This is a genomic window from Geitlerinema calcuttense NRMC-F 0142 (assembly GCF_030285425.1).
The window spans coordinates 1-57671 of sequence record NZ_JASVEJ010000009.1 but is presented as its reverse complement, the minus strand read 5'-3'; the positions used below and the strand labels follow the sequence as shown (position 1 = coordinate 57671).

General features: G+C 49.1%; 40 protein-coding genes, 1 tRNA gene and 2 pseudogenes (1 of these 43 running past the window's edge). 16 read left to right on the top strand and 27 right to left on the bottom strand.

Features of this window, described 5'->3' with window-relative positions:
* A protein-coding gene (locus QQ055_RS02510) for a YihY/virulence factor BrkB family protein (RefSeq protein ID WP_286004192.1) crosses the window boundary here: on the bottom strand, nucleotides 1-591 show its 5' portion. 420 nt of this gene lie to the left of the window's left edge; the window shows 591 of its 1011 coding nt (coding positions 1-591); its start codon is at nucleotides 589-591; its stop codon lies beyond the left edge, outside the window.
* Nucleotides 592-767: 176 nt separating this feature from the next.
* On the opposite strand from QQ055_RS02510, the gene QQ055_RS02505 reads away from it, so the two are divergent.
* Complete coding sequence (locus QQ055_RS02505; RefSeq protein ID WP_286004191.1) at nucleotides 768-1031, top strand: hypothetical protein; 264 nt, start codon at nucleotides 768-770, stop codon at nucleotides 1029-1031.
* Nucleotides 1032-1093: 62 nt separating this feature from the next.
* Here QQ055_RS02505 and QQ055_RS02500 read toward each other — a convergent pair whose 3' ends face one another.
* Nucleotides 1094-1633, bottom strand: a complete 540-nt coding sequence (locus QQ055_RS02500) for a DUF2267 domain-containing protein (RefSeq protein ID WP_286004190.1) — start codon at nucleotides 1631-1633, stop codon at nucleotides 1094-1096.
* A gap of 139 nt (nucleotides 1634-1772) precedes the next feature.
* Here QQ055_RS02500 and QQ055_RS02495 point away from each other — a divergent pair, with 139 nt between their 5' ends.
* Entirely contained in the window at nucleotides 1773-2453 is a 681-nt protein-coding gene (locus QQ055_RS02495) for a Uma2 family endonuclease (protein WP_286004189.1), read from the top strand.
* 219 nt (nucleotides 2454-2672) lie between these two features.
* Nucleotides 2673-4637, top strand: a complete 1965-nt coding sequence (locus tag QQ055_RS02490; protein WP_286004188.1) for a ShlB/FhaC/HecB family hemolysin secretion/activation protein — start codon at nucleotides 2673-2675, stop codon at nucleotides 4635-4637.
* 113 nt (nucleotides 4638-4750) lie between these two features.
* Here the strand turns inward: QQ055_RS02490 and QQ055_RS02485 are convergent, their stop codons facing one another.
* The 7 genes and pseudogenes from QQ055_RS02485 to hetZ all read right to left on the bottom strand — a co-directional run bounded on the left by QQ055_RS02485 (nucleotide 4751) and on the right by hetZ (nucleotide 19586).
* Nucleotides 4751-10948, bottom strand: coding sequence for a CHAT domain-containing protein (locus QQ055_RS02485; RefSeq protein ID WP_286004187.1), 6198 nt, complete (start codon nucleotides 10946-10948; stop codon nucleotides 4751-4753).
* Nucleotides 10949-11732: 784 nt separating this feature from the next.
* A complete protein-coding gene (locus QQ055_RS02480; RefSeq protein WP_286004186.1) occupies nucleotides 11733-12851 on the bottom strand; it encodes a S1 family peptidase in 1119 nt (372 codons plus the stop codon).
* 43 nt (nucleotides 12852-12894) lie between these two features.
* Nucleotides 12895-13860 (bottom strand): S1 family peptidase, encoded by a 966-nt coding sequence (locus tag QQ055_RS02475; RefSeq protein ID WP_286004185.1) that lies wholly within the window; start codon nucleotides 13858-13860, stop codon nucleotides 12895-12897.
* A 52-nt stretch (nucleotides 13861-13912) separates the two neighbouring features.
* Nucleotides 13913-14503 carry a COP23 domain-containing protein gene (locus tag QQ055_RS02470; RefSeq protein ID WP_286004184.1) on the bottom strand — a complete coding sequence of 197 codons (591 nt, stop codon included), beginning with the start codon at nucleotides 14501-14503 and terminating at the stop codon, nucleotides 13913-13915.
* Nucleotides 14504-14848: 345 nt separating this feature from the next.
* A pseudogene (locus tag QQ055_RS02465) lies at nucleotides 14849-17204 on the bottom strand (transglutaminase TgpA family protein).
* A gap of 80 nt (nucleotides 17205-17284) precedes the next feature.
* On the bottom strand, nucleotides 17285-18400 hold the full coding sequence (locus QQ055_RS02460) for a hypothetical protein (RefSeq protein ID WP_069970020.1): 1116 nt from the start codon (nucleotides 18398-18400) through the stop codon (nucleotides 17285-17287).
* Nucleotides 18393-19586, bottom strand: a complete 1194-nt coding sequence (hetZ, locus tag QQ055_RS02455) for a heterocyst differentiation protein HetZ (protein ID WP_069970021.1) — start codon at nucleotides 19584-19586, stop codon at nucleotides 18393-18395. The genes QQ055_RS02460 and hetZ overlap by 8 nt, the downstream gene beginning before the upstream one ends.
* Nucleotides 19587-19654: 68 nt before the next feature.
* Between hetZ and QQ055_RS02450 the strand changes: the two genes are divergently transcribed.
* Nucleotides 19655-20137: a hypothetical protein gene (locus QQ055_RS02450; RefSeq protein WP_286004183.1), complete on the top strand. Its 483-nt coding sequence runs from the start codon at nucleotides 19655-19657 to the stop codon at nucleotides 20135-20137.
* Here QQ055_RS02450 and sds read toward each other — a convergent pair.
* Both sds and QQ055_RS02440 read right to left on the bottom strand, forming a co-directional pair.
* Entirely contained in the window at nucleotides 20134-21105 is a 972-nt protein-coding gene (sds, locus tag QQ055_RS02445; protein WP_286004182.1) for a solanesyl diphosphate synthase, read from the bottom strand. The two genes, QQ055_RS02450 and sds, sit on opposite strands and share 4 nt — an antisense overlap.
* Before the next feature lie 813 nt (nucleotides 21106-21918).
* Nucleotides 21919-22481: pseudogene (locus QQ055_RS02440) on the bottom strand (VOC family protein).
* Nucleotides 22482-22849: 368 nt separating this feature from the next.
* Between QQ055_RS02440 and QQ055_RS02435 the strand changes: the two are divergent.
* Entirely contained in the window at nucleotides 22850-23695 is an 846-nt protein-coding gene (locus tag QQ055_RS02435) for a pantothenate kinase (RefSeq protein WP_241829449.1), read from the top strand.
* Here the strand turns inward: QQ055_RS02435 and QQ055_RS02430 are convergent.
* The 3 genes from QQ055_RS02430 to bcp are packed head-to-tail and all read right to left on the bottom strand — an operon-like array spanning nucleotide 23580 to nucleotide 25528.
* Nucleotides 23580-24521, bottom strand: coding sequence for an alpha/beta hydrolase (locus QQ055_RS02430; protein WP_286004181.1), 942 nt, complete (start codon nucleotides 24519-24521; stop codon nucleotides 23580-23582). The genes QQ055_RS02435 and QQ055_RS02430 overlap by 116 nt on opposite strands.
* A 57-nt stretch (nucleotides 24522-24578) precedes the next feature.
* Entirely contained in the window at nucleotides 24579-25034 is a 456-nt protein-coding gene (locus QQ055_RS02425) for an NUDIX domain-containing protein (protein ID WP_069970026.1), read from the bottom strand.
* Between the two features lie 26 nt (nucleotides 25035-25060).
* Nucleotides 25061-25528 (bottom strand): thioredoxin-dependent thiol peroxidase, encoded by a 468-nt coding sequence (gene bcp / locus QQ055_RS02420; RefSeq protein ID WP_069970027.1) that lies wholly within the window; start codon nucleotides 25526-25528, stop codon nucleotides 25061-25063.
* A gap of 213 nt (nucleotides 25529-25741) precedes the next feature.
* Here bcp and QQ055_RS10930 point away from each other — a divergent pair, with 213 nt between their 5' ends.
* Entirely contained in the window at nucleotides 25742-25906 is a 165-nt protein-coding gene (locus QQ055_RS10930; protein ID WP_490722102.1) for a hypothetical protein, read from the top strand.
* Between the two features lie 255 nt (nucleotides 25907-26161).
* Here the strand turns inward: QQ055_RS10930 and argH are convergent, their stop codons facing one another.
* From argH to QQ055_RS02405, 3 genes are all read right to left on the bottom strand, one after another.
* Nucleotides 26162-27580 carry an argininosuccinate lyase gene (gene argH, locus QQ055_RS02415; protein ID WP_286004180.1) on the bottom strand — a complete coding sequence of 473 codons (1419 nt, stop codon included), beginning with the start codon at nucleotides 27578-27580 and terminating at the stop codon, nucleotides 26162-26164.
* 168 nt (nucleotides 27581-27748) lie between these two features.
* Nucleotides 27749-27822 (bottom strand) — tRNA-Val (locus tag QQ055_RS02410).
* Between the two features lie 55 nt (nucleotides 27823-27877).
* On the bottom strand, nucleotides 27878-28555 hold the full coding sequence (locus tag QQ055_RS02405) for a hypothetical protein (protein ID WP_286004179.1): 678 nt from the start codon (nucleotides 28553-28555) through the stop codon (nucleotides 27878-27880).
* 73 nt (nucleotides 28556-28628) lie between these two features.
* Here QQ055_RS02405 and QQ055_RS02400 point away from each other — a divergent pair, with 73 nt between their 5' ends.
* Nucleotides 28629-29111 carry a universal stress protein gene (locus QQ055_RS02400; RefSeq protein ID WP_286004178.1) on the top strand — a complete coding sequence of 161 codons (483 nt, stop codon included), beginning with the start codon at nucleotides 28629-28631 and terminating at the stop codon, nucleotides 29109-29111.
* On the opposite strand, the gene mgsA is transcribed toward QQ055_RS02400, so the two are convergent.
* Nucleotides 29108-30409 (bottom strand): methylglyoxal synthase, encoded by a 1302-nt coding sequence (gene mgsA / locus QQ055_RS02395; RefSeq protein ID WP_069970031.1) that lies wholly within the window; start codon nucleotides 30407-30409, stop codon nucleotides 29108-29110. The genes QQ055_RS02400 and mgsA overlap by 4 nt on opposite strands.
* 17 nt (nucleotides 30410-30426) lie before the next feature.
* Nucleotides 30427-33474, bottom strand: a complete 3048-nt coding sequence (locus QQ055_RS02390; protein WP_286004177.1) for a CAAX protease — start codon at nucleotides 33472-33474, stop codon at nucleotides 30427-30429.
* Between the two features lie 456 nt (nucleotides 33475-33930).
* Between QQ055_RS02390 and QQ055_RS02385 the strand changes: the two genes are divergently transcribed.
* The 7 genes from QQ055_RS02385 (at nucleotide 33931) to QQ055_RS02355 (ending at nucleotide 41460) form a co-directional block, all read left to right on the top strand.
* Entirely contained in the window at nucleotides 33931-34212 is a 282-nt protein-coding gene (locus QQ055_RS02385) for a 4a-hydroxytetrahydrobiopterin dehydratase (protein ID WP_069970033.1), read from the top strand.
* Nucleotides 34213-34565: 353 nt separating this feature from the next.
* Nucleotides 34566-36479 (top strand): iron uptake porin, encoded by a 1914-nt coding sequence (locus QQ055_RS02380; RefSeq protein ID WP_286004176.1) that lies wholly within the window; start codon nucleotides 34566-34568, stop codon nucleotides 36477-36479.
* 264 nt (nucleotides 36480-36743) lie between these two features.
* On the top strand, nucleotides 36744-38507 hold the full coding sequence (locus tag QQ055_RS02375; RefSeq protein ID WP_286004175.1) for an iron uptake porin: 1764 nt from the start codon (nucleotides 36744-36746) through the stop codon (nucleotides 38505-38507).
* 223 nt (nucleotides 38508-38730) lie between these two features.
* Entirely contained in the window at nucleotides 38731-39168 is a 438-nt protein-coding gene (locus QQ055_RS02370; protein ID WP_286004174.1) for an Rrf2 family transcriptional regulator, read from the top strand.
* Nucleotides 39169-39235: 67 nt separating this feature from the next.
* A complete protein-coding gene (gene cysK, locus QQ055_RS02365) occupies nucleotides 39236-40204 on the top strand; it encodes a cysteine synthase A (protein ID WP_286004173.1) in 969 nt (322 codons plus the stop codon).
* Nucleotides 40205-40281: 77 nt separating this feature from the next.
* Complete coding sequence (locus QQ055_RS02360; RefSeq protein WP_286004172.1) at nucleotides 40282-40971, top strand: J domain-containing protein; 690 nt, start codon at nucleotides 40282-40284, stop codon at nucleotides 40969-40971.
* 60 nt (nucleotides 40972-41031) lie between these two features.
* Entirely contained in the window at nucleotides 41032-41460 is a 429-nt protein-coding gene (locus QQ055_RS02355) for a DUF1824 family protein (RefSeq protein ID WP_286004171.1), read from the top strand.
* A gap of 49 nt (nucleotides 41461-41509) precedes the next feature.
* On the opposite strand, the gene gltD is transcribed toward QQ055_RS02355, so the two are convergent.
* The 5 genes from gltD to QQ055_RS02330 all read right to left on the bottom strand — a co-directional run bounded on the left by gltD (nucleotide 41510) and on the right by QQ055_RS02330 (nucleotide 50148).
* Nucleotides 41510-42997, bottom strand: coding sequence for a glutamate synthase small subunit (gene gltD, locus QQ055_RS02350; protein ID WP_286004170.1), 1488 nt, complete (start codon nucleotides 42995-42997; stop codon nucleotides 41510-41512).
* A 162-nt stretch (nucleotides 42998-43159) separates the two neighbouring features.
* A complete protein-coding gene (gene gltB / locus QQ055_RS02345) occupies nucleotides 43160-47752 on the bottom strand; it encodes a glutamate synthase large subunit (RefSeq protein WP_286004169.1) in 4593 nt (1530 codons plus the stop codon).
* 296 nt (nucleotides 47753-48048) lie between these two features.
* On the bottom strand, nucleotides 48049-48258 hold the full coding sequence (locus QQ055_RS02340) for a hypothetical protein (protein ID WP_069970042.1): 210 nt from the start codon (nucleotides 48256-48258) through the stop codon (nucleotides 48049-48051).
* Between the two features lie 200 nt (nucleotides 48259-48458).
* Entirely contained in the window at nucleotides 48459-49232 is a 774-nt protein-coding gene (locus QQ055_RS02335) for an ABC transporter permease (RefSeq protein ID WP_286004168.1), read from the bottom strand.
* A complete protein-coding gene (locus QQ055_RS02330; RefSeq protein ID WP_286004167.1) occupies nucleotides 49225-50148 on the bottom strand; it encodes an ABC transporter ATP-binding protein in 924 nt (307 codons plus the stop codon). The genes QQ055_RS02335 and QQ055_RS02330 overlap by 8 nt, the downstream gene beginning before the upstream one ends.
* Nucleotides 50149-50308: 160 nt before the next feature.
* Here QQ055_RS02330 and QQ055_RS02325 point away from each other — a divergent pair, with 160 nt between their 5' ends.
* Nucleotides 50309-50926 carry a 4Fe-4S single cluster domain-containing protein gene (locus QQ055_RS02325; protein WP_286004166.1) on the top strand — a complete coding sequence of 206 codons (618 nt, stop codon included), beginning with the start codon at nucleotides 50309-50311 and terminating at the stop codon, nucleotides 50924-50926.
* 121 nt (nucleotides 50927-51047) lie between these two features.
* Nucleotides 51048-51515 (top strand): rod shape-determining protein, encoded by a 468-nt coding sequence (locus QQ055_RS02320; RefSeq protein ID WP_286004165.1) that lies wholly within the window; start codon nucleotides 51048-51050, stop codon nucleotides 51513-51515.
* An 86-nt stretch (nucleotides 51516-51601) separates the two neighbouring features.
* Here QQ055_RS02320 and QQ055_RS02315 read toward each other — a convergent pair whose 3' ends face one another.
* The 3 genes from QQ055_RS02315 to mfd all read right to left on the bottom strand — a co-directional run bounded on the left by QQ055_RS02315 (nucleotide 51602) and on the right by mfd (nucleotide 57536).
* Nucleotides 51602-52306, bottom strand: coding sequence for an SDR family oxidoreductase (locus QQ055_RS02315; RefSeq protein WP_069970047.1), 705 nt, complete (start codon nucleotides 52304-52306; stop codon nucleotides 51602-51604).
* Nucleotides 52307-52380: 74 nt separating this feature from the next.
* Entirely contained in the window at nucleotides 52381-54021 is a 1641-nt protein-coding gene (locus QQ055_RS02310; RefSeq protein ID WP_286004164.1) for a glycosyltransferase 61 family protein, read from the bottom strand.
* Nucleotides 54022-54047: 26 nt separating this feature from the next.
* Nucleotides 54048-57536, bottom strand: a complete 3489-nt coding sequence (gene mfd / locus QQ055_RS02305) for a transcription-repair coupling factor (protein WP_286004163.1) — start codon at nucleotides 57534-57536, stop codon at nucleotides 54048-54050.
* Nucleotides 57537-57671: the final 135 nt, after the last annotated feature.

Below are 57671 nucleotides of genomic sequence, written 5' to 3'. Positions count from 1 at the left end.
GAGTTGCCATAGGTTTAAAAGTCCAGTCCGAATTTGACATTCGTTTCCCGGTTCAAAAAGGCAACTTTGATTGGCGATCAGGCGGACTAACCAGTCGCTGATGAAGACGAGAAAAGAGGCGATCGCTAACAGTAAAATGGTGCCGATGGTTAAACCCAGCGAGACGAGTTTAGATTGCCAAAAGGGACGCATCTGATTTTTGGGGGTTTGGTGGATCAGATCGAGGGCTGCCATTGCGGCGCTGACGGCTCCCGAAAAAATCCACAGGGCGGCAATAATACTTAAGGAGAACAGTTGGCGGTTGGGTCGGGTGGTAATATCGGCGATCAGTTGACCGATGAGCGATCGCACTTCGTCGGGAGCGAGCGAACCCAATAAACGGGCTTGATTAAAGAGCGTTGCCTGCAAGGACTGGGAAAGCCCAATCGCTGAAATGACCGTCATCAGAGCCGGAAATAGCGCTAGCAAGGCATTGTAAGCCATTTCTGCTGCTAATCCAGGCAACCTTTGGCTGAGGGTGGAGTCTATAACTTCTCGGAGGGTAGCCCAATTTAGATGACGCAAAAACCGGACAAAGCGATGAAATAGCATGATTGCGACAGTTTAAAGAGAAGCTCGCGCTTGTCTGCGTTTACCATGCCAGATTAAAGGATTAAATGTCATCCGTAAGCTTAATCTCTTGAATTGCCAGTTCGTAAAGCGTCACACGGGCTACAATCCTAGTCGTGGTGTAGTTTAGTATTGTTAAGTGGTGTGAGTAGGCATAAATGACTATTACTCCTGTAAAATTAACCAAACCTGCAAGTCTGCAAACCGCAACAGATATGCCAGCGCTGTTGGTCCCTACCCCTCAAGTATCGGCTAATCCTCAGCGCTCCTCTTCTTTAACAAAATCGGTGTATCGTGCAGAGCAACAAGCAAAGTTTCTCAATCTCCAGGCTGAAGTTGATGCCTTGCTTGAGCAATTACAGACCATCGATCGGCAACGCCAAAGTCAGCTTGCTGCGGTCAATCCCGTCTGTCAGGAATAAACTTTAAAAATGCAGAAGGGAGCGCTAGGCTCCCTTCAAGACTCAATTAATTCAAAGTGAGTTTAAGCTTCTTCCCACATCTTCCGCACGTAATCAGGCATCCAACCTGCAATTTCCTGAATGCGTTCGTCGGAAAGTTCATCTTTAGTGGCAGAAAAAACAGCTTTTACCGCCTGTTCTAAATCGACAGTGCGCGGGAGTCCCCCTTCACTGGCTACCCGGAAAAGGAAGCGATCGGAGTCAATTTTAAAGATACCAGGACCTTGCCAGGGCGGACGCACCCGACTTAAAAAGCCGACGATGGGATTGGTATCTTTCCAAAGTTCGGCAATTTCCATCTGAAGCGCTTTTTCCTTAGTGGGTAGCGCTTCCTCATGCAGTTCAGAAGCCACGCGATCGGCGCTTTCAGTGGTCATTAAGTCGCGCATAACGCGAAATACGACTTCTGTAAAGTCTCTAGCGTCATACAGGTCTGCAAGTCCGCTTTTAACCACTACCTTTTCTAAGAAAGACCGATGCTCGTCGGCAATGATTAATCTAGAATCTTCAATCTCAGTGGGATCGATTTCTGGCAAATTTTTATTAGTTATTTCGTTTGGCATTGTTATTCTTTTCGTAAGATTTCACCTACCCCTGTAAGTTTGCCGGAATCCACCGAGCTTGGCATCATCCTGAAGTTAAAGATGCCTTACCTCTAAAGGACTAAGGCATAATCAAAGTAACGTGTTGCTCTGTACTTACATGGTTCGCTTCTCAAAAGCACAGACTCAAACTCCTCCTTTGGCTAATGGCGATCGCCTATCGCGTCATGAATTTGAACGTCGCTATGCTGCTTCCCCCATCCCCAAAGCCGAATTAGTTGAAGGAGTCGTTTACGTGGCATCTCCCCTCCGTTTTGAAAGTCATGCAGAACCCCACGGTTATCTGATTACCTGGTTAGGCGTGTATCGAGCCGCTACGATAGGAGTGAGGCTCGGCATTGAACCCACGATCCGCCTTGATGAAGATAACGAACCGCAGCCAGATGGGGTTTTGTTGCTCCCGGCTCAGGCTGGCGGCAAAGCTCGTTTAAGCGAAGATGACTATATAGAGGGTGCGCCTGAGTTGGTGGTGGAAATTGCAGCGAGTAGCGTGGCGCTGGATCTGCACGCTAAGAAAAATGCGTATCGGCGCAATGGGGTACAGGAATATCTGGTTTGGCGAGTTTTTGAAAACCAGATAGATTGGTTCAGCTTACAGCAAGGTGAGTATGTCGCCCTAGAAGCCGATCCGAGTGGCATTCTTAAAAGTCAGGTATTTCCCGGCTTGTGGCTGGCTGTATCGGCATTACTTCAAGGAGAGATGGCGCAGGTTCTGGCAACTTTACAAACTGGGTTAAATTCTACCGAACATCAAGCCTTTGTCCAGCAACTACAGGGATAAGTTGATGGGGTTGAAGGTTGTTTCGCTCATTAAAAAAAGGTCTAAATTTTGAGGGGCGATTGAGTAGATTGGCAACTCCAAAATTATAAAAATTAAGTTAATTTTTATCAGGGTTTAGGAGGGTGCGATCGCCCTCAAAATTCCCGTAAATTTGTGGCGGTTTTCGAGTGTCCCCTTATACTAATAATCAAGGTACTAAGTGTGAGGAGCTAATCGCTCATGTCTCTACGGAACGCTGCGTTTCACAGTCAGGCTTTGAGAACTCAATACGGATGCAATAAGTTTTGGATCTGTATCATCCCAGTGCTGGCAATTTATGCTCTAGTGCATCCAAAAGTTGCTTTAGCAGAGTCTTCAATTTTGTCTGTTACTGATGAGACAGCAGAAGCCTCATTGGAAGAAGATCCAATGACTGAAGCCCAAGCTAATCTACCAGAATTGAAAGTTTCTCCACAACTTGTTCAATCTCTGCAAGATGGCTTGACAACGCTTCCCCAGTTTGCTGAAATTTCCGTTTCTTCTCTGGCTCAAGCGGTTCCCCAAGCGCCCCCAATTCCTTCGCCAGAACCGGGGCGCGATCGCTTTCTCCAACCTTCTCCACCCCCTGCACCGCTTCCCGAAGCTGTAGAAGAAGCACCCGTTCTTTCTCCACCCGCACCCGAAGTTACGCCACAACCGACAGAACCTTCTGCTAGCTTTCCTGTCACCCGTATTGAAGTAATGGGTAGCAGCTTATTTGATGCTGCTGAATTCAATCCCATTATCCGACCTTTAGAAGGCCGAACGATTACTCTAGAAGAACTCAGACAAGCTGCCCAAGCGATTACTCAACTCTATCTCGATCGCGGATATCTGACCTCTAGAGCCTTGTTAGTCGATCAACCGATTACCGATGGAGTCGTTCAAATCCGCATTATTGAAGGTGGAATTGAACGCATTGATATTCAAGGGAATCGCCATACCCATCCCGATTTTATTCGCCGTCGCGTGCGTTTGGGGACAGATACCCCCTTAAATTCTGCTCGCTTAGAAGAACAGTTGCGTTTGTTGCAAACCAATCCTTTGTTTGAGCGAGTTGAAGCCAGCTTGCGCCCTGGAACGGGTGTAGGACAAAGTGTTTTAGTGGTGCGCGTCAGCGAAACTAACCCGTTTGGTGGGGTTGTGTTTTTTGATAACAATTCCCCGCCGAGTGTCGGTTCGGAACGCTTTGGGGCAGCTTTGCGCTATCGCAATTTAACCGGATGGGGAGATGAAATCAGTGCTTCCTATAGCCGAACAACCACAGGAGGAGCTAATGTTTTAGATTTTAATTATCGCATTCCGGTCAATGCCAAGGATGGCACGGTGGGTTTAAGGATTGCACCGAGTTGGAACCGTGTTACTCAGTCTCCTTTTGATGAGTTGGATATTACGGGAAACTCGCAATTATATGAAGCCAGTTTCCGCCAACCCATTGTCAGGAGGCTGAACCAAGAATTTGCCTTATCTGTGGGGTTTGCTCATCAACGGGGGCAAACCTTTTTATTTGACGATCCCTTTGGGTTTGGGATTGGTCCTGATGAAGATGGCAATTCGCGAACAAGCGTGTTTAAGTTTGGGCAAGATTATACTTACCGCGATGCAACGGGTGTTTGGGCAGTGCGATCGCAATTTAATATCGGTACGGGTTTATTGGATGCTACCTCAAACCCCGATCCGATTCCCGATGGTCATTTCTTCAGTTGGTTAGGACAACTGCAACGGCTGCAACGCTTGGGAGATCGACATTTGCTGATTGTTCAAGGCGATTTACAGCTAACCCCCCATAGTTTATTGCCGTCTCAGCAGTTTACGATCGGGGGCGGGCAATCTTTACGGGGCTATCGGCAAAATGCGCGATCGGGCGATAATGGATTCCGATTTTCCGTGGAAGATCGGATTTCAGTGGTTCGCAATGCTGGAGGCGCGTCTGTCTTACAGTTAATTCCGTTTGCCGATATGGGAACGGTTTGGAATCAAGGGGATAACCCGAACCGACAGCCTAGACAAACGTTTTTAGCCAGTGTTGGGTTAGGCGTGGCTTGGCAACCTGTTCCGGGTTTGAATTTGCGCCTCGACTATGGCTATCCGATTGTGGATTTGCGCGATCGCGGTAATAATCTTCAAGATAAAGGATTGCACTTTAGCTTGAGCTATCAGTTTTAACTGAATCAAAAATCGGTACTGGTTTTTCCTCCAGTACCGATTTCCTAAACCTCTTCTAGTTCCCCTCTCCCCAGGGAGAGGGGTTAGGGGTGAGGGCAAGTTGATTCAGAGACTTACCAAGGACTCCCAATCATCGTAAAGGCTGCCCAATAGAAGGGATGCGCCAGATTTTCTTGAATGCCGGTTGCGGCTGCGGGAGGTAGAGGTACATTGCCTTCAGGCGTAACAATTTGCCCATTTTCTACCCGCACTTCGCCTTTAAGCATTGCCAGTTGTGCTTGGCGTATGGCTTCGGCTTTAATTGGGGCAGTGTTGAGTTGACGATAAAATTCGCTCATCAATCCCAGCGTTCCCGTATCGCCGACATACCAGAGACTCGCGACTGCTGTTTTAACTCCGGCTTGCACCGCTAATCCTGCAAAGCCTAATTCGGCTTGTTCGTCACCAAAGGCACTGCGACAAGCCGATAGCACCATTAATTCAACTGGGGGATTATTCAGTTGGAGTTCGCGCAATTGACTAAAGCCGAGTTTTTCATTCCATAACTGAATGTAGGTATTGTTCAAATCTCCCGGTTGGAAGTCGGCGTGGGTGGCGAGGTGGACGATGGGGAATTGCTGGCGTTGCGATCGCACATTGTCGAGGGTAAACTCTTCATTCAGCAACACTTGCCCTTGACGCAGTTGTTCAGCAATCTTTCTGACTTCAATTCCCGCCGCTGGTAAGGGCGGTTGATTTTGGTCGGCAGCAAACTGGGAAGCACCAACAGCTAACACGGGTGCAGCCTTGATATCTACAAACTCGGTACTGGTGAGCGAAAGGCTCGGAATTAGTCCCAGATTATATTTTTCCACCAAGAACTGCTGACCGTCATGCAGGGCCGCCAGAGGTGTGAGGCGCAACCCCACATCCATTGCAAAGGCAAGATTTTGAATCCCCTGCGCTTGCAACTCAGCCTCAATTGGTGCAATTAAGAGTTGATAGAGTTGTTGAGCAGAGCTTAAATAAGCATTGCTATTGAGTTGACTGGGGTCAGAAACCTGTCTGTAGAATCGATCCGCCAGTTGCAATACTCTAGCTCTCGTCGCACCGGGAATCGTTCTTTGAATCGGTTTCCCTTCAGCCGTAATCATGATGATTTCAAGTTCATCGCTGTCGCTGCGTCGCAGGTTCTTAGCCGCAGCCACCCCAGGAACGGTTTGAGGATTAAACAGCGCATAAACCACGGCAGGTTTAACCCCGGTAGCCGCTTGGATGCGAGCTAAACTAGCTTGAGCTTCAGCCAGGGTGACAATTGAACCTCCCGCCAGTCCCAAAGCTTGTTCAAACTGTTGGGTTAAGGATTCATCTAAACCCGCCACCAGGGTATCAAGAGCAACATCTGTTGTATCGCTCAGGTTTGGAAAAGCTATAAGTAAATTTTCACCCTGTAAATCTCTAGCAATTGTATTGGCGTCTTCATTGCTCAACACAGGCTGCACAGGAGGTGTCGGCGGTGGCGGTACGACGATAGGTGGTGTCGGTGGTGGTGGAATTTCTACGACAGGTGGTGTTGGTGGCGGTACGACTACAGGTGGTGTCGGTGGTGGTGGGGTTGGCGGAGTTAATGTTGCTGAGTTTTCTATTGTGATATTGCCTTGAGTAAAAAGGCCTCGGATTTCTTGAGGGGGAGAGGTGAACAGTACGTTATCCCCCACAATTACGCCACCTGTGCCATTAATGCTGTCGTCACCAATAATGAAGGGAGTATTTAAACCAGGTCTTCCTTGACGAATAGTGACAGAACCACTAGTTGTATTACTAGCAGCAGAAATACTGGTAGTTACATCAGGCCCAATAGGTGGCAAAATTCCACCCACATTATTAGTAACTATATCTCTGCTTCTAATTCCACCTATAACCCGGAGGTACTCATTAGTAGCGATATTTATATCTCCACCCCTAGTCGATCCAGTGGCTAGAATCCATCGGGAGCTAATAGAATCCTCAGCTTGTAGAGTGATATTACCACCTACTTGCCTGCTACTTGCCCCTATGTAATTTATGGCAATACCTCCTTCCTCACTAATGACACTGATGTCACCAGCCTCAAGAGAACCATTGGAATCTAAAAATTGAGGGACAGTAATATTACCCCTAGCATTTAGAGCAATGTTTCCTCCAGTTGATGGACCTGAAGCACTAATATTGAAATCGTCACCTGCTTTCACAGATTCCAAAGTAATATTTCCATTAGGACTATTAACAGTAACATTTCCGGCCCTCGCACTTCCCGAACCAAATGTATTGATGTTTTTGATGGTAATATCACCATTTGTGGTAAGTAACGTTACATCTCCACCGTCCCCATCAAAGCTATAAGTCATAATGCCATCGAAATTACTGCCTGGAGGATTGACAGTAATTCCCCTGTTCGCCTGCAAAGTAACGTTTCCTGCACCTCCATCAACACTTCGAGTCGTAAAAGTGCCTGTAGAAGTAATGGAGCCATTACTGCTGATAATATTAATCTCGCCACTTCTAAAAGTTGAATTAGGGGGAGTTGGAGTAAGCGGTGGAGTCGGAGTGGGTGGGATAATTGGAATTGAGGCGCTTGTGTTAATGCCATTTAGAACAATATCTCCACCAGCAATTAAGCTAATGTCAGAGCGAGAAGTATTAAGTATACCTGTAGCATTAATTGTTCCTCCTGTATTTGGTGCTTGAATTATTACGGGTGAAGTAAAAGTAACATCGTTTGGGATGCTGATTGTACCGCTACCATCATCACGACCAATGGTAATAGAGTTGATGCCCGGTTGAATACCACTAATTTCTCTTCCTGTTAGGCTTAACGCATCTGGACTCTCAACAGTTCCACCCAAAATAATATTTCGGCTAGAAGTAAAGGGTTGAATAATTAAATTTCTTGTGCCTCCAAATCCACCCACACCCAGTTCTATATTATCTGCTGTTAAGGACACATCATAAGAACTTGGACCGGATAATCCCAAAGAAGCTACATTTCCTTGAGTCCTAATTGTAGCTGTTCCAGCATTTAGGGAAATATTATCCCGAAGATAAATAAGACCCCCTAAATTAATATCGCCATTGGCGGTTGTAATGTTACCGTAAACCTCTGTTTCTTCAGTAATAGTTGTTAAGCTTCTTAGAGGAGTAGTAGAACCAATCGCTTCGTAAAGAAAAACAGAACCAGGTATATCTGTTTCTAGAGTTAGATTGTGAGAGCCGTCAACCTTACCATTTAGATAGATAAAAGGACTTGAAGGGCTAGTCCCTCTTTCTGCACTGATAGTAACATCTGCACCTAGAACAAGATCGCCATTAATTGCTATACCTGGACCTGTTGTAGTAACATCTGAACGCAAATTGACTGTAGGGGCAGTCAGGGTAATCAAGGCATCATCTAATCCAGTAATGGAACCTAGTGCAGTAATAGAGCCACCTGAACCAGGAGAAAGAATCGTTACTGGATCGCGAAATGTCATGTTATCCAGCAGGGTAATACTTCCACTACCATCTTCCCGCCCAATGGTAATTGAAGCAAAACCGTTTTGCAAACGCCCTAAGTTATTAAGATGAGGAGATTCCTCAATAAATATACTTTCAGGAACGTTATAACGAACAGTAATGTCTGGATTTAGGGTAGTTTGCTGTAAAACTAAGTTTCCTGTTCCTGTTACAATTAAATCAGGCTCGCGAGCAAAAGTAATTCTATCAGCTTCTAAAGTTAGATCGTTGCTTCCTACATTTAAACCATTGAAAAAACCAATTATTGAATTGTTTCCTAGAGCAGATAATTTTACACTGTTCTCAATCCTTGCTGGACTACCAAAATAACTAAAGAAGAGTTGCCCATTAACTGTTAAATCACTTGTAATAATAGGCAAGCCCATGACCGATATTGAGTTATTTAACGTCAAAGGTGTTGCAAATGTGACTGTAGCTGTAGGGCCTAAACCCCAAAAGTTAATAAAGTTTCCAGGTGGTACATCTAAAGCATTTAAATGATCAATGGTAAAGTCTAAAGTTTCGTTACCACTATCAGTTAATCCTCCAACTACTATATTGGGGGCACTTGGGACTGAACTAATTATTACTGTATCAGCCTTGATTGAGGATGAACCTCCTAAAAAGTTAATTTCAGGAGCGGCAATTCTAAGAGTGCCAGATGTACTAATGCTCCCTTCAAATTCAACTAATACACTAGATCGAATAGTTATACCAGCAAAACCTTCTAATAAACCAGGCGTTCCTACAATTCTTACTATTCCGGTTAAATCGTATCCGGCTAGAGTAAATTCACTGCCAATATCAATTGTAGGATAACTACCATCTTTCAAGGCTGATAAATCATTTAAAGTTAGGTCTAAAGTTGCCGTTCCATCTGTATCACTAAGCTGACCGATGACAACATTATGATAGGCACCAACAGGGATTATAGTTATAAACCTGCCTAAGCGCCTTTCTGTAGTTGATCCTCCAAGCAAGTTAATTTCACGTGAACGAATAAAAAGAGAGCCGTCCCCAAAACTTTCTTGATTAGAAGTACTCACGTTAGAAATTTGTCCTGCTGTAACCGTTCCTCCAGTAAATAGCCGTATGTTCCCACCATTACCTCTATTTGAGTTTGTATTTAATGTACCTGTAGTCAGTGTACTTAGACTATCGATACCAGTAGATATGTCAATATTGCCTCCGTTCGTTGTTATTGAACCTGTGGTGATATTTTGAGGTGCATATAAATTCACAGGACCACCGTTGCCAGCCGAGGTATTAATATTGCCAACTTCAATACTTCCAGAAGGGGTTAGAGGTGGAGAGGATTCTGTAAAGTTTGTTCCACCTGCTGTAACTGGAGTATTTGGCGACCAGAAAATTGGACTTCCAGCTCGCAAAATTAGAGCATTAGTAGTGGTTAACTCTGTAAAATCTGGATCGCTTGTAGGGATAGAACCACTCGCATCAGGGCCAGTGATTGTAATATCTCCCCCGGTAATGCTTCCTATTGCTTCTACTTTGAGGGCAACTCCGGTGTAATTGCCAAATGTTACATCACCATCAGCCCTAATAATCGGGTCGAAGAAACTGACAAAGGTTCCGGGTTGCCCTTGGGTGGTCAGCATTTGGAAGCTTCCCCCAGAGGCAAAGTGAGCATCCCCGGAAATTAAACCATCGCTGATTAAGGTTAGGTTTCTACCACTTTGAAAAGGCGTTTCTGGATGATTGAGGGCAAAAATATCAATCAGTTGATTGCCCTGAATTGTGAGATTTCCCCCAGCACGCGCTAAAAAGGGATTGGCAAGACTATCGCGTATTTGAACAGTGTTCCCGGCTTTCAGGGTTAAATCGTTTTGCGTTTCTAAACGACTTTCAACCAAGGTTAAATTCCGACTAGCGGCCAGAGTTGCATTTCCGGCGCTGATATCCTTGGCGACAATATCTCCATTTTCGACACTGAAGCCTGAACCTGTTAGATGCAGTTGACCATTTTCTACGCTGAGTCCGGTGGCGAGTCCTTCAGGGATGCCTCCTCCAGTTAATAAACCCGGTAGCGTAGTAATGGGAACATTGGAAGGGTTGACCCCGCTATCAGCAGAGAGGGGTTGAAATTCTAAGCTGAGGAGGTTTCCGGTTTGGGAGAGGCGCACAAGGCTTTCTCCGGGGACTGCGGCGACGGTGAGATTACCCCCAGGTGCAGATAGGGTTCCGGGACTAAAGACCGTTCCCCCCATAAGGGTCAAGTCTTCTCCGGGGGACACGGCCAATGTTCCTAAGTTAACGATGCTTCCCGGTTGAGGCGTGGTGAAAGCAAAATGGGTGGGATTGCCCAGCAAAGATGCATAATTATTCTCACCAGTGGCGTTAAACCAGGCGCTATTGCCAAAACCAATTGCATTGGCGGTGGTGGCGTTGAAAGCGGCGGGGACATTGAGGTTAACATTCGGACCAAATACAATTCCTGATGGATTCATTAAGTACAGGTTTGAGGAACCCCCCGTTACTTGAATGAGTCCATCAATAAAGGATGTTTCGCCGCCAACCACTCGACCTAAGATGTTACGAATATTGGGGTTAGACAGGAAGTTGGCAATTTGATTTTGGTTGAGTCCAAATTGCTGAAAACTGTGGAAGAGGTTCGCACCATCTCGGCTAAGTTGTCCCCCATGTATGTCAAATTGGTTGCCTTGGGGTGTAATTTGCGTTCCCGTACCGTCTGCTGCTGGGGTGATGGGTTGAGCAAAACTAGGCAGGGGAAGGAGGCTGAGTAGAACGGTGGAAACAAGGACAACAGGTTTAGCAACAGACATGGGGAATTCCTCAACACGCAAATGTAAGCAAAAAACCGCCCCCACTTCGCTGCGGAGGGGTTAGGACGTTAAATTAGGTCAGTAATAATAGCAATGACAAATCCAATCCTTGGAGAGATTTGGGGTGAATGGATGCTAGCTAAAACTTAGAAAAATGAACCATCACCAGTCGTTAAAGCTGGTGCAAGCTGTTAGAGGAACGATGGGCGATGGGGGTGCAGGCTGTGGAGAAGCTGCGGGCGATCGCACTGGCTGCAAAGCCTCGACAATCATATCATCACCCAGGTCTTCCTCTTCAACAATATTTGTTACAGCTTTGCCCTCGATGTTTGACTCCAGCAGATGAGTAAAAGGGGGAAATCAAACTCAGAATTGGGCTTGACTGTCAGCGCGATCGCTCATCCTAAACGGCTAATTCAAAACTCCTATTCAATTTACCTCGCATACTGAACTTTAAACTACTGATATCTCCTCGTTTCTAGGTTCCGTATTTACACGGAAGTTTACCAAATGTCAGCATTTCCACATCTAAAATTAGCAGTTTGGAGCAGTTGAAAAGCTGTTGAAGGCATCAACTCAACGGGTCAGAAGTTAGCCAAGTCTGATAACTGAATGAAGACAATTCTCTTAAATTTCTTGAGAATAAATTACAAGAATTAACCTTCAACAATCAAGGCAAGAAAAGACCAGCAAAAAACCGCTCTGCATCGAAGTGGGAGCGGTTGGAATGTTGGATCGGGCTAGCTGCGATCGCAATATCTCATCTTTGCCGAGATTGAAAAACTTAGAAGAAAGGACCGCCACCCGTTGCGGGTGCTGGAGTGGGGGCAGGTTGGGTGGGAACTGCGGGCGCTTGGGGTGCAGGCTGTGGAGAAGCGGCGGGCGATCGCGCTGGCTGCGGTTGAGTGGGAACCGCTTGCTGCATCGGTTGCGACCCCTCAACCACAACATCGTTAGCGGGGTCTTCTTCCTCAACAATATTCGTAACAGGCTGAGATTGTCCGCCTCTCAGGGCAATTAAACCTCCTCCTGGCAAAACCCCTGGTGCAGAACGGTCAAAGTTTAAAGAGAGGTTTCGCCGCGCATTGGGCATCGCTTCTAAAAATGATTGAATGGGAATGCCCAAATTAAAGCCCGTTTTAAGATTAATGGTTCTAGCGGCACGGGCGGCTTCCTGTCCCGGTCTGGCATTGGGATCGGTGCCTACAATTTGCTCGCCATCGCCCATCCCGTGAATACCCACAACGCGACCTGCCACATCAAACACCGGGCCGCCACTCATTCCAGCCCGCGTGATATTGGTATAGACCAAAGCATATCCTCCCGGTAAGGGGCCGCTGCTTTCTTCCCCTTCCACAGCAATTTCCTGGTCTAAGCGAGAGGAAACCAAAGACGAGGTGAACTGAAACACGCGCCGCTGGATGGCTTCACCGGGGTTGGGGAAACCCGCAATATAAACGCCCGCCCCTTCAGTGGTATAGTCAGAGTCGCCCAATGTGGCTGTTTTATAAGCGCGATCGCTCTTAAACCGCACAATTGCTAAATCTAAATTGGGTAACTTCTGAATATCGCGGGGTTCAATCGCAATTCTCTGGCGCTGCTTCCTTTGAGATGCCGATCCATCTGTGGGTAAGGGTGTAATGATGCTATACGCATCGTCTGAATGTTGGACAACATGAGCCGCTGTCAGCACTACGTAGACATTGCGACCCCGTTCTTGATAGCGTCCAATAATGACGCCCGATCCAGGTGCTGCAATCGTAGATTGAATTTGCACCACGGTCGATCTAGCAATATCTGCAACTTCTGTCGGGAGCAATGCATTGGCTTTTACAGAGTTAGCCGTCATCACAACGACTGCACCCACTAAACCACTGGCAAGAAGGGGTTGATAAAATCTCATGCGAATTCCTCGATCGGTGTTTGCAGGCGGTTCGGTGCTGAATTTACCAAAAAGAACCAGGACGGGGGGGAAGGTCTGCCGGATTTGCAGGCATAGCTTCCGCTTCTCCCCAAATGGAAGATGAAGGGGTAGACTGACTCGGAGAGTTTGTCTCCGGGGTCGGACTGACAGAAAAACTAGGTTCTGTAGGGACGGGTGTAGAATTTACCGGAAAGGGGACAGGCGCTTGGGCGATCGCTGCAAATTGAGGCGCATACTGTAAAAAGGTCTGTACGGGAATTGCCCAACTTGAAGAATCCATTTCCTGTCTGACTTCCGCCGTTGGGGTGGAACCGTCCCTAAAAATATAAGTATTTCCCCAAAGTGGATATTTATGTTTGCCGTTAATGCCAACGACCTCACCATATTGGTTGAGTACGGGGCCGCCACTCATCCCTTTAAAAATATCGTTGCTATAACCGAGTTGATACCCTAATTTGAAGGGTTGCGGTAGCAAGTAAGAGACTTGACCCCTCGTAAAGGTAAACCCGTCGCGATCGGCGGGGAACCCGGAGGCGTAGGTTACGTCTCCCATAGATATCGCTGAGGAAGCTGCTAGGGTGGCAATTGGATAACTTTGAGCGCTGTTAAACTGCAACAACGCCAGATCGTTCCCATTAAACTGACCGACAGAAAGCACTTGTGCAGTATGAACTTGTCCGTCGGGGGTGTGAATTTGATAGCTGTTCCCTAAGCGCAGTACGTGTTCGTTCGTTAGAACGGTATAGGTAGAACCTTGGCGCTGGATTAAAATACCCGAACCCCAAGACTGTCCTGATGCGACTTTGACTGTAATCGAACGTGCTAAATTTTGAATTTGTTCGACGGATAAGGGCGATCGCGCCTTTTGACTTTCTAATTCCGTCGTTGCACCCGCAGATGGGACAATCTGTGCGAAAAGAGCCTGTGCTGACGAGCCTATTAGGAGGATGCCAGCACAAGCCGTTAAGGTTAGCAACCGAAAGTTCATGTAACTTTTTTTCTCAGCAACAAGCTAACACCAGCTTAAGCGATTTTTAGAACTAAAAGTTTCCGCCAGAAGGTTGCGCCGGGGTGGTGGGTTGAACCTCTCCTCCCAGACTAGGCGCAGCAGGTTCAGAACCCGCCTGAGCTTCTAGAGGCGCTAACATTTTGGCAACATCAATGTACTGACGACCACCGCTTTCGTACAATGGGCCGGCACCTAAGTCGCGCACATCGAACAGTCTTTGCAAACTATCCGCTGCATTTTGACCCGGTTTCAGGGTAAACAGAACATTGCTGCCATCGCAACGTCCGCCTGCGTTTGTGGCACAAACTACAGGTAAACCATTGACAACCCCAGCGGTAATGTAGTTTAATCGTCCACTGTTACGAGCAGATTGAAAGCGCCCGGAGACTTGCTGGCAACGAGTCACTGGGTCATAACCGGAACCTGAAAAATACTCAGAATACCAGCGAACAACAGGAAGGCTATTTCCTGTAGCCGTATTCCGGGCAACAGTGGTTGGCAAGCCACGATCCATGACGCAGGAAAACTGGATGGATTGAGCGTAACTGGGTTGGCTGGCAACAGCCCCTAAGCCGGTCAAGAAAGCGGCACCAGCGACAATCCCCAAAGACTTACGCAACATCTGCATAACTCCTATTTAATTTAATGTTGGGTACTAAACTTTACCCTACTGATACTTGATTACTAATGAGTACCGTATTTTTACGGTAATTTTTGCAATGTCAAAATTCCCTGAAGTAGAATTCAGAGTTTTTACTCAGAAAGGAGAATCTTGATTGAGACTTCAAGAACTGAAAAAATGAAGTGAACCCTTGCAGTCCTCAATCAGAGCAAGCTTTAGAGAGATTTCCTATTGTTCATATATCCTTTCAATTTGGCTAGCAAATATTCAGAAAAAAGTGAAATCTTTAAATATTAGGGTTCAATCAACATCATTACAACACATAAAAAGCAAACCCCAGAAAAATCAACGTCTCTGGCGTTGGCGGAATTGGCGGAGGGGTTGAGTATTTTCGTGAATGGTTCGCAGATGTTCTTTGAGTTGAGCGATATTGGTTTCTTGTCCGCCATAGCGCCAATGGATATAAGCTTGGGTTATGCCATCAAGGGCATTGGCGACTTCTGTAGAAAGGCGATCGCGCCAGACGCTAGCATATTCCAAAGGCGTCTGCGCGGGATGCTTGGGGTAGCCTTGCTGCTTAAGCGTTCCTAGCATCTGCTGGTAGAGGCGTTCGACTGGGGGGAGTTTCGCTAACTGACGCTGGTGTCGCCATGCTAAAAACCGCGTTCCCCCTAGCCAAGCCAGGAATGCAAGTGCAACGATCAGCATTAGAGCCGTAAATAACCCCACCCAACCGCTGAGTAAAAGCCGCCACAACCCGCCTAAGATCCGAGCCAAGAATAGCGCGATCGCACTCAGCACTTGGGTAATAATATTCCGCATGGGAGTTGGCAGCCAACCCGCCACCCAATTCCAAAACTGACGCAATACCGTAAAGCTTTGGTAATCTTCCACCGACGGGGGAATCACTTCATGGCCCGGAATGGGGTCAAACGCAAACCAGCCATACTGCGGGAAAAACACTTCCGTCATGGCATGGGCATCGGTATTGCGAACGATGTAGTAGCCTGTAAACGGGTTAAACTCCCCGGAACCAAACCCCACGACTAAACGCGATGGAATCCCAATCGAGCGTAGCATCACCGTGAGGGTGGTGGAAAAATGATCGACATAGCCGCCTCGGTAGCGGAAGAGAAACACGCTGGCGAGGTCATCTGTTTCGCTAAAAAAAGGGTAACTCTGGCAGAACGCTGAAATTTTGTTTGAGATATTGAGCCAAATAGAGGGCCTGTTCGTAAGGCGAATCCAGCGGACGTTCTGAATTTTCTAAAATTTCTAAGGTAAACTCGCGGATATCGGCGGCAACTGTTTCCGGAATCTGCAAGTAATAGTCGCGGATGCGCTGAGAATATTCTGTAGAAGCTTCTCGCAATTGGGTGCGATCGCGATAGGGAACGTCAGAAATGACCGTATAGGTTAGCCCTTCTAATAAGCCTAAAGGCGATCGCAACGCGCCTTCCGTATCAACAGACACCTGCCGCGTTGGAAAATAGAGTTCTTTCGGTTGAGCCAAGGCGGGAATAATATTAGGCAACTCGGAAACAACCGTATAGGTTTGCACCACTTCCCGCCGTCTGGCTAAGGTCGGTTGGCGCGGTAAATGAAACTGATAAGACCAGGTGGGTCGATCGATTACCGCTGAGTCCTCGCGAGACAACTCCCACCCTTGGCCCGTGTAACGATCGAAGGCCAAAACGCGCCAAAAACCTTCTGCCTGCGAGCGAATTCGCAAGACGACAGTCGGTGTCATCGCGCCCCGTAAATTTTGATTAATCTGGGTATTAAAGCCGTAATAAAACGTTGGATCGATTGCACCCGGCCCCGTTTCGGGACTATCTCCCCCCGTGCCTTCTCCCGTCCCATCGCGTTCTCCCCGTCCTTGGCGCACATAACCGGGATTGCTTACAGAACGGCTATCTTCATCAAACTCGCGATCTGCCATCTGCTCCGGTATCGTCACAGGCAAAGTTCTTAATTGATACCCCGGAAGGCGCGGTAACGAGGCAAAAATCGTCAATCCCAATCCCAACGTCACTAACAACAGAAAAGCAAACTGCTTGGCGGAGAAGACGGTCTTTAAAGGACGAAGGGCCTTGAGAGGCTGCCATCTCGAACGGGTTCCCGAACGGCTTGGAGGGCGATCGCTGCTGAGTCCCAAACGCGAGCGATAATCTAAAACTAAGGCGGGTAAAGCAATTCCTAAAAATAAAAGTAATAATGGCGCAAAGGCTAAGGTTTGGCTGAGGGTGGCAGCAACGCCCAATAGGATAATCCCGATCACCATCGAGTATCCCAAGTCAGCACGCCGGGGTAAATCAAAGCTATGCAGAACTTGCAGCAGAATCAATAATTCGGCTAAAACCAGCCGCGTATCGTTGAGTTGCTGGAACAGATTGCCAAAAAATAAAAACAGCGCCCCCAGCATTCCGATCGCGATCAGAAACTTGGCAGGAATATTGCGATCGCGCCGACGATACCAACTCCAGGTTGCCCCAGCAATACTCAAAGGTACAGCCCAAACACTCATCTGAGTTTGAGCCGCCAAATCAGTAGCAATAATGCCCACAATCACCAGTGCTTGCACTAAAACTCGCAATAAAATCGACTCTTCTGGCACTGGAACCGACCGGCGTTCCCGCAGGCGATTGATGAGGGGATTATAGCGAGCAGAGGGAGGGCGAGTTTCAGGCAAATGGGCCATGAGACAGACACTTAAAAAGTAGAGAAGTTTTTGAGTGGTGAGAAAACTCATCACTCAATCTTAGTCTCTACAATAACGCCTCAATCAGTTAAACAAACTGAAAATTGCAAGGGAATTTGCTCGCAAGCCTCAAGTTGAACGCTTAACGCACAAATATCCTCAACTGCAACGTTAAATAGCGCCACGCTCAAAGCCCCTTCATCGGAACGTTGAGCGGTTGCCTGAGTCTGGGAACTCTGCAAGCGCAAGCTGCCTCCGCAGGGAAGAACGGCTTGCAGGCATAACTGAGTGCCTTGGGCAGACTGGCAAACGGCTTGTAAAGTTAAAAGCCCTGCACTGGTGAGCCACTGACGCTCAACGGGTTCGCCAGAAGTTGAAACCGTTAAAGTCAGGTCATTAATAATTTGCCGCGCAGCCAATAGAGAAAGTACCATTTGCTGCGAGGGCGATGCTGCTTCATAACTGGGTGGAAAATTAGCGGCTTCGGCGCTAGCCATTGCACTACCAGAGCGCAATGGCGATACCAAAACCATGCCAGCCAGTTGATTGAGCGTCCCAAACCGATCGGGAAACAGGGATGCCACGGCTTGCACCAATTTGGCACCTTCCCGTAAATTCGACTGCACGACCTCCTGACAGCGATCGAGCAGTTGCGCTAAAACAGATTCAGGAACCACAACGGGTAAGTTAAGCGTTCTCAGTTGAGTCAGCCAAAGTTGAGCAGCGGTTGACTCAACTAAAGGCTCATACGCCTCGTCGTAATATTCACAAACCTCTGTTTCCCAGGGAAAACAGGGTAAGTTGGATTCGATTTTGGCTTGCAATCGATGTTTAAGCAGAGCCTGGAAACGGTCTTGCACAGTAGGTATCTCTCCCATTTCTTGTGACTGACCCTCCAGTGGGGGCATTGCTTGAGACTGCCCTGATTCCGTTTCCCCCCTGCTGGAGGGTGCGAGACAATCGATTTCTTCTAAATCTAAAGGATCGAGTTCGCCTTCGGGTTCCAGGGCTGGGGCCGAGGGTTCCGAAACTGGCGGCACAGATTCGCGATTAGAAGAGGCTGGGTTTGCGGGTTGCCCAGTTGGGGATGGAGATGCTGTCTTCACGTCTTCTTGAGCAGCACGAAGGGCTTGCTCTGGATCTTGGAAGAGCCAAGTGAGGAGATCTCTAATTTTGGCTTCTGGGTCACTATTCATCGGTAGATGCACTTATTCCGGATACTAGACGATTACGAATTTCCCAAGCCGTCTCTAGAAGTTTAGACCACTGCTTTTGCACTTGGGTGGTGCTACAGCCTAAAGTTTGCGCGATCGCACTTTCTGGGACTTTTTGTTGCTTGAGTTCGAGTAATTTCTGCTGTTGCGGGGTAAGTTCGCCCAGAAAGCTTTGCCATTGTTGCGGCGTCATGCCGAGATTTTTGTCTAAATCGGCCTCTAACCATTGATGCACCAGTTCCCAATGCGAACCCATCGAAAATCGAATTAAGTGGTACTTAAACCGCTGCTGCAAGTAGTCCCGCTGGCGCGGGGTGAGGTTCATCAGATTTTCAATTTCGTTGGCGGGCAAATCTTGGAGGCGGTAAATAAAGTATTCTACGCAGTCGTTTTGCTGGCGTTCTTCGAGATAGCTAATCAGTTCTGTCACCACGTTCTGGCGCAAGCTATCTTCGGGGGGTTCGGGTTGCGCCGCAATCATCGCTTCTCGCACTTCTGGGATGGGGCCGGCACTCCAGTTTTGATCGGAATCTAAGGAGGACCCTTCTGCGGCACTCTCTAAATCAACGGAGGTTTCTGGGGGCTGTTGTTGCGAGAAGGTTTGGGCGCGGAGAATAATCAGTTGTTGGCTGCGGCGGCCGGGTAAGGGGATGCGACGCTTGGCGTAGCGTTCGACAAAGGCCATGTATTCGGCCAGTTCTAAAATCGTTTTGGGGCGATAATTTTCTGGGAGTTGCGCTTCGCGCCCGAAGGCTTTCCACGATTCAATATAAAAGCCCTGTAAGAAATCTTCAATCAAGTTCAGCCGAGCTTGGTAGCTCGACGGGATTTGAGCTGGGGTAATGTAGCGATAAATAATAGCACTGAGGGTACTATGCAGTTCTAAGCGCCCCTGGCGGTTGCCGAGGTTGTAGTAGTTCAAGCATTGTTTGAGGCGATGCCGAGCTAAGGTGATTGCCCAAGCGGTCACTTCTCCAGATTCTTGAATGCGCTTGCTTTCTTGGCAGATTCGGCTGACTTCCATCGCGATCCGCTGCGCGACTACCTCGCAGTTGCCTTCTGAGGCACGGGTAGACTGTTTAAGTTCCCTGAATACAAGTTCAAAGATTGCCTCCACGCTTTGGCAGATCTCCCCGAAAGATTCAACAAAGTACAACGACCTTAACATAACCCACTCTACCAGGTGTCATTAAGGTCTAGACTGGGGGTGATGCTCCCTTCAGTTCTAAGCGGTCAATGGACTTAGATCGACAAATTCAGCAATTAATCGCAGAAGCGCCCCAAGATGGGACGACGCCTCAAGCGATCGCCGCGATCGCACCTTTGCTTAAAGAACTTGCCCAAAAGCTTCAACATTCCGAGTATTACGTCCTGCAAACGCTAGATGGGCGGTGGGTGATGACAACCCTTAGCAATACTAGGGAAACCAACCGCCAAAAAACGGTAATTTATGGGTTTCCCACGCTTAAAGATGCGGCAGACCATCCCTATTCTCGCCAAGATCCCCAGGTAATGGCAACTCCGGTCGGCACAATTAAGATTTTATTTCAACTTTTGGCGATGGAAGGGGTGGATAGCCTCGTATTTTTCCAAACTTCGGGTCAGGCGGCAACGGGCACGGAGGTGAAACGCAGCGAGGTGCAAACTTTGATTCAAACTCACCTCCAACAGATGTATCCGACACCGCGCCGGAGTTCTATTCCGCCGAACCTAGCTTAGTACAAGCGGCTGAGAACGTAGTCGGTTAGGTCTATGAGGGTTTGCCGCGATTCTGTGGGCGGTAAACCGGCTAAACAGGCGGCGGCTTGGTGGGCGTGATGGGCAGCCAGTTCTCGCGATCGCTCTATCCCTTGGCTATCTCTAACCAGGGCGATCGCTTTTTCTAAATCTTCGGGTTCGGTAAACTCTTTTTCAATCAAAACTTCTAAATACGGATTATCCTCCATAGCATATAAGACGGGCGCTGTCAAGTTACCGCTTTGGAGATCCGAACCTGCGGGTTTGCCCAACACCTCAGTCGAAGCCGTGAAATCCAGAATATCGTCAACGATTTGAAATGCTAATCCCACATGGCGGCCGTAGCGGTAGAGGTTATCGCTCATTTCCGGCGAGACATCGCTGAGAACCCCTGCTGCCTTCGCACTGTTTGCCATTAAGGAAGCGGTCTTGTAATAACTCTTTTTCAAATAAGCTTCTAAGCTTAAGCGGGTATCAAACCGATTGAGTCCTTGTTGAATTTCCCCTTCCGCTAGATCCATAATCACTTGAGACAGGAGCTTCACAACCGCGAGATTGTCTAGGTTAGCCAGGTACCAGGACGATTGCGCGAACAAAAAATCGCCCGCTAGCACCGCAACGCGATTGCCAAAACTACTGTGAACTGTGGGCATTCCCCGCCGCAGCGCCGACTCATCGACTACATCGTCGTGAACTAAGCTGGCCGTGTGAATCATTTCGGTAATTTCAGCCAGTCGCCGATGCGATGCCGTGATTTCTTGGTTAGGATGGGTTGCTCGCGATAACAGCAGGACAATGGCGGGTCTGAGTCGCTTGCCTTCAGTGCCAAAAAGGTACTCTGCTGCGGCGTAAAGAATGGGGTGACGCGCACTCACCAACTGCTTCAGGTTTTCCGTTAGCAAACGCAGGTCTGCTTCCACCGGATAGAATAGGGAGGTCGCTGAGGTCATGGATAGGCCGACTCTGGCGAGAAGTTACGAAATTTTACATATCTTATCTCAATTTTAAGGCAAGGCTGGAGTATCTGAAAATTTCCTGTTGAGATTTATAAAACTCTCAGGGAAAATCGTCCCGAAAGGGAAAAGTTTTGTGTTATCCTAAATAATAAGGATTTCAAATAAATTCAAGGAAGCCCAGGCTCAAGCCACCTTTGGATAAGAGTAGCAGATTGGCTAGTCCCGCAGGACGTTGGGTGAGCTTTGCTCGCTTGGTTTTGGCTCTTTCTCTATTAATCTAATTTTAGAGTGTAGCCTGTTTAAGGCGTAGCGGCCCAACTGCGAAATTAAGATTGTTCAAGCTTCTGCTGTTATCTGAAGCGGGTGTTTAAGCCAAGGTGATGACAGACAATTGACCTCAACGAAGTAGCTTCCCCTACTTCTGTTTAGTTGCGTGTAAATAGCCGCTACGCGGGCTTCTTTTGGGAGCTGAAGCGAGATGGCTAAGGTTTTCATGTGCCTTGATATTTGACATTCTCACCCGTCTTCGTTCTCTCCGCTCACTCCACTTGACCGTAACTTATGATCTACAAAGATATCCCGTTAATTATTCCTGTATTAGCAATGGCGTACCTCTGTACCGTGTACCTCTTACTGACGCTTGCTCAGAGAGGGACTAAATTACCATAGTAGCATAATCTCTAGCACTCAGCTTGCTCAAGACCGATGAGTCACTCAAATCGACATCCGACTTGAGTCAATTGTTGCTTCAGCAAGCTTGCACCCCGCCCTCAAACGGGCGAAGTGCGATCGCGCGTGCTGCCTCAACTAATCCGCAACCTCCGCCATTTCAATCACCCGCCCGTCCAAGTCCTTTACCAAGAAATTCAGGGGCTTGTCGCGGCGAATTTTGTGCTTAATGGCTCGCAGTTGCACGCGCATCAGCACCTGCTCCAAACAGTCATGGTCAAAACACACATGACGCTGACGATCTTTCCTACCCAGACTTGCCCCACTTATGACATGAAGTTGGGTATTTTTCTGTAACTGATACCACAACCCATCCGGTCGATCGAGCGATTTGGTTCCCAAACTGCCCATCCCCCCGCCGACATATACAGGGGGTCAATCCCTGTTGTACCCAGAGTTTGCTCGTAATTGTAATAATAATGCAGCGGCACCTCCGCCACTGGCAGATTGAGCAATCCCTCATAAAATTGGCGAGCCACATCCAAATCAGACACCATAATGGTGTGAACCTTGGGGGCGCTAGTCAGAAACATCCACATCGCGCCCGCATAGGCAACCAGCAGCAGCACCATAATGCCCTGAGTGGAAAACAGGCTGTCGAGGGGAACGAGCGGGAAAAAAGCTCCAATGGTAAATGGCATAGGCAACGTTAATAGAGGACTCATGATTAAAATCATCTATGGGCAAATCAGAAGAACAGGAAAAATACTTATCAATCTTGGGTTCAGACTCGCAAGCTTGCGTTTTCACCTCGCAACTGTTGGCGCAGGCCAACCCTTTTAATTTAACGAATTGTGGGAATTTCCGGGGAGAGCCGTCGTCAATATTAGAGCAGAAAGCCTTAGAATGCTATCGGTCTTAGAAAATTGAGGCTGGCTGCTTGCCTAATCCGTTAGAAGACGGCAGAACGGTTCTAGTCCCCTTCTACCCTCGGCTTTCTCTAGGGTATGCTAACTTCAGGAGTTCAGACCACCTTTGTTGCAATCCCCACAGTGAGTAACGAACATTTGTGACTAATGTAATTCATCCCCAAACGGTTGACCCAACTTGGTTAGCACTCATGATTGGGAATTCACGACTCCACTGGGCCTTATTTTCAGGAAAAACCCTGCGGGAAGCCTGGGAGATTGACCAAGTTCCGGTGACGGCAATTGAACGACTGATTCAACAATGGGCCCAAGGCGATTGGCCAGAGGCAATTTTTCCCCTGAATGTCCGCGAATGGGTGCGTCAGGCCGCTAAGGCGGGGCCCATTCCCTTATATCTTGCTTCCGTCGTTCCGGCACAAACTTCAATTTGGCAAACTTACCCCGCTACCACGATCGTTACCCCGGATCGGCTGCCGCTCAAAGGACTATATCCCACCTTGGGTATCGATCGCGCTTTAGCGATTTTAGGGGCGGGCAACCAGTTGGGATGGCCGGTTCTGGTGCTTGATGCTGGAACTGCTTTAACGCTCACGGGGGCGGATGGCGATCGCCATTTAGTCGGGGGCGCGATTTTACCGGGCTTAGGGCTGCAATTGCACGCTTTAGTCGAACATACCGCCGCCTTACCGATTGTGGAAGCCCGCTCGGATTCGACGCTACCGCCCCGCTGGGCGCTCAATACTGCCGATGCCGTAGAAAGCGGGATTGTGTATACAATGGTGGCGGGCATTCAAGACTTTATTGGAGCTTGGCGGACCAAATTTCCCGACAGCGCGATCGCCATGACGGGAGGGGATAGCACCTCGCTGCTCAATTACCTGCAAGCCAAAGCGCCGGAAGTTGCGGCCATTGTCCAACCCGATCCGCACCTGATCTTTTGGGGCATTCGTAGCGTTGCACTCGCTCAACTTCCCATTTCTCAATAAGGCGTTTCGCGTCCCCCCGCTTGAGTGACAAACTCGCGGATATATTGGGCGATCGCTTCCGGAAAATCCTGCGGCCAATCCAAGCTGCCGGGAGGGAGCGATCGCAGTTGCATTTTTTGATTAAGCGTCCATAGGTTTGACTGAGTTGAGCCACCTCGGAAGCATCGCGATCCGCTTGCAGCAATAGGATCGGTAACGTTAACCAACCCAAACGTTCGTTCAAATATTCGGCTTGAATTTCGCTTTTGCGCCGCCCAAAGAGTAACTGACACGCCGCCGGAGATTGGATCAGTTTTTGGCGTAGCTTCAAATTTTCCTCAATTGCGCCAGATTTACCCAGTAATTTCGCAATGGGTAGAAGCGATCGCATCAACCAATAACCCACAGGCGGTTTACCCATTAACCACGACTCCTTCCACCACCGGCGCGTTAAACCCGGTGCTTCCACCCCTTCCGGTGCGAGCAAAACCAATCCCCGAACCCGTTCGGGATACTTAATCGCAAAATTGGCCGCAATCCAAGCGCCAATCGAATGACCGATTAAATAAACTTCAGAGAGTCGCAACGCCTCTAGATATTCTGCCAAACATTCCGTTTCTAACTCAATCGAGTAATGCACCGATTCCGCTTCCGATTCGCCAAACCCCAACAAGTCCAGCGCGCAGCAATGATACTCTTCCCCTAAACGTTCCAGAATGGGCAACCATTGGGAGCTATCTGTCCAAGAACCATGAAGAAATACTAATACAGGCCCCTGACCTACTTCATGCCAAAAAATTCTCCCTTGAGTCAGCCGAATTCGAGAATGGCGTAGCTGTATTGTCATCAGGATTTCAGGTGGGTAGATGAAACATGGGGAGTTGCGAACCAAACCGAGCGCCGCCTAAGCCAGCGTAGTTAAACCGTTAAGATAGTCTTGAAGCTGCTGATTGTGGTCATGAGAGAGCTTACCATCTGGGAGCGACGTTAGTTCAAACGCTTGCACCTCAGAAATTTCTAACTCGTCTTTCACCTGCATTTGACCGTTGACTTGGGCTTCAACCACCACGCAAATGGAATGCAGCCTCGGATCGCGATCGGGAGCCGAATAAACGCCCACTAAACGACTAATTTTGACCAGTTCTAGGCCCGTTTCTTCTGCTAATTCGCGCCGAACCGCAGTGGGGATATCTTCTCCCCAATCCACCAGTCCTCCCGGAATCGACCATAAACCATTGTCGCGTCGCCGAACCAGAACAATTCGACCGTCCGGAAGGCGAGAAATAATGCTAGTTCCCGTCAAAGGATGGCGGAAAATAAGACCTAAAACAGTTTGAAAAATGTGCCATAACCGACGCATACGCCAGGTTTCTCTCCAAGGGACTATTACGGTTCAACTGGAAAATCTTGAAGAATTTCGCCTGCATGAAGTTCAGGCTTCATTTTGCGGTAGATGCGTGCGATTTTGCCTTCGGGATTGATGATGAAGGTGGTGCGATGAATCCCCATAAATTCTTTACCCATAAACTTTTTTAACCCATAGCATCCGTAAGCCGCAGCGACTTGGGCTTCGCGATCGCACAACAGCGGAAACGGTAATTGGTGCTTAGTGGCAAATTTAGCATGGGTTTGCGCTTCATCTGCACTGATCCCTAAAACAATCCATTGACGCGCTTGATACTGGCTGTAGGTATCGCGAAATCCGCAAGCCTCTTTGGTACAACCGGGCGTTAGATCGCGCGGATAAAAGTAGAGAACCACCCAATGACCTCTCAGTTGGGCAAGTTCTACCTCCTGAGCTTGGGCATCACAGAGGCTAAAGTTGGGGGCTAAATCGCCGACTTGCAGGGACATTTCACCACAGGAAGGATAGAGAGCATAGATTATTAGTATTGCAAAAAAGCTCTCCTCAAGCGCATGGGCTGATTGTCAACTTTCGCTCAGGAAAAAGGAACAGTATGCCACAATAGATGTTAAGATGGTGCCTCCGACTGGGCAACATTTGCACGTCAGTGTTGCTACGGTTAGGACTCGGCACTGTTTTTGTTGTGAATCAATGAGGTGAACATGGCGAAGCGCCGTAACCCCAAGAAAGAGAAGGCGCAGCGAAATCTGGCATACGCTCGCAAGTTTCGCAAACGGAAAAGTTCAAGTCGCTTTACCAGGCGGCGGTATGTGAAGCCAACAGAGTCAGAGGAAGAAGGAGAGGAAATGACAACGTCTGAGTCTTAAAGCGTTTGCAACTTCTTTAAGCCAACAGACTTACCCTTCCCTTTCCGAATGTTACTAGCCATTGGCGAAGTATTTGCTATCTAGTATCTGGCAAGTCGGGATTGAGTCTCCCGATCGGCAACTGAGAATTTAAAATCTTTGCTAGCGATCGGTACTCATCGTTTCCTCTCTGCTTAATTGACAATTCCGCTTCCGGCTGCTCAGTCAAGCAGAGTGGGAAACTGCTCGCCTCAAGCGAGCTGAGTTTTTTTAATTTTAATCGGATGAATTCAGCCGCTCTTGTGCTTGAGCGATCGCGCGTTTAACCTGCTCAAATCCGGTTCCGCCGTAGCTGTTGCGCGCCGCCACTACCTGTCGAGGTGCGATCGCCTGATAAATATCCGATTCAAAGGCAGGATGGATCGCTTTCCACTCTTCCAGGCTCAAGTCTTTTAACAACTTATCGGCACTCAGGCAGGTTTTCACCACCTTTCCAACCAAATTATAGGCTTCCCGGAACGGTACGCCCTTGGTGGCTAGATAATCGGCAACATCGGTAGCATTAGAAAAGTCAGAGGCGACGGCAGCTTCTAGGCGAGGCTTGCGGAACTCAATCCCTTCGGCTAAGAGAATGGTCATGGCTTCTAGACAACCTTTGACCGTTTTCACCGCATCAAATAGGGCTTCTTTATCTTCTTGCAAGTCTTTATTGTAGGCCAGCGGCAACCCCTTCATTAACACCAGCATGGCTTGCAAATGACCGAATACCCGTCCGGTTTTACCGCGTACCAGCTCAGGAACGTCGGGGTTCTTCTTTTGGGGCATAATGCTAGAGCCAGTCGAGCAGCTATCTTTAAGCGTAATAAAGCCAAACTCTTCTGAAGCCCACAGAATAATCTCCTCAGACAGGCGCGAGAGGTGGACTAAGATCAGACTGGCGCTACACAGAAACTCAATGGCAAAATCGCGATCGCTCACCCCGTCCAAGCTATTGCGATAAACCTCATCAAACCCCAGTAATTCAGCCGTGTAATGGCGATCGATCGGGAAAGGGGTTCCCGCTAACGCACCGCACCCCAAGGGAGAGATATTCACCCGTTGATAGACTTCCCCTAGGCGTTCCCAGTCGCGCTGTGCCATTTCAAAATAGGCGAGCAGGTGATGAGCCAAACACAGCGGTTGAGCGCGTTGGAGGTGCGTATAACCCGGAATCAGAGTATCCTGGTTAGCTTGGGCTAGGGTCAGTAAAGTGTGCTGGTATTGGCGTAACTGCTCGCGAATTTGCTGAATTTGCTCGCGCAGATACAGCCGCGTATCCGTACCGACTTGATCGTTGCGCGATCGCGCCGTGTGCAATTTCTTACCCACATCGCCCGCAATTTGCGTCAGTCGCCGTTCTACCGCAAAATGGATATCCTCCGCATCGGTTCCCGGTTTAAATAAGCCTTGGCGATATTCAGAGCGAATGCGCTCTAAACCGCTGACCAATTGTTCGGTTTCCTCCGCAGAGATAATGCCTGTGTGACCTAACATTTTGGCATGGGCGACCGAGCCGCTAAGATCGTATTCAATTAATTCAATATCGAAGCTAATGCTGGCATTAAATCGCGCGATCGCTGGATGAAGTGCTGTTTCAAATCGCTGACTCCAGGTTTGCGGTGCTGCGGTTGGGTGTTGCTCCGGTGATGCGTTCAACTTAACCTCACTTGCATGAAATCAATATTACCAATTGCCTCAGAAACCGACTCAAAGGCAAACCAAATCTCCCGCGAGCGGGGAGTCTGAGCTTAGTATCCAACGATAAGCCCGTAGGAGCAATCCCTTCTGTTAGCAGCTTGACTGGTATTTGTTTGACAAGCAAAATGGACGTAACTGGACTCGAACCAGTGACCTCTACGATGTCAACGTAGCGCTCTAACCAACTGAGCTATACGTCCGTGGCTTTGCCATCCTAGCACGGGCTTTTAGGAAAAAGCAAATCCCCTCAAAAAATTAGTTGAGCAATTGGAACGACTCGAAAAATTGCACCGTGGCTGCGGTTAGCGATGGAGTGCCTAGGGGTTGAGTTGCACTCAACAGATACATCCGTTGCCCCACCACATAGAGCCGCACGACGAGTTGGCGATTTTGGCTGGTTAAGAATAACTCTCGACCGGGATAAGTTCCTAACGCGATCGCGCGATCGCTCAATCGCGTCACCGCCGGATCGCTCTCGATCGCCGCACCCGCCGCCGCCAATAATTGGGCAGGGTCTTGAACCTGAGTCGGCGATAGATTTAAAGCATAACCCGTAAGATAGCGCGAATTCCCCGCTTGGACGCTCAACAGTTGAAACTCGATGGCCCCTTGAATTGTTTCTAAGGTTTGCCGTTGCTGGCTCTGTTCCCCAGCAGGCAGTAAGATCGAGATACCCGCCTCCTCTAGAAGCGTAGGCTGCCATTGTACGGCACCCGCTTCCACCGATAAAACGCCATTAGCAGGGTCTATCGGCTGAGTTTGCAAGCGGTCAATTTCCTGCTGTAGCTGTTCTTGGCCGCGCTCAAAAAAATCAGGGCGATCGCGTCTAAACTGAGCCGAGCTAGGCGAAACCCTCACCCCAAACGCTAGAGCTAGACCGAACACCACGCTTGCAGCCACTGGACGAATTGCAACAGGAGTAAAAATAATCATAAAGCTTACTCAGACTGCTTCCCTTCTATTATGGCGTTCGCTTCACACCTAGAGACATTCTTAAGGTGCTGTTATGAACAGAATCATTGTTGCCGTCGATCGTTCAGAAACCAGCCAGCAGGCCTTTAAAGAAGCGATCGCCCTCGCCCAAGCCTTATCCGGACAGCTCATGCTCGTCCATGTCCTCTCGCCAATGGAAGAAAGTTATCCCAACGCCATCTTTCCCATTGACAGCGTTTACACGCCCCTCAAATCCGAAGCGATCAAAGCGCACTTTCAACAATGGGAAGCCTTAGAAAAAGACGGCTTAACCCTCCTGAATGCACTCACCGCCCAAGCCACCTCAGCCGGAATTGCCACAGAATTCAGCCAAGCGCTAGGCAACCCCGGACAGACCATTTGTACCCTAGCCCGTACCTGGAAAGCGGACTTAATCGTCATTGGGCGACGCGGCAGAGCTGGCTTAACCGAACTCTTCCTAGGCAGTGTCAGCAACTACGTGTTGCATCATGCCCCCTGTTCGGTACTCACCGTTCAAGGTATCCCGAAAACCTAGGTTTCTAGCGGCTTGTTCGCATCCGGGCGTTGGGCCTGCGGCACCACCACCGTCAGTCCCCTAGGGATACATTCCACCTCCATTGCGGTTGTGCCAATCACTTCGCCATCCACCACCACCTTTTGCGGGGGCGTTGCCGTCACTTTGATGTGTTTGGCGCGAAAATGAACCACATTTTGCTGCTCAACGTTCGTGCGCGTTAAAGCCGCTCCAAACATCTTTAACATGGTGGTGACGCCCTGCAACTTCGTTTGAGCCGTGGCGATCGTTACATCCAATAAACCATCATCAAAAATCACCTCCCCTGCCCCCTGTGCGAGTACAGAAGTGGGAGGTGCGGCATTGGCGATCGTAATGGCATGAGCCTGAAAATCATACACATCCCCCCCAAGGGAAATTTCTGTATCAAATAGCTCGCCCTCATCAATGGCTTGCCAGCCCGCTACAAAATAACCAAACGCTCCCCACTGGTCTTTAAATTCCCGATTGGCCAATTCAACCGCGACGGCTTCATAACCCATCCCTGCCAGTAACACCATCGGCATCCCGTTACACTGAGCGGCGTCAATGGTGCGCGTGTGTCCGCCCAGAATCGTCTGACAGGCATTGCGAATGGGCATAAACCGAGGCAGTCCTAGGGTAATTGCAAAAGCATTCGCCGTTCCTCTGGGAATAATCCCTAAAGGAACGCCTGTGCCGATCAGCGCCCCGGCAACTGCTGATACAGTCCCATCTCCTCCAGAGGCAATCACCAGATCGGCATCGGCTGCTAAGGCTTGTTTTGCCAAGTCCTGCGGTTCTGTATTGGGCGTTGTCTGATGGATGAATAAATCTAGATGGGGTTCGAGGAGTTGACGGATTAAGTTTAAGTCTTCTGTGGAATTGCCTTGACCGGAGACTGGGTTAAAGATGAGGTGAGCGACTAGGGTTTTTGCTAACCGGGTGGCGATCGCTTCTGCGGTGGCTAAATTCGTCGCCAAAGGGACGTTATGCACGTTGCAAATCCGCAGTAGGGCTTGAATATCCGGTTCGTGCGGTTGGGCATAAAGCGGATCGACTAAAAAGATGACCGCCGCAACTTCCCCGACAGCGACGCGGGCGGCAATTTGAGCGTCTCCCCCTAAAGGACCTGAAAGCAAGCGTTCGATCTTTAGCCCGGTTTCAGCTTGGAGGCGTTCTCCCGTGGTACCTGTGGCGATTAACAGATAGCGCCCTAGAAGGGGAGCATGGGCTTTAACGAAATCAACGATTTCGTCTTTTTTCGAGTCATGAGCAATTAAAGCAATTGTGTTTGCCATAGCAATCCGTCAGAAAATTAACCGATGGGTGTAGGAGCAAGAGGTTCAATGTCTGGATCGTAGCCGCCAACTTGGTTCGTTCGCAGTACCCAAATTAAAGCTCCTTGATAGAGAAATTCTTTGGCAACGGTTTCGCTAGCTTTGCGGGGAAATAAACTCCGCCAACTCATTAATCCCACTAACAGGCTAGAAATGGCATCTTCTTCTGGGCTAATTCCCAGTTGGCTAGAATTTTCTCGCCAGTCGGCGCGGGCGGCCCCAAAGGGGAGAAGTTCGCGTTTAATCCCTTTTCCTAATGCGATCAGTTGCTCAAATCGCTCGCCTTGTTGGGGGTCTTGGCGAATTTTTTGGGCAATTTCGGGATAGTTGTCAATGCCTTTCTGAATTTGGCGAATGGCGGCGTATAGGGCTTGATTGGAGTCTTGGGCGCAGTTATGCGCCGGGCCGACGTAGGTGCCTCCGGTACCGTCGCCAATGCGGTAACGGGCGGTCATGACTTCAAGTTGGTCGAGGAAAATATCGAGGGGCGATCGCGCAATGTCACCCACTTGATAGGCGTCGGTAAAAGCATCGAGTTTTACCAACAGATCGCAGACAGGACGCGTTCCCAGCCAACCCCATTGGCGATCGCCGATAAAACGATTCCAAGCTAAGGTTCCGGCAATAATCCCATCGACGTTGTGGGTATACACTTGCAGATAATCGATTTCAAAGCGCAGTTCTTCGGCTAAGGGTTCCCAAACCACTTGGGCAACGCCGTAGGCAAAATGACCGAAGAAGATCGGGGTTTTTGCCGCAGATTCGCGTTTTTGACCGCCGATGCCGCCATAGACGTGCAAGACTAAAGCGCGATCGCCTTGCTGCCACTGGTTGATTAAGGTGGAGGCGGGGACGTTGAGATTGCTGACGGTGGAGGTGCGAACGGCTTCTCGCAAGACTTCATGTTGGGCAATTTTGGGCAGTTCTTGCAACTGGGGGCGATCGCTTTGAGCGTAGCGGGAGGGATAAGGACACAGCAGCACGGAATTACTGGTGCCTTTTTCGAGTAATTCCCAAGTTTGATGGGTCAGATACTCCCGACAGGCGCTTTCCCCGCTCACGATCCGATCGGGTTGCAGCCGGAACAGAGAACGAGGGGCGATCGCGCTCACCACAAAGGTTCCCGAACGATCTTGCGCCCCGTAGATGTACCATCCCATTGGATTCTGGGGCGATCGCTCGATTCCTTGCGTTGTCGATGGGTAGATGCCCTCGCGGTTGGCAATCACTTCTGGAAAGCGCACCAATTCTTTGGGGCCGTCAAATTGGCGAGATTGGCGATTAAAATGAACCACACAGAAGAGTTCGCCGCGATCGCCCACAGGATGCAGAATTTGCACGAGGGCATAAAATCGTCCTGCGATCTGGATCGGATCTCGTGCAATCTCTAAGGTCAGCGGCGATGTACTTTTGACCCGCACCTCGCGCAGCAACACCACCATGTCATCGCGTTTTCGGCTACCCGCCAAGGATTCTAAAGGATTGACTTGCTGCCAGCGGTTGAGGCGTTCGGGATGGATCGCTCCTTGAGATTGGCTGTATTTGGCTTCTTCGCTGAGATAAACATCTTTGGTAACGGCTCGCACATAGTCTTTAATCCGGGCAGAATCGCGCGCAAACTGAACTCGCACCTTTTGTCCCACCCATTCTTGATAGGCAGGTTCGGCGCAATACAACTCCATCAGCACGCCTTTGGCGCGGCGGCGACGTTTGGGCGAGGGTAGGATTAAACGCCCCATCCAAGTCCCAATGGGTCGATACAGTTGAGGATCGAGGTTTTGCTCGATGGGATAATAACTGGGCTGGTTAAAGGGAGCTTGTTGATAGCGTTCGTAGTTGCTGGGCTGATGAGAGGCGAGGGGTTCGGCGGGGGTGATGTTACCGAGGATAATATTGGCGACAGCCTCAACGGTTTGTTGTAGAAAGCTGCGACCATCTGCAAGCTGTTGCTGGTCGTCAAACGGCCCGCCTGCATCGTTGTGGCCGACTTCGCCTAGGGAGTTAATGGAGATTTTGCCGCGTCGTTTGGCGCGATTCCAGTAGGATAAAAAGGCGATCGCCCAGCGCTTGGGAAATAAAATGGCCCCTAGGCGTTCTAGGACATCTTTATCGCCGACAAAATGATGGAAATGTTCGAGTTGAAGAGCATTCTGATTGCCGCTAAATACCCCGGCAATGGAAATTACTTCGATGGGCGCTTTTAAGGTTTGTCTGAGATAAGGGGCTGCTGCTAGGGAAATTTGCGCCCCCCCGCTATAGCCCACGAGGGTAATGGGAATGCCGCTGTCGGGTTCGTAGCCGTGGTTAATCAGGCTGTTATACATCACCTGAGCGGTACCGCGATTGTAAATCGGCCCGTAGCGCCGATCGGCCGAAATCGCGACGACGATCATATTTCGCAGTTGAATGGTTAAACTGCCTAAGAAGCCCAGGAAGCCCAGGGACTCCGATCCTTGAAACTTCGTCGCGAGTCGCCAAAAAAAGCTGAGGAAACGCTCTTCAGTGAGGGGTCGGTTGACGGGCGAGTAGGGCATTAAGCCTTTAACGATTAAGATGTCGTCTGGAAGGACGGATTCGAGGGTGGTGAGAAAGTTTTCGGCTTCTGGGAGGTACTGAAATTTACTCTGGGCAATGCCGTCTAGGTAGATGACATAGCGGCTCACTTGCTGTTCTGGGGGTAACGGTTTGACGAGGGTACCCGGATCGAGTTGGGTTTCTAAGGGATCGCCGTACCACCCAGCCCACCAGCCGAGGGTTTCTAGGGGAATGAGCAAACCCGCAACGATTAAGGCAATCAGTCCCATTGCCATTAGGTTTAGGGTAAATTGCCAAGTGGTATCTAGGGCATCGTATAGACCTTGGAGTTCGGTTTCGATGTAGGGGAAGGCGAGGGCAATCCCTAGAGCCACTAGCCCAAAGGGAAGGAATTTGAGGAGTTTCGGCAACCATTGACTCATGGGTTTGGCTTGCTGCGATCGCGGCGAACGGAGTTGGGCGATAGATATTTTTCCAATCCTACCGGGCAAAATTCCTAAGCGCTTCGGTCTTTTGAACGAATCAATCGGAAAAATTTGGCGATCGCGGCGACAAGTGCGTGTTTTTTGTTGAATTTGTGTGTTATCGTAGCCGTAGGCGTCAACCGCCCGGAGTCAAAAGACTCTGACATTCAGAAATTTAGAACCGTTTAGGGAAATAGGAGGTGATGCCCATGACAGATAGTAGTAAACGCATGGGTCCTCAAGTTGGTTTAAATCGGCTGCGCGCCGGGGCTGTTCTCTAAAAATGTCAGCTTAAATCCGATAGAGAACCCCGTTCTCTACGAGGACTGCAACTGTCTTGGAGTTCCTTCCGGCAGTCAGGTTTCAACTTGAAGACCCACTAGACCGCTCTCACACAAGCCAGCCAACCTTAACTGTTGTCTGATTGGGTGAGAGCGGATAGCTTTTTAAAGGGACTATCAACTCGTTCAGGACAATCTCGCGATGGCACAGTTACTTAGCACTTCAGAAATTGCAGCCAAAGCCAGCCAACTCCCCGGTTGGAGCGTTAGCGATCGCCAACTGCAACAGACGCGTCAGTTTAAAGATTTCGTAGAAGCGATCGCATTTGTCAATCAACTCGTAGAACCCGCAGAAGCAGCTGGCCACCATCCGGATATCGAAATTTCCTATAACAAAGTTATCCTTTCCTTAACAACCCACGATGCAGGCGGGCTAACAGAAAAAGATTTTTCTCTAGCTCAAGTGCTAGACCAAATCGGTTAGAAGACGGGTTCAGCAACCTATAGGTTCCCCTCTGAAATATCAGAAATTTTTTACGCTGTTATTGAACAGAGAAGTTAATCTTGGGTTAATAGGTTTGCTATGATTCTGGCAGTGAGGTCTTTAAATCTCTAAAAAGCGAGAGTTCGCTGGCAACCAATCCTCAAGCAAACGACCCTAGGAAAGTCCTTATCTTAAAGTCAACCTGCTTGCTATATGGATCGGGTATACTGCGTAAGGTTAAAAAGCGCGATCGCCCTTGTAGTTTCTGCAAGCTGTCGATCGCAGCGATCCAAGCTCTACCGAAAAACAGAGCCAACCCTTCGTTCTATATAAGGTGTGAGGAGAACGAGCATATGACGAAAACCCTGTGGAACCTCTTAGCGGTCAGTCCCGCTATTTTAGGGGCTACCCTTGCTGCCTCAGCCGCAGCGATCGCCTCTGAAAGCGTTATCTCTCTGGAAGAAAATGTTGCTCAAAGCTTAGAAACAGCAGGCGCAGCCATTCTAGAGAGCGAAGAACTAACTTTTTCTACGACAGCTCCAGAATTTTCCTTTAGCGAAGCCTCTGTCAACCCAGAGTCCTTCTCTAGCCTATCTCAAAAGGTGGAAAGCCTAGGGGCACAAACCAAAGCTCTAGACAAAGTGGAAGCGCCAGCAGTTGAACTCCCGGCGGCTCCCAACTTACTGGCCCAGCAAACTCAGCCAGTGCAGAGCAACACAACGTCCTTAGACCAACTCATGCAATATGGCAATGAGGGACGTTCGACCCGGAGTGCCGGACAAGTCACCTCCATTTCCCAGTTGCGCGACGTTCAACCCACCGACTGGGCTTTCCAAGCCCTACAATCTTTGGTTGAACGCTACGGTTGTATCGCAGGTTATCCAGACGGAACCTATCGCGGCAACCGGGCCATGACCCGTTTTGAATTTGCCGCTGGTTTAAACGCCTGCTTAGACCGGATCAACGAACTGATCGCAGCAGCAACCGCTAACATTCTCACCCGCGAAGACCTGTTAGTGCTGCAACGCCTGCAAGAAGAATTTGCGGCTGAACTGGCTACATTACGGGGTCGCGTTGACGCGCTTGAAGCTCGTACAGCCGAACTCGAAGCCAACCAATTCTCTACCACCACCAAGCTAACGGGTGAAGCCATCTTCGCTGTCACCGATGCCTTTGGTGACTATCCGGGATCGGGCAACGATAACACCGTCCTTCAAGGTCGGGTTCGCCTGAACTTCAACACCAGTTTCACAGGTCGAGACCTCTTAATTACTCGCCTCCAAGCGGGTAATGCCACTCCCTTTAGCTTCCAGCCAGCTTCAGGTCTGCAAACATTTAATGTTGGCAACACTGACAATAACTTTCAGTTAGATACCCTGGCTTACTTCTTCAACTTGACCAACAACATCAAAGTTGCAGTTGCAGCCAACGCGGGCGTCTTTGATGACTTCACCCCCACCTTAAACCCCTACCTAGAAGACTTTGATGGCGGTAGCGGTTCGCTGTCTACCCTCGGTCAACGCAGTCCGTTATATCGGATTGGGGGAGGTCAAGGGATTGGAGCCAATATTAACTTAGGTCGCATTCGCTTCCCCGTCGGTCTCGGCCCCGTTAACTTAACCTTGGGCTACTTAGCCGATCAAGGAAATAACCCAGGTCAAGATACAGGCTTGTTTAATGGCGATTATGCTGCCCTGGCTCAGTTAACCTTTGCACCAACCAACGGCGTATCCGTCGGCTTTACCTACGTCCACGGCTACCACAATCAAGGCAACGCTATCTTTGATAACGGCGGCGGTACCGCTATCGTCGGTACGCCCATCGTTTCTGCCATCAGCGATGTAGGTCCTGCCATAACCAATTCCTACGGTGCCCAAGCATCCTTCCAATTTAGCCCTCGCTTTGCCATTTCGGGCTGGTTTGGCTACACGCACGTCCGCCTTCTCGATCTAGACACTCTCGGTCTAACGGGTGGTGCTGACGGTCAAGTTTGGAACTATGCAATCAACTTAGCTTTCCCTGACTTTGGCAGACGCGGCAACCTTCTAGGGATTGTAGCGGGCGTTCCTCCTTATCTGGGTGGCGTGAACCGCTTAGGTAGAGTCAACAATGAGTTACCTTTACACATTGAAGGTTTCTACAAGTTCAAAGTGTCTGACAATATCTCGGTGACGCCAGGGGTAATCTGGTTGAGAAATGCCGCTCAAGGCAATTTAAACGAGGACGATATCTTTATTGGCACCTTGAGAACAACGTTCACCTTCTAATTTATTAGAAGAAACGAACAAGAGTTAGGCGCTAAACAACTCAAAAGCAGAGAGCGAAATCGTAAGATTTCCTTTCTGCTTTCAATGAGTTTATAGTAGGATAAAGCTCAAGAAAAAGTCGCAAGATTGTACATTAGGTAAAGCTCAGATCAAACTCTGAACAAGATGATAGATGTATTCTACCCAACAGGGAATTTTCAGCCTAAGATGGTAAAATCCATGTTGGATCATAATATGGTCTGTAAGGTGTGAGGACAGAGTGAGATGAAGTCAAAACTTTTGTTTAAGTCGTTATTAGTAACCCCAGCATTTCTGGGTATGGCGCTTTTAGGAGCCGCCAGCGCAAATGCCAGCGCAACATTGCTGGAATCCGGTACTTTTTCTTTGACTCCGGAAACTCAGAATTTAGACGTTGCTGCTGAAGCGATTCCTGCGATCGCCGCAGCCGATCTCGTCGCTCCCGTTCAGGCTGACACTACAGACGCTAACCTCGTACAGGAAATCTTAGCTGCACCCCTGACGGTTGCTCAAGCCGCTCCGAACGCGAATCTTGATCAAATTGAGCGTTACAGCGAACCCGTGGTTGGTCTTGACTCAATGGGTCAAGTCACCTCCATTTCTCAGTTGCGCGACGTTCAACCCACTGATTGGGCTTTCCAAGCTCTGCAATCTTTGGTTGAGCGCTACGGTTGTATTGCGGGTTATCCCGATGGCACCTACCGAGGCAACCGAGCTTTAACCCGTTTTGAGTTTGCAGCAGGTTTAAACGCTTGCTTAGACCGGATCAACGAATTGATTGCGGCAGCAACCCAAAATATTCTGACTCGCGAAGATTTGTTAGTGCTGCAACGCCTGCAAGAAGAATTTGCGGCTGAACTGGCAACCTTACGCGGTCGCGTAGATGCTCTAGAAGCTCGGACTGCCGAACTTGAAGCCAACCAATTCTCCACCACCACCAAGTTGAGAGGGGAAGTCATTTTTGGCTTAAGCGGTGCCTTTGGGGATGAAAAAGCCAACCAAAACGTTGATATTGATGACAACGTGGTTTTGGCTGGACGCGCTCGCCTCAACTTTGACACCAGCTTCACCGGCAGAGACCGCCTGAGAACTCGTTTGCAAGCGGGTAATCATATCTCCTTCACAGGTGCAACGGGCACTAACATGGCTCGCCTCGGTTTTGACACCAACACTGGTAATGATTTTGAGTTGGATGTTTTAACCTATCGCTTCCCGATTGGTAACGCGATTACGGGTTGGATTGGTACCACAGGTTTAGCGGCGGATGATGTTGCGCCGACTTTCCCCACCTTGCTCAACAGCAGCGGTCAAGGTTCTATCTCCCGCTTCGGTCAGCGCAACCCCGTTTCCCGCCTACCCGATGGCATTGGTGGAGGTTTATCCATCAACTTTAGCCCTCGGTTAAACCTGGCTGTTTCTTACCTGACGGATGATGGCAACAGCCCCTTACCGAAAGATGGCTTGTTTAATGGCGCGTATCAAGCTCGCGCTCAACTTAGCTACACCGGAAATACCTTTGGGATTGGCTTAAGCTACGCTCGCGCTTATATGCCGGGTGAAGATGTCAACCTGACGGGTAGCACGGGCAGCATCAATGCCATTCGTCCTTTTGGTGCAGTGGCGACTTCTGCTAACGTCTACGGCGTTGAAGGTCAAATTAACCTGGGTCGTCGCCTCGTTCTCGGCGGCTGGGGCGGTTGGTTTGATACAGAACGCGAAACAGGCGGCAGCCGCAGTGCTGATGTCTGGACTTGGGCGGGTTCTGTCCTCTTCCCCGATTTGGGCGCTCGCGGCAACTTGGGCGGCGTTGTGTTTGGGATGCCTCCGAAAGCAACCAGCGGCCCCAACAGAGACCGCGATACGGGATATCACCTGGAAGGTTTCTATCGCTTCCGCGTTTCCAATAATATCTCGATTACTCCTGGCGTAATTGTGCTGTTCAACCCCGAACACAATGACAGAAACGACAATATTTATGTCGGAACTCTGCGGACTACCTTCAGCTTCTAGGTTGAGGCGATCGCATTGTCTATCTCTTTCTGGTAAAAACCAGAGCTGAATCTGCAAAACCTCACGAAATGTGAGGTTTTTTTGTTTTTCTCAGGGAAAACCATCAAACTCCAGTGGAGAACCGGGGTATACTAAGAAGATGCAAACGATACCAAACTGGAGGAAAGCGCGATCGCTCTTTTATCCAGATATCGGCGTTGCACCTCTTTTTTAGGTTTGACCTGTGGAACTTTCCTGCAAAAGCGAATACGCAATTCTTGCCCTTTTAGAATTAGCCGCGCATTACAGCAGTGGAGAGCCATTGCAAATTCGGCAAATTGCGGCTCAACAAAATATTCCTGACCGCTATCTAGAACAACTCCTGGCCACCATCCGGCGGGCGGGTTTAGTGCGGAGTCAGCGCGGCGCAAAAGGCGGCTATTTATTAGCTCGCGAACCGTGGAAAATTACCCTCCTAGAAGTGGTTAACTGTTTGGAAGGGTTGGAAGCCAAAGCGGCCAAAGAAAACTCAACGTTGAAATCCCTGTCAAGCAACCTGATTGAAGAGATTTGGCACGAAGCGCGCCAAGCCGCTGAAGATGTGTTGCAAAGGTATACCTTACAAGATTTAGCAGAAAAACGCGAATCCTTGCAGCGCTTAGACATTATGTATTACATCTAGCTGAATTTACCGTAAATCTCAGTCTAGAACTGCTCAATTGACAACCCTCTATTTTCAATTTGCGATCATGAAAATTGCTAACGATGTTACGGAGTTAGTCGGTCATACCCCTTTAGTGCAACTGAACCGCATTCCCCAGGCGGAAGGCTGCGTGGCAAGAATTGTCATGAAGCTAGAAAGCATGAACCCGGCTGCTTCGGTGAAGGATCGGATTGGGGTGAATATGATTAATGCGGCCGAACGAGAGGGCCTGATTACCCCCGGTAAAACCACCTTAATTGAACCGACTTCTGGGAATACCGGAATTGCACTGGCGATGGTAGCAGCCGCTAGGGGCTATCGTTTGGTCTTGCTGATGCCCGATACCATGAGTTCCGAACGACGGGCGATGTTACGGGCTTATGGGGCAGAATTAGTCTTAACCCCTGGTATTGAAGGGATGAATGGTTGCATTCGTCGGGCGTTGGATTTGCTGGCCAATACGCCGGATGCCTATATTTTGCAACAGTTCCGCAACCCTGCGAACCCAGACATTCACCGGGAAACAACGGCCCAGGAAATTTGGGACGATACGGATGGAGAAGTGGATTTTCTGATTTCTGGAGTGGGAACGGGCGGTACGATTACAGGGGTGGCAGAGGTTCTAAAGTCGCGCAAACCGGAGTTTAAGGCGATCGCAGTGGAACCCGTTAATAGTCCCGTGTTATCGGGTGGAAATCCGGGCCCCCATAAAATTCAAGGGATTGGGGCGGGTTTTGTGCCAGAGGTGCTTAACACGGACATTATTGATGAAGTGATTACGGTTTCGGATGATGATGCGATCGCCTATGGGCGTCGTTTAGCCCGCGAGGAAGGCTTGCTGTCGGGAATTTCCACGGGTGCGGCTTTATATGCGGCGATTCAAGTGGGTAAGCGCCCGGAAAATGAGGGACGCTTAATTGTGGTGGTTCAGCCCAGTTTTGGCGAACGCTACCTGAGTACGCCTCTATTTCAAGACCCCGAATTGATGGTAACAGCCCAGGCGGGTTCAAACTAGGATAAATTGAGGAGATTTGAGGGTCTAGAAGCAGCGAAAACGCCTCTTTTAGGCCCTGAATCTTTTAAAATTGAGAGATGAATGAGTCGAATCCTTACCACATCCTAGAAGTTAGCCCAACGGCAACGCAAGCAGAAATTAAACAAGCCTATCGGCGGCTGGCTAAACGGTTTCATCCCGATACGCAATCTGCAACGGCCGATCGCGATCGCATTGTGCAAGTGAATGCAGCTTATGAAGTTCTCAGCGATCCGCAACGACGCCGAACTTACGATCAAAAATTGCGGCGGGTGGATCGACAAGTCAAGAAAACTACAGTGGCGTCCCCCCGATCTCGCTATCAACGGGCGGCGGCGGGTCACGATACGGACGAACAGCTTAAGCTTTGGCTATCTTATGTCTATACGCCTGTGAATCGTTCGTTAAATTCAATTCTCAGTTCGCTAGACGAGCAAATTGATGAGTTGGCGGCCGATCCGTTTGATGATGAGTTGATTGAAGATTTTCAATCTTATTTAGAACAATGCCGTCAATTTTTAGCAGATGCCCAAGCCGCTTTTAGTTCTGTCCCTAATCCGGGGAGTATTGCTAGCGTCGCCGCCCATCTTTACTATTGCTTAAATCATGTGAGCGATGGGATTGAGGAGTTAAATTGGTTTACGCTCAACTACGACGAACATTACCTGCACACTGGGAAAGAACTTTTTAGAATGGCGGCTCGCTTGCGTCGGGAGGCTCAACTTGCTTTACGAAATTTAGCATTTTAAGCGGATGCAATGGCTTTAAATAATTGTTAGCTAATTTAGATTATTCACTTTTATTGAATTATGTCTGTTCAAAACTCCCAAAACTTAAGTTTAGATAGCGCCCTGAAACTCTTAAAAACCTTAAGTTGCACGGATTCTCTCACCGTAACAACAGCAGGCGATCGCCAACAAATTGCCCAAGCATTGCTTTTAGTGGTGAATGCTTCAGAATATCAAAATATAGGGATTTGCGCCGACTCGGTTGAACAGGCTTTGACGACTTTGAGAGACTATTTAACCACCTTTGAGTATCCCCTACCCAGCGATTTAACTCCGGTGCCGATGCAGACTCCAGTTTATTTAAAGTTTAATACTCGGAAACTGACCTATTATTTAGATACTTATACTGGGGATTATCGCGGCGTTTTAGTGTCTTGCCAATCCTCAGAAAATGAGAATTTGAATGGCACTTATGGGCATTTTCCCTTAGATTTATTTGCTTCCGTGTGAACGTTAAAAACCCCGATTTTAACTGAGGAACCGGGGTTTTAATTAGAGGTTAATCGGGCAAATCGGTATGACCCATGAGATAGCGATCGCACTCTCGCGCCGCCCCGCGTCCTTCGTTAAACGCCCAGACCACTAGGCTTTGACCCCGGCGACAGTCACCGGCGGCAAAGACACCGGGGATGCTGGTGGTATAGTTGCCATAGTCGGCTTTAACATTACTGCGGGCATCGCGATCGCACCCTAACGCATCGAGTAGGGGTTGTTCGGGCCCCAAAAAGCCCATCGCCAACAGCACTAACTGGGCGGGAACCACCCGTTCTGTCCCAGGAATATGCTTAGGAATAAACTGACCCTTCTCATTTTTCTCCCACTGGACTTGAACCGTGTGAACCGCCTTCACCTGGCCGTTTTCGTCCCCTTCAAACTTCGTCGCGGTGGTGAGATAGACGCGCGGATCGCAACCAAACTTCTCGGCCGCTTCCTCCTGTCCGTAGTCGAGGCGATACACCTTGGGCCACTCCGGCCAGGGATTATTGGGGGCGCGTTCTAGCGGGGGTTTCGGCATAATTTCCAGTTGCACCACGCTGTTGCAACCGTGGCGGACAGAAGTGCCAACGCAGTCTGTCCCGGTATCGCCGCCGCCGATAATGACGACATCCTTACCCTCAGCCGAAATCAAATGACCGTTGGGGCTGCTTTCTAAAACCGATTGAGTATTCGCCGTTAGGAACTCCATTGCAAAGTGAATTCCCTTTAAGTCCCGACCTTCAATCGGTAAATCGCGGGGTTTTGTGGCCCCAACGCAGAGAACCACCGCATCAAAGTCTTTGAGTAGCGTCTCTGTTGGCAAGTCCTTACCCACTTCCGTATTGCAGATAAACCGGACGCCCTCTTGTTCCAACAGATGAATGCGCCGCATCACCACTGTTTGCTTATCCAGCTTCATATTGGGGATGCCATACATCAGCAAGCCTCCCGGACGATCTGCCCGTTCGTAGACCGTTACCCAATGGCCGGCCTTATTTAATTGGGCAGCCGCACAAAGACCTGCGGGCCCGGAACCAATCACTGCAACTTGTTTCCCCGTCCGCTTGCTAGGCGGTTCGGCAACGATCCAGCCTTCATCCCAACCCTTTTCAATAATCGAATATTCAATATTTTTAATGGTTACAGGGGGGTTATGAATGCCTAGGACGCAGGAACCCTCGCAGGGTGCAGGACAAACTCGTCCAGTAAATTCAGGGAAATTATTGGTTTTATGCAAACGATCTAAGGCTTCGCGCCATAGACCTCGATAGACTAGATCGTTCCATTCGGGAATCAGGTTATTAATTGGGCAACCGCTGGCCATCCCGCTAATTAGCGTTCCTGTATGGCAAAACGGGGTACCGCAGTCCATGCAACGCGCCCCTTGGTTGCGGAGTTTCTCTTCGGGCATGGAGATGTGAAACTCATCCCAGTTGCGAATGCGTTCGGCGGGCGAGATTTCACTCTTGTCCTCGCGGAGGTATTCAATAAAGCCTGTCGGTTTTCCCATTGTTGTGTCTAGTTAAATGTTTTTAGCAGGAGGCTTAGGGCGAAGTTTTGCCTTTGTGCCAATGCAAGAGGATATAGAGGATAAAGGCGGGAATGGCGATCGCTCATCGCGACATCCCCCCCACTCACAGCTTTACTTAGGGCGTCGAACGAGAGTCCCTATTTAGCTGCCACCAATGCGGGCTACATCGCGGGCATTGGCTTCAAAGGCTGCCGTTAATGCCTCATCGCCGCTTAAACCAGAGGCGAGGGCATTTTCTAAGGCTTGTAACACGCGCTTGTAGTCTCTGGGCATTACTCGGACAAACTTAGGCACCATTGCCTCCCAATTGGCTAAAATTCGCGTGGCTTTTTGGCTTTGGGTGTATTGGACGTGCTTCTCTAGGCTTTGGCGCAGGGCGGCTATTTCTTGGTCATTTTCCAAGGCTTCAAGATCCACCATTTGCGTATTGCAACGGCTGGCAAAATCGCCCTGTTCGTCGAGGACATAAGCCACGCCGCCACTCATTCCGGCTGCAAAGTTACGCCCGGTGGGACCAATGACGATCACCTTTCCGCCCGTCATATATTCGCAACCATGATCGCCCACGGCTTCCACCACCGCATTCACCCCAGAGTTGCGGACGCAGAAGCGTTCGCCAGCCATGCCTCGGATGTAGGCTTCCCCGGAGGTTGCGCCATAGAAGGCGACATTCCCCGCAATGATATTTTCCTCAGCGATAAAGGTGGACTGGGTTGACGGATAGAGGATAATTTTGCCGCCGCTTAAGCCTTTCCCTAAGTAATCATTGGTATCGCCTTCAAGTTCCAGGGTGACGCCTTTGGGGACAAATGCGCCAAAACTTTGACCCGCACTTCCTTGGAAATGCAAATGCACGGTATCTTCGGGTAAGCCATCCCAATGATTTTTAGTGATTTCGTTACCCAGGATCGTGCCAACAACGCGGTTGGTGTTGGCGATGGGGAGGGTGGCTTTCACTTTCTCACCTTTGGCGATCGCCTCTTGGCACAGATCCAGCAATACCGTCATATCCAGAGACTTTTCTAAGCCGTGATCTTGGGGAATTTGGCAATAGCGCCCCACTTCAGGACCCACTTCTGGCTGATAGAGAATCTTCGAGAGGTCAATTCCCTTAGCTTTCCAATGGTCTACGGCTTGTTTGGCTTCTAGGACATCAGTTCGCCCGACCATTTCATTTAGGGTTCGGAAACCGAGTTGCGCCATAATTTCGCGCAGTTCAGCCGCCACGAAGCGCATAAAGTTAACCGTATGTTGCGGATCGCCGACAAAGTTTTTCCGCAATTCCGGGTTCTGGGTGGCAATTCCCGCCGGACAGGTGTTCAGGTGACACACCCGCATCATGATACAGCCGAGGCTGACGAGGGGGGCGGTGGAAAAGCCGAATTCTTCAGCCCCTAGCAGGGCAGCGATCGCCACATCGCGTCCGGTTTTCAGTTGGCCGTCGGTTTCAACTGCAATGCGCGATCGCAGGTTATTCAACACCAGGGTTTGATGGGTTTCTGCTAGCCCCAACTCCCAGGGTAAACCCGCGTGTTTAATCGAAGTTTGCGGCGAAGCCCCGGTACCGCCATCGAAGCCGGAAATTAACACAACATCCGCATGGGCTTTAGCCACGCCCGCCGCGATCGTGCCAACGCCGACTTCCGACACCAGTTTGACGCTGATCCGCGCCTTGCGGTTGGCGTTTTTCAGGTCGTGGATCAGTTCGGCTAAGTCTTCAATGGAGTAAATATCGTGGTGGGGTGGGGGAGAAATTAACCCAACACCGGGGGTAGAGTGGCGAACTTTGGCAATAGAAGGATACACCTTGCGGCCGGGGAGTTGCCCGCCTTCGCCCGGTTTTGCCCCTTGCGCCATCTTAATTTGGATTTCCCTGGCTTGGGACAGGTACAAACTGGTGACGCCAAACCGTCCGGAGGCCACTTGCTTAATAGCGCTATTTTTCGAGTCGCCTTGCTCGTTCGTCCAAGTATAGCGTTCTGGGTCTTCGCCGCCTTCCCCCGTATTGGATTTTCCGCCCAAACGGTTCATGGCGATCGCTAAAGTTTCGTGGGTTTCCTGGGAAATAGAACCGTAACTCATCGCCCCGGTTTTAAACCGTTTGACAATGGTTTCAACGGGTTCTACCTCTTCTAAGGGGATGGGTTCGCGGGTTTTAAATTGCAGCAAGCCGCGCAGGGTGTAGCGTTTCTGGTCTTGTTCGTTCACCAGGGTCGCATACTGTTTGTACAGGTCGTAATTGCCCTCGCGGACGGCCCGTTGCAGGTTGTGGATGGTTTGCGGGTTAAACAGGTGCGCTTCTCCATCCTTGCGCCACTGGTATTCGCCCCCCACATCGAGGGTATGACCGTTAACTTCGCGGTCGGGGAAGGCGTGGCTGTGTCGTAAGATCGCTTCGGTGGCGATCGCTTCCATGTCGGCCCCTTCAATCCGGGAAGAAGTCCAAGTAAAGTAACGGTTAACAACCGATTGATTTAAGCCAATGGCTTCAAAAATCTGGGCCCCGCGATAGCTTTGGATCGTGGAGATGCCAATTTTAGAGGCGACTTTAACAACGCCTTTGGTAGCGGCTTTGATGTAGTTCTTGTAAGCCGTTTTTTCCTCAACGTTGACTATTAAGCCTTGGGCGATCGCATCGCCAATGGTGGCAAAGGCTAAATAGGGATTGATCGCGCCGCAACCATAGCCGATCAGGGTGGCGTAATGATGCACCTCGCGGGGTTCTCCCGACTCTAGAACCAGCCCCACGCGGGTACGAGTCCCTTCGCGGATCAGGTGATGATGCAGGCCAGAAACGGCTAGCAGGGCGGGGATAGGGGCATTTTCGGCATCGATACCGCGATCGCTGAGAATAATGAGATTCACGCCCCCTGCGATCGCCTGACTCGCGGCTGCAAACAGGGCCTCCAGGGCAGATTCCAACCCCTGCACCCCTTCTTTGGGGTTAAATAAGATCGGCAGCGTCATCGACTTAAAGCCCGGTTCGCGAATAGTCTTGAGTTTGGCTAACTCTTCGTTACTCAAAATCGGCGTTTTTAACTCAATTAACCGACAACTTTCCGGTTCGGGCTTCAGTAAATTGCGTTCGCTACCAATAGTAGTTTCAGTAGAGGTGACAATTTCCTCGCGAATGGAGTCAATGGGGGGGTTTGTCACCTGAGCAAACAGTTGTTGGAAATAATCGTAAAGCAGTTTGGGGCGATCGGATAGCACGGCTAGCGGCGTATCGGAACCCATCGAACCCACAGCTTCTACCCCATCCCGCGCCATCGGCGTCAGTAGCAGGCGCAACTCTTCAAAGGTATAGCCAAAGGCAATTTGCTTTTGAATTAAAGACTGTCCTTCAGCAGCGGCTTCGATCCCTTCCGGGGCCTCCAGTTTAGGCAATTCCACCATATTCTGGTCGATCCACTCGCGGTAGGGATGGGCGGTAACGATGGGGGTTTTAATTTCCTCATCGGCAATAATCCGACCTTCTTCTAGGCTAACTAAGAACATCCGCCCCGGTTGCAGGCGACCTTTGAGGGCGACGCGTTCTGGTTCGATGGGTAAGACTCCGGCTTCGGAAGCCATAATCACCAGATCGTCCTTGGTGACATAGTAGCGCGAGGGGCGCAAACCGTTGCGGTCTAAGACTGCGCCAATACTGCGACCATCGGTAAACGCAATTGAAGCCGGGCCATCCCACGGTTCCATTAAACAGGAATGATACTCGTAAAACGCCTTTTTCTCATCGCTCATCGACTCGTGATTCGCCCAGGGTTCGGGAATCATCATCATCATGGCATGGGGGAGCGATCGCCCTGCCAAAACCAGCAATTCTAGAGCATTATCAAAAATCAACGAGTCGCTGCCATCAATATTAATCAGCGGATGGGCTTTTTTCAGGTCGTCGCCGAACAATTCCGACTCCATCAACGACTGACGGGCGTGCATCCAGTTAATATTGCCCCGCAGGGTATTAATTTCGCCATTATGGGCGATATAGCGATAGGGGTGGGCGCGTTCCCAACTGGGGAAGGTGTTGGTACTAAAGCGGGAATGGACTAAGGCGAGGGCGCTTTCCATATCCGGATCGTGCAGTTCGGGGTAATATTGCCCCACTTGCACGGGCATCAGCATTCCCTTGTAAACCATTGTCCGACAAGAGAGGCTGCACGGATACCAATAGGGATTAATTTGCGAGGCGCGCAGGGCAGTATGGGCGCGTTTGCGAATGACGTAGAGTTTGCGTTCAAACGCCAGTTCGTCGGCTAGGGTGGCGGCGCGTTGGATAAAGACTTGTTCGATGAAGGGTTCGCTATGTTTGGCGGTATTGCCAATCATTGAGTTATCAATGGGTACATCGCGCCAGCCGATGACTTGTTGACCTTCTTCGGCGACAATTTGAGCAAAGATTTCTCGGCTTTTCGCCCTAACTTCGGGATCGGGTGAGGTATAGATGCTACCCACCCCATATTGTCCGGGTTCGGGTAAGGCGATATTTTCGGAGGCGGTCACTTTTTGCAGAAATTTGTGGGGGACTTGCATTAAAATGCCCGCGCCGTCACCCGTATTCATTTCGCAACCGCACGCCCCCCGGTGATCGAGGTTCAAGAGGATGGTGAGGGCTTGTTCTACAATGTCGTGGGACTTTTTCCCTTTTTGATGGACGATGAACCCGACACCACACGCATCGCGCTCGAACTGTGGATCGTATAGACCCTGTTTGGGTGGCATTTTGTTGCTGTTCATTCTGTAAAATCGCCTAAAAAGAGCAAAGGGGGAAGATTTAGAGAGGGGAAATGGGGGGTGATTAATTTGGATTGTCTAATAAAAAGCCATTTTAGGGGCAGTTTTTAAGAAAATTGTCAGACTTTCCAGTATTGTTTCTTAGCTATTTTTCACATTCAACGATCGCGTTCTATAGAGAAAAAAAAGTGTCCGATGCCATCGATCGGACAAGTTACAGGATATCAATTAAATTGAGATTGGGGCGTTTCTATTGTTAGCTTTTCCAGACAAATAGAGGACAACGATGATTCTAAACTTTAGTAACTATCTTCTCCACCTACGGTCAGCATTGCTAATAAGTGATTGGCACGGTTAAGGCGATCGGAGATGGCTTGTCGCCAGGTTAAGCTAATGTCAGAATCGGCGATCGCATCTTGGGCCAGTTGACGATAAGCAGCGCTTGTGGCGACATCCACGCTATCGAGCCAGCGGAGATTGTGATAAATCGTTTTAGGAGAAATGTCCATTCAATTTCCTTCCTTAGTCTCAGGGGGGAGAACCTGCGGGGCCTCTGTAGAGGAGGGTCTTAACGTCCAGAACGATCGGCCCATTCAAGTTCGATCTCTGTAGTTCTCACTTTATTGTTGTTTTCGCTAATCGCGATTGGTGCGATACAATTGTTGTCAGGTTTTTAACACAAGTTAAAAATCAGTCACCTTTATTTACGTCAATATCCCGATAATTTGCCGCGCCGTTTTGCCTCGCGTTCTGCTATCCTAAAAAGTAGCAATCCTAAGATAAAATAGGCAGCCCCGTTTAAAAGCGCGATCGCCACTGCCCCACCCTGCAACGTTTCGCCCCGCGCCATCACCGAACGCAACAACTCGGCACCAGGCGTCATCGGCAGTATCCAACCCAACCCGCGTAGGGAATGAGACCAGGTTTCCGTAGGTACCATCAACACAAAAAACAGCAGAAACTGAAAAATCCCCAAGACCTGCTGCACCCGCTTCAACAGCAGGGCGAGAGAACCCATCGCCATTGCCAGCCCATAGGCCCCCAAGAGAACGGCAGCCAGAGGTAAGATTAAAACCGGGGGAAACGATAGCCGCGCCCCCGTTATCCCCATGACAATTAGTAACATCAGGGCATTGAGGAACAGTTGAATCGTTAAATTACCTATCGCCCGGATCAAAAAAATCTGGGAAGCGCGAAACGGGGAAATAAACAGTTGTTCCAGGGTTCCCGTCTGGGCTTCTTGTTGCAACCCTCCGGCAATATTCCCCAGAATAAAGATCGACATTGACCAGAGAATGTATCCTATTACCAGGGAGTCAGCGCGATCGCCTAAAGAAATCTCAGGCCCCGCAATAAACCGGGCGCTTTGAAAAATCCCGTAAAATGCCACCACCAGCCCGATAATTAAAGCAATGGTTTCGGTAAAATAGCGTCGCAGGATAATCCATTCTCGCTTGAGTTCTGCTAGCAGTAGATTAAACATTTCGGTTTTCTCGCACCAGCTTCAAAAAGATATCAGTTAAACTTGCTTGTTCTTTCTCCACCCGCATCAAAGCCAGAGGTTTAAGAATCTCTAAAACCGGGTAAAGGCTTTCCGCCTGCAAAACCCGCAGAGTTTGGGCGGTGAGACACTCCACCCCTAACGCCACCAGTTGCCCTTGGCGTTGCGGATCGAGAGGAGTTTCCAGTTCAATATGGTAAGATTGCCCGGAAAACTGGCGGATCAGTTCTGAGGTAGGTTCTTCCGCGACAATTTCCCCTTGGTTAATAATGGCAACTCGGTCAGACAGTTCTTCAGCGATCGCCAATTGATGCGTGGTTAGAATAATACCGCACCCTTCTTGAGCAATTTCGCGCACCAGTCGCTTAATATCTTCCGTCGCCTCAACATCTAAACCCAAGGTTGGCTCATCTAAGAGTAACAGTTGCGGCTGGTGAATTAACGCAACTGCGATCGCCAATTTTTGCTGCATTCCCCGCGATAAATGGTCTACCCGCGTATTTTGCTTATCGAGGAGGTGAAAGCGTTCCAACAACGCCCTCGCCCGCTGGCGCGCCACCTTGGGCGCTAAACCGCGCAATACCCCAAAATACTCTAAATTCTCCTGGGGAGATAGCCGCCAGTAGACATTGCGGTTGCCCTCTAAAACGGCCCCTAACAAGCGTAACGCCTTCGAGTCGCGGTGAGGATCGCGGTCTCCAATTCTCACCCACCCGCCATCGGGATAAATCAACCCCGCAATCATCTTAATCGTTGTCGTCTTACCTGCCCCATTCGGCCCCAGAAACGCCAGAACCTCACCCGCCTTCACTTCCAAAGAAACATCCCGTACCGCCGTAAACTGCCGTCCCTTCTCTTGATAGGACTTGTGCAAGTGACTGGCTTTTAGCAAAATCATCCGATTCTCGCCGCCTAAAGTTTTGATTAAACAATGTTTAGATTGTCTTAATGGCAAAAAGTGCCGACCGTTCTCAGTTTTGCGCCGCTAACTTCCTCTCAGGGAACAGCAAACCCCGCTTAAAATATACCCACTTCCTCATCTCCTGCGAGTCACCCTCATGGGCTATTCCACTGTCCAACCTGCAATTGAAATTCCCCCCGGCTATCTCAATATTATGGGCTATGTAGATGAATCCGAAGTCAACGGCCCCGGCTGTCGGGCGGTGGTGTGGGTACAGGGGTGCAGCCGCGCTTGTTCTGGCTGTTTTAACCCTGCTTCATGGTCTTTTGAGATTAACCAGTTAATATCAATTGATGACTTAGCCGAGAAAATTCTCAGCAACCCTAAAAATCAAGGCGTCACCTTTTCCGGGGGCGAACCCTTTTGGCAAGCGCCAGCTTTAGCAGAACTCGCAAAGCAGTTAAAAAGCGCTGGCTTAAGCGTCATGTCTTTTAGTGGTTTTACTCTAAAAGAATTACAATCTGACAAAGCCCCCAAGGGTTCCCAGACGTTACTGGCACAACTCGATATTTTAATTGATGGTCCCTACGTCGAGTCTTTAGCGCTGAACGATCCTAATTCTCCCGTTTCTTCGCGCAACCAACAGGTGCATATTTTTAATCCCGCTTTTCAAGACCAAATTACCTGGGCAAGCGACCAAATAGAAATACACATTTTCAAAGATGGATCTCGTTTGGTGACAGGGTTTCGGGGGCGTCTGGAGTTGGAAGACTAGAGCGATCGCGATCGCACTTCAAGGAGTTATTGAAAGTTATGAATCCCCATCTATGTTTAAGTTTCTAGCGTTCAGAACTTTGTATGTTCAGCTAAAACCCGACTGGTTATTGGTAAAATTGGTGTCTTCTCATGGATCGCCTACTGAATATGCAGATATCCCCTGTATCGCTTTTAGGGGAAAAATTGAACCGGGCAGTTTAGGGGAAATAGAAAGCAATAAAGTTTTAGCAATCGGTCAACAAGCCATTCAACTGCATCAACAACAAACTTCAACCACTTCATTATTAAACGGCTTTGAACATCCTCGCACAATTATTAGTAACTTTTTTGTTGCTGAATTAACCTTAAAGCACTTTATTCAAAAGACCTACCAAGGTCAAACTTCCATCATTGCCCCACAAATCATCATCCATCCCCTATCTCATCTTGAAGGCGGCTTAACTCAAATTGAAGCAAGAGCTTTAACAGAACTGGGAAGCCAAATGGGTGCAAGACAAGTCTTCCTTTATTTAGAGAATGATACCCCTTTACGCGATGAAGAAATCCTAAAGATTGATAACCATAAACAGGCGATCAAAACGCTTTAATCGTCAATCTTTGAATTGAGAACTAGCCAGATTTTGATTAACCAAGCGACTATTAGATAGTTTGAAGTCGCTTGGCTGCCTGAAAGTTAGAAAAAGAGGTGACTATCCGGCTGAATATTAATTTCCATCGGTACGGCTTGGGGAGGTGCAGAAAGTGCAAATAGAATTGCATCTGCTGCTGTTTGAGTCGATAACATCTTACTGCGATCTACCTTCAAACTGACATTATCCCAAAACGGAGAATCTACCCCTCCAAAATAGAATAGCGTGACTTTAATGCCATAGCGTTTGAGTTCATCCGCCATACACTTGCTAAAGCCAACTACGCCAAACTTTGCGGCGCAGTAAGCCGAAGCCATCGCCATTGAATGCTTACCCAAAATCCCCACAACATTGCAAATATGGCCGCTTTTCTGTTCTTTCATATATTCAGCAGCCGCTTGACAAGTGTAGAAGCTTCCCTTGAGGTTCACATTCAACATTGCTTCTAGATCGGCAGGTTCTAGCTTATTGTATTGTTTGAGAATTCCTGCACCTGCGGCGTTAATCAGAATATCGATTTTGCCATAGTAGGAAGCCGCCTTCGCCATCAAGTCTTTTGCTTGCTGCGGATCGGTAATATCGGTAGGAACCGTTAAGCTATCCCCAGATAGGCTATTGGCTAGATTGGTTAAGCGCCCTTCGTCTCTCGCCGCCAGTACCAAATTAGCTCCTTGCGAGGCTAATTGTTGCACAACCGCCGATCCAATTCCACCCGTTGCGCCCACAACGACAGCTACTTTGTCTTGCATTGTCTTTACATTTCTTTACTTTATTTTAGCATAGCTCAAGATTGCTAAAGATTGAAATGATGGAATAGTCGAGGCTAGATAGCCTCAGCAAATTTTAACGTTGCTAACAATTTCGGTAAACTCACTTGAAAGCTCTCTGTTATATAGTGGTAATTAATATTCTCTATCGTCTCTAGATTAATATCTGAGTTAGGCTCGCCCATAAAATAATAATAATCCAAGCCAACTAAGTTACTTAAATTCCAATAGTAGCGAGTGACATAGTTGGGTGGAAATATTTCAATGATTTTGGTATTAGGTTGGCAAAAAACAAGATGAGAAAGTCCTGCACCATGCAGAGAAACAATCACTTTAGCATTGGCAACAAAAGCAACTTGTTCCATAAAAGAATAGGATTCGAGGGTAACTACAGTAAATCCTAGTTGAGATAAGGAATCGCTAATTTCTGCTTCATTGAGGAGATGTCGGTAGTTAGCATTTTTGCGAGAAATATACAGAAACTCTGGCTTGGGAGTTTTGAACGTAGATTGCGACAAAAATTCTTGTCGTAAAAACTGACAACTCCAGCTTGATAAAAGCTCAAAATAAGGAACGATAATTAAATTTGCTTGAATATGAATCGGTTGAGAACTCATGATAATTCTTTCTGAAGAAATTCCCAAGTGCTGTAAGGTCTCTTTTTGAAAGGGGGATTGGTACTCATTAACAATAAATTTATCAATAGAATTTAAATCAATACCTGCTAAATGGATCAATCCAACTTTGGGTAAAAGTTCAAACATCCAATGATAAAAAGCCTGTCCAGAAAGAACAGATAACAGCGCTACAGTTTCTACTGTTTGACTTACAGGGGGAAGATAGCGATCTATATCCAGAATGGTTGCATTCGCATGAGAAACCATTGTGACAATTTGACGATCGCGCGTCAAGACAACATCAGCCTGAGAATGGCACCAAACGGCACCTTCTTGAACCTCTGCAACCAGAGTGGGAGAAGAGTAAAAGTCCTTGTGACGATTCAATTCTGGATGAATTTGCGCCTCTAATGTCTTGGGAGGCTTGAGGGGAAGCACAGCAGCCTCATGTAGCTTACAGTAACGAACATCGGGATGAGATTGGGCGGGAAGTAACAGTTGCCAACGTTGAGGGTTGAGTTGGTAAAACCGATGAATTAATTCAGTTGGAAGCTGAAATTTATCGCATTGAGAAGCTGTGTAGGCGTTTCCTTGTTGTTCAAGAATACTCCCTAAAGTATAGTAGGTCGATTGACAATCCGGTTGCAGTCGCAAGCGTTGCAATAAATAGGCAATGGCAACTGGGATGTATTGGTCATTCTTCTCTACCTGGGCGAGTTGCAGCAAACAGCCAGCTAGGTGATAGTAATATTGAGAGTCTACCTCAATCGAGAGTCCCTTGTAATAGAAGGCGATCGCGCTTTTGTATTGCTGTTGGGCTTGTAAAACCGCCCCCAAGTTATAGTAGGCATCTACCCCAGTTGGGTTTAGACTAACGGCATGAAGAAAAAGCGCGATCGCACCTTCCCACTGTTGATGTTGAGCGAGATAAACACCTAAGTTATAGTAATTTTCGGCGCTAGGGGTTAACTGATTGGCTTGTAACAGATCGTGAATCTGTTGCTGCAATTCCTTCTGCGCTTGATACTCAGCCGTTAGCGTTCCGATAACCTCATCGGTCCCAAGAGGAAACACACTCATAGAACTTAGGACTTCCCCTACTAAAATTACACTAGCGCGACTTCTGGGAGAGACCCTTGCATTTTACTCAACCACTCAATTAAATGATCCATTTGCTTATCGGCGCTGAGGGTTCCTAAGCCGCGAACAGTGACTTTACCGGGAGTGTAGACAAAGCGGGAATGGAGGTGTTCGGGGAGGTTGGGTTTGAGGAGATTCCAGGCGGGTTCTTCCATTGGCGTTTCTAGGATAACGTGCTGCTTGCCTTCGGGTTTAATGCGGCTAAAGCCTAGAGACTTGGCGACTAATTTTAACTCCATCACCCGGATGAGTTGTTGGGCGGGTTTGGGGATAGTACCATAGCGATCGCTCCATTCTGCTGCAATCAAACTCAACTCATCCTGGGAGTCAGCGGCAGCAACCAGGCGATAGGCACTCATCTTTTGATCGAGATCCGGGATATAATCGGCCGGGATAAATGCGGTCAGGTTGAGATCGATTTGCGTATCGTCCACCTTGGGAATCTCTTGACCTTGAATTTCCTTAATCGACTCTTGTAACATCTCCATATAGAGGTCAAACCCAATCGCATCCATTTGACCCGATTGTTCGGCCCCTAGGAGATTTCCGACGCCGCGAATTTCCATATCCCGCATCGCCAATTGATAGCCGGAACCGAGTTGCGTAAACTCCTGAATGGCCCGCAACCGCTGTCTGGCTGCATCTTGCAAGCGCGATTGATGGGGATAAAATAGCCAAGCATGGGCCTGAATACCCGCACGACCAACCCGTCCCCGCAGTTGGTAGAGTTGAGACAGGCCGAACTTTTGAGCATCTTCAATCAAAATGGTATTGACGCGGGGAATATCCAAACCCGACTCAATAATGGTGGTACACACCAATACATCCGCATCGCCGTTGCTGAAGGTTAGCATGGTGCTTTCTAATTCAGTTTCCGGCATTTGTCCGTGCGCGATCGCAATTCGCACCCCCGGAATCATTTCTCGAATCTTACCGCTAATCTCCTCAATTCCCTCCACGCGAGGCACCACATAAAACACCTGTCCGCCTCGGTCTAATTCCTGCCGAATCGCCGTTCTGACCGTTTCGGGGTCGTAGGAAGCCAGATGGGTCTTAATCGGGCGGCGAGAGGGCGGAGGCGTGGTAATTAAGCTCATCTCCCGAATGCCAGACAGGGACATATATAAGGTACGCGGAATCGGAGTGGCACTCAGCGTCAGCACATCCACCTGGGTTTTCAGGGATTTAATTTTCTCTTTTTGGTTCACCCCAAACCGCTGTTCCTCATCAATCACCAATAAGCCTAAATCCTTGAATTTAATCTCTTTTCCGAGTAAGGCGTGCGTTCCCACCACCACATCTAACTCACCCGTCACCAGCCGCTTTTGGATTTCCTTGCGTTCCTCAGCGGTTCGGAAGCGGTTCAACAAACCCACCTGTAGGGGATAGGGGGCAAAGCGTTCTTTAATCGTGTGATAGTGTTGTTGGGTTAAAATTGTGGTCGGTGCCAGGAAAGCCACCTGTTTTCCCGCCGTCACCGCTTTAAAAATGGCCCGAATAGCCACTTCTGTTTTACCAAATCCGACATCGCCGCAAACTAAGCGATCCATCGGACGCTGAGATTCCATATCCCGCTTGACATCTTGCGTGGCCTTAAGCTGATCTGGGGTAGGCTGATAAGGGAAAGACTCTTCTAACTCTTCTTGCCAAGAGGAGTCTTGGGGATAGGAAAACCCGGTTTGTTGCGATCGCTGGGCGTACAATTGCAACAAATCCACCGCCAGCTTTTTAACCGTCTTGCGAACCTTATTCTTCGTTTTCTCCCAAACCTTGCTGCTGAGTTTATGCAACTCTGGCTTTTGATCCGAGGCGGTGCGAAATCGGGATAAGACGCCAAACTGATCCGCCGCTACCCGCAAAATCCCATCGGCGTATTGAATCGCCAGGTATTCCCGCGTTTCATTATTCATCGTCAAGCTTTCTAGCTTGATAAACTTACCCACCCCATGATTGCGGTGAACCACATAATCTCCCGGTTGGAGTTTATTGGGATCGACTTGTTTAGAGGCGGCGCGGCGGCGCTTGCGGACATAGCTGGGGGTTGCTAAACTGTGCTGACCGTAGAATTCGCGATCGCTAACCACCACCAAGCGAAAGGTTGGCAAAATAAAGCCTTCCAATTCCGCCAAACCCGAATACTTTAGCGCCGTGGGGGTATGCTGCACTTGCAGTTTATCAATCGCCGGATAATCGTGGGGATTGGGGACAAACTTAGCCGGACAATCATGTTCTTGCAATAAAGCAACCGAACGCGAAGGTTGCGCCGAAACTAAGAAAGTTGAATAGCGATTTTGGATTTGTTCGCGCAGGGTTTCCGCCAGCTTCGCAAACTGATGGGGAAGGATGGGAATTGGACGACTGGCTAAATTCACCGGACGATGGGGGCTATCCTTAATAGTGTCTTCCGCGAGTTCAGAAAGGTGCAAAGAGGCCCAATAGCGCCGATCGATTTCTGCTAAAACCTCTGAAAAGGGTCGATGCAAGACGTTCTGCGGTTTCTGGCTAAACGCCGATTGACAGTGATGAAACGACTCTTCGGCGTGTTGAACCCAAGTCTGGCTATGGGCGGCACATTGGGCAGGTTCGTCAATTGCAATTAAGGTATTGTGGGGCAAATAATCGAGAATTGACGCCGGTTGAGAAAAGGCATTTCCCAATAAACGCCGCACGCCTTGACGGGTAGGGGTTGCTTCTTCCTCGGTTTGGTGCCATTCTTCCGGGGCAATCCCCAATTGCTCTAGGATAATCGGAGCAAAGTCTGTAGGGGTGAGGATGAGTTGGGGAATTTTATCCAAGGAACGCTGGGTTGCAGGGTCAAATTCTCGCAATTGATCTAAGTCATCGCCAAACCACTCTAAGCGAACCGGGAGTTCTGAAGCGACGGGGAAGACATCAACAATATCGCCGCGCCGACTCCATTGTCCTTCAGTTTCCACCAGAGGAACGCGTTCGTAACCCAGTTGTGCGAGTTGACGGTCTAAGGTTTTCGCCGTCGCACTCATCCCTTTATTCAGGACGACACAGTACGGTTTAAAGGCTTCTACGGGCGGTAGATGAGGCTGGAGGGCGCGTTCGGTGGCGACGATCGCAATTTTGAGGTTCGAGGGATTTTCGGTCTTGAGAATCAAATCTGCGAGGACTTGTAATTGTCCCCAAGTGGTTTCGGTTTCGGGGTCAAAGGGTTCGTAGGGAGAGGCTTCTGTGGTGGGGTAGAAGTAGACATTCTGCCATCCCATTGCTTCAAGTTGGGCGGCGTGGCGGCTGGCTTCTTCTGTGGTGGCGGTGACAACGAACAAAGGGCGATTTTCCGTTTGGGCTAAGGTTGAGGCGACTAAGCCCTTGGGAAGACGCGAAATGCCATTGAGATACAGAATGCGATCGCGCCCCAGTCTAGCCAAAAGTTCGCTATTGAGTTGCGATCGCCCCATTGTCCGAATAATTGAAGAAAATACCATATTCCCTAGCAATCCGTCACTTTCCCTATTCTAAGTGCTGAGTGCTGAGTGCTGAGTGGCTGAGTGGGGAAGGAAGAGGGATGGGGGATGGGGAGATGGGGGGAGAAGAGGGAGTTGGGAGTTAGGAGTTGGGGA

Coding starts and splice junctions, on each gene's coding strand:
- gltD (WP_286004170.1), bottom strand. CDS start 42,997: ATGGGAAAACCGACAGGCTTTATTGAATACCTCCGCGAGGACAAGAGT.
- QQ055_RS02360 (WP_286004172.1), top strand. CDS start 40,282: ATGAATGAGTCGAATCCTTACCACATCCTAGAAGTTAGCCCAACGGCA.
- QQ055_RS02490 (WP_286004188.1), top strand. CDS start 2,673: ATGTCTCTACGGAACGCTGCGTTTCACAGTCAGGCTTTGAGAACTCAA.
- QQ055_RS02330 (WP_286004167.1), bottom strand. CDS start 50,148: ATGATTTTGCTAAAAGCCAGTCACTTGCACAAGTCCTATCAAGAGAAG.
- QQ055_RS02425 (WP_069970026.1), bottom strand. CDS start 25,034: ATGCGTCGGTTATGGCACATTTTTCAAACTGTTTTAGGTCTTATTTTC.
- QQ055_RS02460 (WP_069970020.1), bottom strand. CDS start 18,400: ATGAATAGTGACCCAGAAGCCAAAATTAGAGATCTCCTCACTTGGCTC.
- mgsA (WP_069970031.1), bottom strand. CDS start 30,409: ATGGCAAACACAATTGCTTTAATTGCTCATGACTCGAAAAAAGACGAA.
- mfd (WP_286004163.1), bottom strand. CDS start 57,536: ATGGTATTTTCTTCAATTATTCGGACAATGGGGCGATCGCAACTCAAT.
- QQ055_RS02505 (WP_286004191.1), top strand. CDS start 768: ATGACTATTACTCCTGTAAAATTAACCAAACCTGCAAGTCTGCAAACC.
- QQ055_RS02325 (WP_286004166.1), top strand. CDS start 50,309: ATGGGCTATTCCACTGTCCAACCTGCAATTGAAATTCCCCCCGGCTAT.
- QQ055_RS02450 (WP_286004183.1), top strand. CDS start 19,655: ATGGACTTAGATCGACAAATTCAGCAATTAATCGCAGAAGCGCCCCAA.
- QQ055_RS02400 (WP_286004178.1), top strand. CDS start 28,629: ATGAACAGAATCATTGTTGCCGTCGATCGTTCAGAAACCAGCCAGCAG.
- cysK (WP_286004173.1), top strand. CDS start 39,236: ATGAAAATTGCTAACGATGTTACGGAGTTAGTCGGTCATACCCCTTTA.
- QQ055_RS02340 (WP_069970042.1), bottom strand. CDS start 48,258: ATGGACATTTCTCCTAAAACGATTTATCACAATCTCCGCTGGCTCGAT.
- QQ055_RS02355 (WP_286004171.1), top strand. CDS start 41,032: ATGTCTGTTCAAAACTCCCAAAACTTAAGTTTAGATAGCGCCCTGAAA.
- QQ055_RS02495 (WP_286004189.1), top strand. CDS start 1,773: ATGGTTCGCTTCTCAAAAGCACAGACTCAAACTCCTCCTTTGGCTAAT.
- gltB (WP_286004169.1), bottom strand. CDS start 47,752: ATGAACAGCAACAAAATGCCACCCAAACAGGGTCTATACGATCCACAG.
- sds (WP_286004182.1), bottom strand. CDS start 21,105: ATGACCTCAGCGACCTCCCTATTCTATCCGGTGGAAGCAGACCTGCGT.
- QQ055_RS02335 (WP_286004168.1), bottom strand. CDS start 49,232: ATGTTTAATCTACTGCTAGCAGAACTCAAGCGAGAATGGATTATCCTG.
- QQ055_RS02480 (WP_286004186.1), bottom strand. CDS start 12,851: ATGAGATTTTATCAACCCCTTCTTGCCAGTGGTTTAGTGGGTGCAGTC.
- hetZ (WP_069970021.1), bottom strand. CDS start 19,586: ATGTTAAGGTCGTTGTACTTTGTTGAATCTTTCGGGGAGATCTGCCAA.
- QQ055_RS02405 (WP_286004179.1), bottom strand. CDS start 28,555: ATGATTATTTTTACTCCTGTTGCAATTCGTCCAGTGGCTGCAAGCGTG.
- bcp (WP_069970027.1), bottom strand. CDS start 25,528: ATGTCCCTGCAAGTCGGCGATTTAGCCCCCAACTTTAGCCTCTGTGAT.
- QQ055_RS02485 (WP_286004187.1), bottom strand. CDS start 10,948: ATGTCTGTTGCTAAACCTGTTGTCCTTGTTTCCACCGTTCTACTCAGC.
- QQ055_RS02375 (WP_286004175.1), top strand. CDS start 36,744: ATGAAGTCAAAACTTTTGTTTAAGTCGTTATTAGTAACCCCAGCATTT.
- QQ055_RS02500 (WP_286004190.1), bottom strand. CDS start 1,633: ATGCCAAACGAAATAACTAATAAAAATTTGCCAGAAATCGATCCCACT.
- QQ055_RS02380 (WP_286004176.1), top strand. CDS start 34,566: ATGACGAAAACCCTGTGGAACCTCTTAGCGGTCAGTCCCGCTATTTTA.
- QQ055_RS02430 (WP_286004181.1), bottom strand. CDS start 24,521: ATGACAATACAGCTACGCCATTCTCGAATTCGGCTGACTCAAGGGAGA.
- QQ055_RS02315 (WP_069970047.1), bottom strand. CDS start 52,306: ATGCAAGACAAAGTAGCTGTCGTTGTGGGCGCAACGGGTGGAATTGGA.
- QQ055_RS02470 (WP_286004184.1), bottom strand. CDS start 14,503: ATGTTGCGTAAGTCTTTGGGGATTGTCGCTGGTGCCGCTTTCTTGACC.
- QQ055_RS02310 (WP_286004164.1), bottom strand. CDS start 54,021: ATGAGTGTGTTTCCTCTTGGGACCGATGAGGTTATCGGAACGCTAACG.
- QQ055_RS02385 (WP_069970033.1), top strand. CDS start 33,931: ATGGCACAGTTACTTAGCACTTCAGAAATTGCAGCCAAAGCCAGCCAA.
- QQ055_RS10930 (WP_490722102.1), top strand. CDS start 25,742: ATGGCGAAGCGCCGTAACCCCAAGAAAGAGAAGGCGCAGCGAAATCTG.
- QQ055_RS02475 (WP_286004185.1), bottom strand. CDS start 13,860: ATGAACTTTCGGTTGCTAACCTTAACGGCTTGTGCTGGCATCCTCCTA.